We start from the raw sequence: 55,062 nt of genomic DNA, 5'->3' as shown, positions 1-55,062 counted from the left end.
GGTGGGCAGATGCCGCTGCACATGCGCACCCCGAAGCTGCGCGGGTTCAAGAACCCGTTCCGCGTCGAGTACCAGGTCGTCAACCTGGAGAAGCTCGCGGAGCTCTACCCCGCGGGCGGCGACGTCACCGTGAGCGACCTCGTCGCCAAGGGTGCCGTTCGCAAGAACGAGAAGGTCAAGGTTCTCGGAAACGGCGACATCGCCGTGAAGCTCACCGTCTCGGTCGACAAGGTCTCGGGTTCTGCCGAGCAGAAGATCGTGGCGGCCGGCGGATCCGTCAAGTAACCACTGCATGAGAGGGGTCGGAGATTCTCCGGCCCCTCTTATGGGTTAGCCTGTTCTTTCAGCCGTCCTTCAGGGATCGGCAACCTTTTCAGGAGGCACGTCCCTTGTTTAGCGCCATCGCGCGGATCTTCCGCACGCCCGACCTGCGCCGGAAGATCGGTTTCACGCTGGCCATCGTCGCCATCTACCGACTCGGCTCCAACGTCCCCGCTCCGTTCGTGAACTTCCCGAACGTCGAGCAGTGCCTCGCTCTGAACTCGGGCACAGAGGGACTCCTCGGGCTCGTCAACCTCTTCTCCGGCGGTGCGCTCCTGCAGCTGTCGATCTTCGCTCTCGGCGTCATGCCGTACATCACGGCGACGATCATCACCCAGCTCCTCCGCGTCGTCATCCCTCACTTCGAGGCGCTGCACAAGGAGGGCCAGGCCGGTCAGGCCAAGCTCACCCAGTACACGCGGTACCTCACCATCGCGCTCGCGCTCCTGCAGTCGACCACGCTCGTCACCGTCGCCCGCAGCGGCCAGCTGTTCGGCACGTCCGACGTCGCGGCCTGCCAGAACCTGCTCACGAACGACGTGTGGTGGGCGCAGCTGCTCATCATCATGGCGATGACCGCGGGCACCGGCCTCATCATGTGGTTCGCCGAGCTCGTCACCGAGCGCGGCATCGGCAACGGCATGTCGCTCCTGATCTTCACGTCGATCGCCGCGACGTTCCCCGGCGCCATGTGGCTGATCTGGGAGAGCAAGGGCTTCGAGGTCTTCCTCCTCGTGCTCCTCGTGGGAATCATCGTGATGGGCCTCGTCGTGTTCGTCGAGCAGTCGCAGCGCCGTATCCCGGTGCAGTACGCGAAGCGCATGGTCGGCCGCCGCACGTATGGCGGGACCAACACGTACATCCCGATCAAGGTGAACATGGCGGGTGTGATCCCGGTCATCTTCGCGTCGTCGCTGCTCTACATCCCGGCGCTCATCGCGCAGTTCAACACCCCGCAGGACGGCTCTGAGCCGGCCCCGTGGGTGACCTGGATCAGCGCGAACTTCACCACCGGAGACCACCCCGTCTACATGGCGGCGTACTTCCTCCTGATCATCGGGTTCACCTACTTCTACGTCGCGATCACGTTCAACCCCGTCGAGGTCGCCGACAACATGAAGAAGTACGGCGGGTTCATCCCCGGCATCCGCGCCGGCCGCCCGACCGCCGAGTACCTCGACTACGTCCTGACGCGCATCACGCTGCCGGGCTCGATCTACCTCGGTCTGATCGCACTGATCCCGCTGATCGCTCTCGCGACAGTCGGTGCCAACCAGAACTTCCCGTTCGGCGGCGCATCGATCCTCATCATCGTGGGTGTCGGTCTCGAGACCGTCAAGCAGATCGATGCGCAGCTGCAGCAGCGTCACTACGAAGGGCTCCTCCGATGACGATTCGTCAGGCTCCCCAGTCCACGGCGCGACTGCTGATCGTGGGTCCGCAGGGCTCCGGCAAGGGCACCCAGGGCGTCCGCATCGCCGAGTCCTACGGCATCCCCGTCGTGTCCACCGGCGACATCTTCCGCGCGAACATCAAAGAGGGCACGCCTCTCGGCCAGCAGGTGACGGCGATCCTCGACAAGGGCGACCTGGTTCCCGACGAGCTCACGAGCGAGATCGTGCGCGACCGGCTCGGGCAGGACGACGCCGCGAGCGGCTTCCTCCTCGACGGGTATCCCCGCAACGCCGCGCAGGTGACGCACCTCGACGACTTCCTCGCCGAGCGCGGCGAGTCGCTCGACGCGATCATCCTCCTCGACGTCCCGCGCGAGGAGAGCATCGAGCGTCTGAAGCTCCGGGCGGCCGAGCAGGGCCGTTCCGACGACACCGAAGAGGCGATCGCGCATCGTCTCGACATCTACGAGCGTGAGACCGCACCGATCCTCGAGGTCTACGGACCCCGCGGCATCGTCGACCGCATCGACGGCGTCGGCTCGCTCGACGAGATCACCGAGCGCGTCTTCGCAGCCCTCGCCGCGCGCGGCCTTCGGCTCGCAGCCTGACGCACCGCACGATGTTCCGGAAGTCGATCTACAAGAGCCCAGCGCAGCTGCGGGCGATGGTCGAGCCAGGGCTCATCACGGCGGCGGCACTGGATGCCGTGCGTCCGCTGATCCGTCCGGGTGTCACCACACTCGAGCTGGATGCCGAGGCGAACCGTGTGATCCTCTCGCGCGGAGCGGAGTCGAACTTCCAGCTCGTCCGCGGCTACCGGCACACGACCTGCATCTCGGTCAACGAGGAGGTCGTCCACGGCATCCCCGGGGAGCGGGTGCTGCAGCCGGGAGACATCGTCTCGATCGACTGCGGTGCGCAGTACCAGGGGTGGAACGGCGACAGCGCGATCACGGTGGTCGTCCCCGATGACAGCCGTCCCGAGCTCGTCGCGCAGCGCGCGGAGCTGTCGCGCGTGACTGAGGGGTCGATGTGGGCGGGCATCGCCGCCATGGCGACCGCATCCCACCTCGGCGACCTCGGTGCCGCGATCCAGGGCTACATCGAGGCGCAGGGGCCGTCCGCCGTCTCGGGGCAGACCTACGGCATCCTCCGCGAGTACGTCGGCCACGGCATCGGCCGCAAGATGCACGAAGCGCCCAGCGTCTTCAACTACCGCACGCCCGACCCCGGCGCCGAGGTGAAGCCCGGCCTGGTGCTCGCCATCGAGCCGATGGTCACCGCCGGCGGCGAGGAGACGTTCGTCGAGGACGACGACTGGACGGTCTCGACAGTCGACGGTTCCGACGGGTCGCACTGGGAGCACAGCGTCGCTCGGCATGACGGCGGCATCTGGGTGCTGACGGCACCTGACGGGGGAGCGGCGGGCCTCGCGCCCTTCGGCGTGACCCCCACGCCCATCGCCTGACGCGGGCGCCTCAGGGCTCCGCAGGGGGCCGCCGCCGCACACGCCCCGAGTCACAACTCGCGCATAGCTTTCTCCGGGCAGAATGGGTGCATGGGTGTGCATGCGCCCGCAGACTTCACGCAGGGCCTGCTCTGGGCCTCGACAGAAACGGAACCCCATGGCAGCCGCGAAGAGCAACACCAACTGGTTCGTGATCGGAGTGTCGGCGGCAGTCGTCGTCGTGCTCGCCGTCCTCGCGACTGTCGTCGTGCTCCTGAACAACCAGGCCACGGCTCCGGGCGTCGCACCGAAGAGCGACATCGTCAACCAGGAGACCGGGGCGATCAGCTTCGGCTCGGGCGAGGACGAGATCGACACGTACATCGACTTCATGTGCCCTGTCTGCGGCCAGTTCGAGGACGCATACGGCGAGCAGCTCCAGACGGCCGCGGCGAACGACGAGATCACCCTCAACATCCACCCCGTGTCGATCCTCAACCGCGCGTCGACGACCGGCGAGTTCTCGTCGCTCTCGGGCAGTTCGATGTACTGCGTGGCGCAGGAAGCGCCCGACGCCGCCCTCGACTACTTCAACCTGCTCTTCGCGAACCAGCCCGCCGAGAACTCCGCCGGACTGAGCATCGAGCAGATGACCGCTCTCGCAGAGCAGGCAGGAGCGGGGGCCGCGGCGGAGTGCATCGCCGACGGCACCTTCATGCAGTTCGTCGACTCGCAGACGAAGACGCACGAGATCGGCGGCACGCCGACGGTCGAGGTGAACGGCACCCGCATCGAGAACGCGGAGATCGGCACGGAGTTCGCCAAGATCCTCGGCTGATCGAGCACTCCGCGATGGGATTCCGGCAGGCCGCTCAAGTTGCCGGAACTCCCTTCGTCGGATAACATAGATCTTTGGTGCCTTGCGCCTTGATTCGGCGTGTCCGAGTCGGCGAGGCATCGTAATCCCAATCACCCACCGCAGATCGACCGGTCTGCAGAAGCGTCAGCGAGGCTATGGCTAAGAAAGACGGTGTCATCGAGATCGAGGGCGTGATCTCCGAGGCTCTGCCCAACGCGATGTTCCGCGTTGAGCTCACCAACGGACACAAGGTCCTGGCAACGATCTCGGGAAAGATGCGGCAGAACTACATCCGCATCATCCCCGAAGACCGCGTGGTCGTGGAGCTCAGCCCCTACGACCTCACCCGCGGCCGCATCGTCTACCGCTACCGCTGATCGGTCGAGAAGTAACGGCCTGCCCCGGAACGGGGCGGTACGAAGACAGCGAACAGGAATCATCATGAAGGTCAACCCCAGCGTCAAGCCCATCTGCGATCACTGCAAGGTGATCCGCCGCCACGGCCGCGTCATGGTGATCTGCAAGAGCAACCCGCGCCACAAGCAGCGCCAGGGCTGATCAGGCGGATCTGACACACAACTCAATACACACAACGGCAGGATCAGATCCCACGCGAGTGGGGGACACCTCGGGGCGGAGGCCCGAGCACCGATCCTGCTCCACACCTCCACAACATCCAGGAGAACCGCATGGCACGTCTTGCCGGCGTTGACATCCCGCGCGACAAGCGCGTGGTGATCGCCCTTACCTACATCTACGGCGTCGGCCGTACCCGCTCGGTCGAGATCCTCAAGGCGACCGAGATCGACGAGAGCATCCGCGTGAAGGACCTGAGCGACGACCAGCTCATCGCCCTCCGCGACTACATCGAAGGCAACTTCAAGGTGGAGGGTGACCTTCGCCGCGAGGTCGCCGCAGACATCCGCCGCAAGGTCGAGATCGGCTCCTACGAGGGCATCCGCCACCGTCGTGGTCTCCCGGTCCGTGGTCAGCGCACCAAGACCAACGCCCGTACCCGCAAGGGCCCGAAGCGCACCGTCGCAGGCAAGAAGAAGGCCCGCTAAGCGCGGCCCCAGGGACTAGGAGAACACTTTCATGGCTGCACCCAAGGCCGCCGCGCGCAAGCCGCGCCGCAAGGAAAAGAAGAACATCGCGCTGGGCCAGGCCCACATCAAGTCGACGTTCAACAACACGATCGTCTCGATCACCGACCCGTCCGGCGCTGTCATCGCGTGGGCATCGTCGGGTGGCGTGGGCTTCAAGGGCTCCCGCAAGTCGACCCCGTACGCCGCCGGCATGGCTGCGGAGTCCGCCGCCCGCCAGGCAGCGGAGCACGGCGTCAAGAAGGTCGACGTCCTCGTGAAGGGTCCCGGCTCCGGCCGCGAGACCGCGATCCGCTCGCTCCAGGCCGCAGGCCTCGAGGTCGGCTCGATCCAGGACGTCACCCCGCAGGCGCACAACGGCTGCCGCCCGCCGAAGCGTCGTCGCGTCTGACACGGCTCATGCGAGGGATGCTCCGGCATCCCTCGCATGCCCGTCAGCGGGCGACGCGCCCGCCCTGCGGGCCGACGTTCACGTCACAACTCAAGACCTCACCCCACCACATGTCATATAGCGGGCATGTGATCGAAAGGAACACAGAGTGCTTATTGCACAGCGTCCCACACTGACCGAGGAAAAGATCGTCGAGAACCGGAGCCGGTTCATCATCGAGCCTCTGGAGCCCGGCTTCGGCTACACGATCGGCAACGCGCTGCGTCGCAGCCTGCTGTCGTCGATCCCCGGCGCCGCGGTCACCAGCGTTCGCATCGACGGCGTGCTGCACGAGTTCAGCACCATCCCCGGCGTGAAGGAGGATGTCACCGAGATCATCCTCAACATCAAGCAGCTCGTCGTCTCCAGTGAGCGCGACGAGCCCATCACGGCGTACCTGCGCAAGACCGGTTCGGGCGAAGTCACCGCCGCTGACATCTCGGCTCCGGCCGGTGTCGAGGTGCACAACCCCGAGCTCGTCATCGCGACGCTCAACGAGACGGCGAAGTTCGAGCTCGAGCTCACGATCGAGCGTGGCCGTGGCTACGTCTCGGCGACGCAGAACCGCAACGAGTACGCAGAGGCCGGTCAGATCCCGATCGACTCGATCTACTCGCCGGTCCTCAAGGTCAGCTACCGCGTCGACGCCACCCGTGCGGGTGAGCGCACCGACTTCGACAAGCTCGTCCTCGACGTCGAGACCAAGTCCGCGATCAGCCCGCGCGACGCCGTCGCCTCGGCTGCGAAGACGCTCACCGAGCTGTTCGGTCTCGCTCGCGAGCTGAACGTCGAGGCTGAGGGCATCGAGATCGGCCCGGCGCCGGTGGAGGCTGTGAACTCCAGCGAGCTGTCGATGCCGATCGAGGACCTCGACCTGTCGGTCCGCTCGTACAACTGCCTCAAGCGTGAGGGCATCAACACCGTGTCTGAGCTCGTCGCCCTCTCGGAGACGCAGCTCATGAACATCCGCAATTTCGGCCAGAAGTCGGTCGACGAGGTGCGCGACAAGCTCATCTCGCTCGGTCTGTCGCTCAAGGATTCGGTGCCCGGTTTCGACGGCGCCCACTTCTACGGCGGCAGCGAAGACGAGTCCTTCTGATACCCGACCCTTCCTGACCAGGAGTTAGACGATTATGCCCAAGCCCACCAAGGGTCCCCGCCTCGGAGGCGGCCCCGCCCACGAGCGCCTGCTGCTTGCCAACCTCGCGGCGGCTCTGTACACCCACAAGTCGATCAAGACGACCGAGACCAAGGCCAAGCGCCTGCGTCCGCTCGCCGAGCGCCTGATCACCTTCGCCAAGCGCGGTGACCTGCACGCTCGTCGTCGCGTTCTCTCGGTCATCGGTGACAAGGATGTCGTGCACACCCTCTTCACCGAGATCGCGCCCCTCGTCGCAGACCGCGACGGCGGCTACACCCGCATCACCAAGGTCGGAAACCGCAAGGGTGACAACGCCCCCATGGCCGTCATCGAGCTCGTCCTCGAGCCCGTGACCCCGAAGACCAAGGCTGCCAAGGCGGCTCCGAAGGCCGACAAGGCCGAGAAGCCCGCCGAGGTCGTCGAGGAGGCTCCTGCAGAGGAGGCTCCCGTCGACGAGGCTTCCGCCGAGGACACCGCCGCCGAGGAGGCTCCCGCCGGCGAGTCCGCCGAGGCCGGTGCCGAGTCGCAGGCCGAGGGTGAAGCAGCCGAGGCTGCCGCCGAGGATGCCATCAAGGACAAGTCCGAGTAAGCATCTCGCGTCATACGACGAAGCCCGCCGCACCTCTCGGGACGGCGGGCTTCGTCGTATGTCGGTCCGGTTTCCGGCTCAGTGCGCCCGCAGGTCCTTGCGGAGGATCGTGCCCGACGCTGACGCTGACGCCGACGCCGACGCCGACGTCGGGATGAGGTCGACGAACTCGACCTGCCGCACAGCGGGCACTGGGTCCCCGGGTCCGGTCGATCCGCGTCCTCAACCCGCTCCGGTCGGGCGGTAGCGCGTCCCCGGCCGGCCCTTCGTGGAGTAGTCCAAGGCACGGGCGGCCCGGCCGGTGCTCGCGAGGTGCTCGAGATAGCGGCGCGCGCTGACGCGGGATATCTGCAGGTCGTCGCCGATCTCCGTGGCCGACGCCTCGGGCCTCGCGGCCAGCGCCTGTGCGACACGATCGAGGGTCTCGGCGCTGAGACCCTTGGGAACGCCGAACCGCTGCCGGAACGCGATGATGGCGTCGGCCGCCTCGACGCGCTGCACGACATCGTGCAGCTCCGTGTGGTCGCGCAGGAGCAGGGTCGCCTCGACGTCCGTGTCGCCGACACGGCTGCCGGTGCTCCGGGCCACGAGCACGTGGGACCCGACGATGACCGGACGCCCGGCATCCTCTCCTTCGCGCAGCACGGCGAGCAGCTCCTCGCTCAGCACGTCGGATGCCGGTGCGTCGTCGAGCTCTCCGGGGTCCCTCTCGAGCAGGCGGGCGGCCGCGTCGTTGGCGAGCGTGATGCGCCCCGCTCCGTTGACGGTGATCACGCCCTCGCTGAGGCGATGGAGAGTGGTCTCCTGGTTCTTCACCAGCGCGGCGATCTGGTGCGGCTCCAGCCGGTAGATGCGACGTCGGATCACCGCGGTCACCCAGGCCGACCCGAACACCCCGAGCACGGCGGCGGCGAGCATGGCCGAGATGAGCCAGGCGAGGTTGGCGGTGTACTCCTCGCTGAGCTCCGATTCCAGGATGCCCACGGATGCGGTTCCGATGACCGCGCCCTCCTCGTCGCGGATCGGCACCTTCACCCGCCACGACGTGCCGAGGGTGCCGGTCTGGGTGCCGACGTAGATCTCGCCGCCGAGGGGGATGGACGGGTCGGTGGAGACCCTCTCGCCGATGCGGTCGGCGTTCGGGTGCGAGTAACGGATGCCGTCGGCGTTCGCGACCACGACGTACGCGAGGTCCGATGCCTCGCGGATCACCTCGGCGACGGGCTGGATCGCCTCTGCGGGGTCGGGATCATCGAAGGCGTCGAGCACGGTCGGGAGTGCGGCGACCGACTGGGCGACCGCCTGCATGCGATCCTTGTAGGCCTCGCGGAGCGCGTGCTCCTGGAAGGCGCCGGCGACGATGCCCGTCGCGAGGGTCACGAGGGACACGATCAGCGCCTGCAGCACGAGCAGCTGCACCCGGAGCGTCATCTTCGAGGCCACTCCACCATTGTCCTCGCCCCACGAGCGGCCGGCGATGCGCGCCGCCGACCGTTCGCGACCAATAGTTTCGTAACGCGACCAATGGTTTCCGAAGCTTGAGCGGACCGCAGGCGACCTCCCAGGGTGGACGGACAGCACCTGAACGCTCAAGGAGGAGCGCAATGAAGAGATCACGCATCGGCACCCTGGGGGCGCTCGCCGCCGCATCCGCCCTCGTCCTCACGTCCTGCGCCGGTGGCGCGGGCTCGTCCGACGGCGGCGACGGGGACGAGCCCGCCGCGATCACCGACCTGAACATCGTCGTGCCCGCCGACCCCGGCGGCGGCTGGGACCAGACGGGCAGGGCCATGTCCGAGCTGCTCACGGCCGAGGAGATCGTCGCGTCCGCACCCGTCACCAACGTGGGCGGCGCCGGAGGCACCGTCGGACTCGCCCAGCTCGCGAACGAGAAGGACCCGAACACGCTCATGGTCATGGGTCTCGTCATGGTCGGCGCCGTCGAGACGAACGCCTCGGCCGTCCGCATCGAGGACACGACCCCCATCGCCAGGCTCACGGACGAGCCGCTCGTCGTGGTCGTGCCCGCGGACTCGAAGTACGACACGCTCGAAGACCTCGTCGAGGATGTCGTGGACAAGGGCCAGGAGGTGACGATCACCGGGGGCTCCGCAGGAGGGGCAGACCACATCCTCGCCGGTCTGATGCTCGAGGAGGCCGGTCTCGACGGCTCCGAGATCGCGGAGAAGCTCAACTACACGCCCAACTCCGGAGGCGGCGAGGCGACCTCGCTGATCCTCGGCGGCAAGGTCGCTGCGGGCATCTCGGGAGTGGGGGAGTTCCTGCAGCACATCGACGCGGGCACGATGAAGGCGCTCGCCGTCTCGTCGGAGGAGCCCGTGGAGCAGCTCCCGGACACCCCCACGATCACGGATGCCGGCTACGACGTCGTGCTCACCAACTGGCGCGGGGTGATCGCGCCGGGCGACATCGACGACGCCAGCCGCGAGGAGCTCGTGCGGCTCGTCACCGAGCTGCACGACTCGCAGGCGTGGACGGAGGAGCTCGAGACCCGCGGGTGGGCGGACGCCTTCCTCACGGGCGAGGAGTTCGACGAGTTCCTCACGGGGAACATCGACGAGGTCACCGCCACGCTGCAGAACATCGGGCTGGTCGGCTGAGATGGCCGGCGGGTCCCTCGGGCCCGAGAGCGTGCGGACCGGTGGAAGCCGGTCCGCACGCGTCATCGGGCCACTGCCGAAGGGCGAGCTGGTCTTCGCCCTCCTCATGGTCGCGCTGGGGGTGTTCGCCCTCGTCGGCGTCTTCACGATCCATGTCCCCACGGGCGCCCAGGTCGGCCCCACCGTGTTCCCGGTGTTCGTCGCCACCCTGCTCCTCGGGGCGGCCGTCGCGGTGCTGATCAGCATCCTGCGCGGGCAGCGCGGCGTTCCGGAGGACGGGGAGGACGTCGACCAGTCCCTGCCGACGGATTGGATCACCCTCGTCAAGATCGCCGCGCTCCTGCTCGCCCACCTGCTCCTCATCGAGCCCATCGGGTGGGCGCCCGCCGCCGCGCTCCTGTTCGGCGGTGTCGCCTGGTCTCTCGGCGCCAGGCGGTGGTGGGTCGCGTTACTTATCGGCGTCGCCGTCGCGCTCGTGGTCCAGGTCGCGTTCGGCGGGTTCCTCGGTCTCTCCCTGCCCTGGGGTCCGGCTCTGTCGTGGCTCGGAAGGATGTTCTGATGGACAGCTGGTCTCTGCTCCTCGAGGGCTTCGCGACGGCGCTCCAGCCCCAGTACCTCGTGTTCGCCTTCGTCGGCGTCCTCATCGGCACGGCGGTCGGCGTGCTGCCCGGCATCGGTCCGGCCATGACCGTGGCCCTGCTGCTGCCGCTCACCTACTCGCTCGAGCCCGCTGCCGCGCTCATCACCTTCGCGGGGATCTACTACGGCGGCATGTACGGCGGCTCGACCACGAGCATCCTTCTGAACACGCCCGGGGAATCGGCCTCGATCGTCACGGCGATCGAGGGCAACCGGATGGCCAAGATGGGTCGGGGCGCGGCAGCGCTCGCGACCGCGGCGCTCGGGTCGTTCGTCGCAGGCACCCTCGCCACGATCGGATTGACGCTCCTCGCGCCTGTGCTCGCGCAGTTCGCCGTGAACCTCGGCCCGGCCGACTACGTGGCGCTCATCGTGATCGCCTTCATCACCGTGGGCGCGCTCATGGGGTCGTCGGTGCCGCGCGGGCTGCTGTCGCTCGGAGTCGGGCTCTTCCTCGGGCTGGTCGGCACCGACCTGCTGTCGGGGCAGCAGCGCTACACGCTGGGGCTGCCGGCGCTGTCCGACGGGATCGACATCGTGCTCGTCGCGGTCGGACTGTTCGCGGTGGGGGAGACGCTGTACGTCGCCGCTCGGCTGCGGCACGGGGCGATCGACGTCATCCCGGTCTCCCGCGGATGGCGCAGCTGGATGACCCGCGACGACTGGCGTCGCTCGTGGAAGCCCTGGCTCCGCGGCACGGCGATCGGCTTCCCGATCGGCACGATCCCCGCCGGAGGTGCGGATGTCGCGACGTTCCTGTCGTACGCGACGGAGCGGAAGCTCTCGACGCACCGCTCGGAGTTCGGACGCGGAGCGATCGAGGGGGTCGCCGGACCCGAATCGGCGAACAACGCGGCGGCGGCCGGTGTCCTCGTGCCGCTGCTGACCTTGGGACTCCCGACGACGGCCACGGCCGCGATCATCCTCACGGCGTTCCAGTCGTACGGGCTGCAGCCCGGACCGCTGCTCTTCACGAGCCAGTCGAACCTCGTGTGGGCGCTGGTCGCGAGCCTGTACATCGGCAACGTGATCCTGCTCGTGCTCAATCTGCCGCTGGTGGGCATGTGGGTGAAGCTGCTGCAGATCCCCCGCCCGTACCTCTATGCGGGCATCCTGCTGTTCGCCGCCTTCGGCGCCTACGCGCTGCACTACTTCGTCGTCGACATCCTCATGCTCGGGATCATCGGGGTGCTCGGGTTCTTCCTCCGCAGGTACGGCATCCCCGTCGCGCCGCTGGTCGTCGGGATGATCCTGGGGCCCATGGCCGAGGAGCAGCTGCGCAAGGCCCTGCAGCTCAGCCAGGGAGACCTGACGACGCTCGTCGCGCAGCCGTTCGCCGCGATCGCGTACGCGGTGCTGGCGCTGCTCATCGCGGGAGGCCTGTGGCTCCGCCGGCGGCAGCGACGCTATGAGCAGGCGCTGACCGAGACGATCGCGGTGCCGATCAGGACCGATTCGGAGGTCTGAGCCGGCTCCCCTCCGAACCCGACGGGTCCGGAGGGGAGCGGGCCCGGGAGTAGGCTGATCCGGTGAGCGATGCAGAGACCCTGAGCAGAGGGCCTCGCGCCTACACCGCATTCATCGGGATCGGCCTCGTCGCCGGCCTCCTGTCCGGCCTCTTCGGCGTGGGCGGAGGCACGGTCATCGTCCCGCTGCTGGTGCTGTTCCTGCACTTCAATCAGCGTCTCGGCGCCGGCACATCACTCGCCGCCATCGTTCCGACGGCCACCGTCGGCGTCATCTCATACGCGATCAACGGCTCGGTCGCCTGGATCCCCGCCCTGATCCTCGCGGCGGGCGCGGTGGTCGGTGCGCAGATCGGCACCCGGCTGCTGCCGAGGATCTCGCAGACGGTGCTGCGCTGGTTCTTCGTGGGCTTCCTCCTGGTCGTGATCGTGAGCCTGTTCCTCGTGGTCCCGTCGCGCGACGCGGAGTTCGAACTGCAGCTGCTCAACGGCCTCGCGCTGGTCGTGGTGGGAGTCGCGACCGGCATCCTCGCGGGCCTGATCGGCGTCGGCGGCGGAGTGATCGTCGTTCCCGTCCTCATGCTCGCCTTCGGCACCAGCGACCTCGTCGCGAAGGGCACGTCGCTGCTCATGATGATCCCCACGGCGATCTCCGGCACGATCGGCAACCTCCGCAACCGCAACGTCGACCTCGTGGCCGCTGCCATCGTGGGTGTCTCGGCCTGCACGACGACCGCGCTGGGCGCCTGGCTCGCGACACTGATCGACCCGCTCGTGGGCAACATGCTCTTCGCCGCGTATCTCGTCGTCATCGCCGTGCAGATGGCGATGAAGGCCGTCAAGGGGCGCCGGAAGGACTGAGGCCTTTTCCCCGGCGGCTCTGTCAGGAGCCCTCGGTAGGATCGAGGGGTGGCAGTGAACCAAGATCTGGTCGGCCGGGAGTTCCCGCCGACGTCCCCTTACCTCGTCGGCCGAGAGAAGGTGCGCGAGTTCGCGCGCGCCGTCTTCGCCGACGCCCCTCAGCACGCCGACGTGGAGGCCGCGCGCGCCGCGGGCTTCGACGACGTCGTGGCTCCGCCGACCTTCGCGATGGTCATCCAGGACCACACGCTGCAGCAGCTGCTGTCGCAGCCCGACTCGGGCATCGTCCTCGCGCGCACCATCCACGCCGAGCAGCGCTTCGCGTACACTCGGCCGATCGTCGCGGGCGATGAGCTCACAGGCCGGCTGCGCGTCACCGGCATCCGGATGATGGGCGGCAACGCGATGATCACCAGCGAGGCCGTGATCGCGGATGCTGCGGGCGACCACGTCGTCACCGCGACCAGTGTGCTCCTCGTGGGCGCAGAAGAAGGAGCCGAGTGATGCCGTTCGCCGTCGGAGACGTGATCGCCGAGCGCACCGTCCACCTCACCCGCGAGTCGCTCGTGCGGTATGCCGGGGCCTCCGGTGACTTCAATCCCATCCACTACCGCGATGACGTCGCGGCGTCCGTCGGCCTGCCCGGCGTGCTCGCGCACGGCATGCTCACGATGGGCATCGCCTCGTCGGTCGTCGTGGCGGCGCTCGACCCGGGAACACGGATCCTCGACTACGGCGTGCGCTTCACGAAGCCCGTCGTCGTCGACCCCGTCGACGGGGCCGACCTGAACGTGCTCGCCACCGTGGGTGCGGTCGACGACACCGCCACCCGCATCGACCTCAAGGTCACGTTCGGCGAGACGACCGTCCTGGTCAAGGCGCAGCTGCGCATCGCCGCCTGATGGGCGACCCTGTGGTGCACGAGATCCCGCCGCTGCGGCTGTCCGCGCTGACGACGCTGCGCACGGGCGGAACCCCCGAGCGCATGCTCGACGCGTCGACGACGCCGGAGCTCGTCGACGCTCTCGCCGACGTATGGTCCCGCGGCGACGAGTGGTTCGTCCTCGGCGGCGGATCCAACCTCTTCATCGGGGACGAGCCGTTCGACGGCACTGTGATCCGTGTGCTCACCCGCGGGATCGAAGAGCTCCCCTCGCCGCATGAGGGGCGGATCCGGCTGCGGGTGCAGGCCGGGCACAGCTGGGACGACCTCGTCGCGCACTCCGTCGAGCACGGGTACGCGGGGCTCGAGGCCATGAGCGGCATCCCGGGAACCGTCGGCGCATCCCCCGTGCAGAACATCGGCGCGTACGGCCAGGAGATCCAGGAGACGCTGGTCGAGGTCGAGCTCATCGACGAGGGGGCCGCCGAGCCCATCGTCGTGCCGGCCGCAGAGCTCGGTCTCGGGTTCCGCACCTCGGTGCTCAAGCATCACTACGGCAGCGTGCCGGAGCGCCGTGCCGTCATCCTCTCGGTCACCGTCGACCTGCTCGTCGCCACAGAGCGCGTCGTCCGCGGCGAGCAGCTGCGCCGGGCGCTCGGCCTCGATTCCGACGCTCCGGTGCCGCTCACCTGGGTGCGCGAGCGCATCCTCGCCACGCGGGCCTCGAAGGGCATGCTTCTCGACGACAACGACCCCGACACGCACGGCGTGGGATCGTTCTTCCAGAACGCGATCGTCCCCGAGGCCGTCGCGCGCATGCTGCCGCCCGAGTGCCCGCGGTGGCCGGTCGCCCCCGACCTCGATGCGGTCACGGTCATCCCGCTCGCGTCGTACGAGGGTCTCGTTCCCGCCACGAAGATCGAGGCGCCCGACGTGAAGGTGAGCGCGGCCTGGCTCATCGAGCAGGCGGGGATCCGCAAGGGGTTCGCGCTCCCGCGGTCTCGGGCCTCGGTCTCGACCAAGCACGCCCTCGCGCTCACCAACCGGGGCGGGGCGACGGCTGCGGAGGTCTCGGAACTGGCGCGCTTCATCCAGAACCGCGTGCACTCCGAGTTCGGCCTGGTGCTGCAGCCCGAGCCCGTGCTGCTCGGCGTCGAGCTCTGACGACCGCCGTGCCCGCCTGACAACGTCACCCGTTCGCCGTACACTCGCGGGATGAGCGGACTGATCCCCTACCTGCTGTTCCCCGGAAACGCGGCCGAGGCGCTCGAGCACTACCGGTCGGTGTTCGGCGGCGAGCTGCAGACCCTCGCCTACGCGCAGGCAGGTCGCCACGACGGACCGGCCGACGCGATCGCGCACGGGCAGCTCTCGGGTCCCGTCGAGCTCGCGGGGGCGGATGCCGGGGCGGATGACGACGCGGTGCAGATGAGCGGGATGTTCCTGTCGCTGCTCGGCACGGCCGATGCCACGACGCTGACGAGCTGGTTCGACCGGCTCTCAGCCGGCGGCAGGGTCATCGACGCGCTGCAGAAGCGGCCCTGGGGCGACTACGACGGCACGCTCGTCGACCGCTACGGCATCCGGTGGCTCATCGGGTTCCACGACGAGGACTGAGCGCCGCCGTCAGCGGAACAGGCGCTGCAGCCGCTGGACTCCCTCGAGGAGCTGGTCGTCGCCGAGCGCATACGACATGCGGATGTAGCCCGACGGGCCGAACGCCTCGCCCGGTACGACGGCGACCTCGGCCTGCTCGAGGATCAGGTCGGCGAGCTCGAGAGAGGTGGTCGGCGTGACACCGCCCCACGTGCGGCCGAGGAGGCCCTGCACATCGGGATACACGTAGAACGCGCCGAGCGGGTTCGGCACCACGAGGCCGTCGATCTTCGACAGCTCCGACACGATGAGGCGGCGACGGCGGTCGAACGCCTCGCGGAACTGCTCCGCCTCGGTCTGCGGGCCGTTGAGGGCGGCGACAGCCGCCTTCTGAGCGACGTTGTTGACGTTGCTCGACAGGTGCGACTGCAGGTTGCCGGCGATCTTGATGGCATCCGCCGGTCCGACCATCCAACCGACTCGCCACCCGGTCATCGCGTAGGTCTTCGCGACGCCGTTCACGAGGATCGTCTGTCCGGCGAGATCGGGCACGGCCTCGACGATCGAGGTGGCCTTCACTCCCTCGTAGGTGAGGTTCTGGTAGATCTCGTCGGAGATGACCCAGATGCCGTGCTCGAGCGCCCATGCGCCGATGGCCGCGGTCTCCTCGGCGGTGTACACGGAGCCGGTGGGGTTGGAGGGCGAGACGAACACGAGCACCGTGGTGCGCTCGGTGCGGGCGGCCTCGAGCTGGTCGACGGTCACCTTGTAGTCCTGGTCGGCGCCGGCGAAGACCTCGACGGGCGTGCCGTCGGCGAGGCGGATCGCCTCGGGGTAGGTCGTCCAGTACGGCGCGGGCAGCAGCACCTCGTCGCCCGGGTTCACCACGGCCTGGAACGCCTGGTAGACCGACTGCTTGCCGCCGTTCGTCACGATGACCTGGCTCGGCGACACCTCGAGGCCTGAATCGCGCAGCGTCTTCGCGGCGATCGCCTCGCGCAGAGCGGGCAGGCCCGGAGCCGGGGTGTACCGGTAGCTCGCGGGGTCGGCGAGAGCCTCGGCCGCCGCATCGACGATGAACTGCGGTGTCGCGAAGTCGGGCTCGCCGGCCGCATACGAGATGACGGGCTTGCCTTCGGCCTTGAGGGCCTTCGCCTTGGCGTCGACCTTGAGGGTTGCCGACTCGGCGATGGCGGACAGCTTGCGGGAGAGGGGGGCGCGTTCGGTCACGATTACGAGCGTACTCGGATCGGCCCGCCGGATGACGGGCCGCCTGTCGTCAAGAATCGAGGTTCTTTCACCGGCTCGCGTGTGAGCGGTGAGCCTCAGGCGGTCGGGAGGCCGTGCGCCTGTGCGACCGCGTCGAGCACGATGCGACCGCCCTGGACGTTGAGCCCCTTCGCGAGGGCGGCATCCTCCGAGGCCGCCCGCTCCCAGCCCTTGCCTGCGATGGCCGACACGTACGGGAGGGTCGCGTTCGTGAGTGCGCGAGTGGCCGTCTCGGGTACCGCGCCGGGCATGTTGGCGACGCAGTAGTAGATGGAGTCGTGCACCGCGAAGGTGGGGTCGTCGTGGGTGGTCGGCCGCGACCCCTCGAAGCATCCGCCCTGATCGATCGCGATGTCCACGAGCACCGAGCCCGGCTTCATGGTGGCCACCATGTCGTCGGTGACCAGCTTGGGCGCCGCGGCGCCGGGGATGAGAACCGAGCCGATGACGAGGTCCGCGCTCGCGAGCTCTTCCGCGATGTCGTAGCGGCTCGAGGCGCGCGTCTCGAGCGCGCCGCCGTAGCGGTGCTCGAGCTCGCGCAGACGCGGCAGTGAGATGTCGATCACGGTGACCTTCGAGCCGAGACCCAGGGCATTGGCGGCGGCGTGCTCGCCGGCGACCCCGCCGCCGATGACGACGGTCTTCGCGCGTGGGGTACCCGCGATGCCTCCCATCAGCACACCTCGTCCGCCGGCGGAGCGCATGAGCGAGTACGACCCCATCGTGACGGACAGTCGGCCGGCGATCTCGCTCATGGGCACGAGCAGCGGCAGGGTGCGGTCGGGCAGCTGCACGGTCTCGTAGGCGACGGCCGTCGTGCCGGCGTCGACGAGCGCTGCGGTGAGGGAGCGGTCCGCCGCGAGGTGCAGGTACGTGAAGAGCGTGAGGTCATCACGGAGGAAGCCGTACTCCTGGGCGATCGGCTCCTTCACTTTGATGACCAGCTCGGCGTCGCCCCACGCCTGATCGGCGGTCTCGACGATCTCGGCTCCGGCGATGCGGTACGCCTCGTCCGAGATGCCCGAGCCGACACCCGCGCCGGCCTGCACGAGCACGCGGTGGCCCTCGCGCACCAGGCGGTCGGCCCCGGCGGGGGTGAGTGCGACCCGGTTCTCGTTGTTCTTGACCTCTGTGGGCACGCCGATCTTCATCGATCCTCCATATGACCTCGTGAAACTGCCACCAGGTTCGCAGAAACAGCGATGTCACACCAGAATCGCTGAAGAAGATTCGCTCGACGCCGGAATCCTGCATAATCGTTCGCATGGAGACGACATCCGCCGGTGCGCAGCCGAACACTGTTCGGGCCCCCGCGCTCGACGCGATCGACGCTCGGATTGTGCAGCTCCTCAGCGCCGACGGCCGCATGACGAACGCCGAGCTCGCGGGGCACCTGGGCGTCGCGCCGTCCACCGCCCATGCGCGGCTGAAAGCTCTCGTCGACCGCGGCGTGATCAGCGGCTTCCACGCGAGCGTCGACGAGCGGATGCTGGGCGCAGGCCTGCAGGCCGTCATCGGCGTCACGCTGCGTCCGAGCGGTCGGCGGGAGAGCATCGTGGAGTTCGCCGACCGGGTGCGGGTGCTGCCGCAGGTGATCCAGGTGTTCTTCCTCGGCGGCGACGACGATTTCCTGCTGCACATCGCGGTGGCGGATTCGTCGGAGATGCGCGAATTCGTCCTCGAGCACCTCTCGGCCCAGAGCAGCGTCGCCTCGACGAGGACGAGCATCGTGTTCGACTACCACCGCAACTCGGTGGCGGCGTCGTTCCGCTGACCTCGTCCGCACGGGGTGACGGGTGCGGGATGTCGTATATTGCGTGCCCTCCGACACCTGCATAAGGTGAGGGCCGAAACGAGGGCGCGACGCTGTGGGAGTGACGCGCCCGGCTGGGGGAGCCGATGGGGCGAGTACTCACCGACGCGCAGATGAGCGCGTGGCTGCGACGGCTGTCGGGTGGCGAGCCCGAGTCAGGGCTCCGGGGAACTCCCGGAGGATCCGCGCTGCCCGGCTGGTTCACCGAGAGCGTGATCCGACTGGACGGGCATCTCGGGATGCTCCAGCTGTCGAACTTCGGAACGATGAGCGCCGAGGATCCGGCTGCGTTCGAAGCTGCTCTGCTGCGCCGCTCGATCGGCTCGACCGTCCTCTTCAGCACGCTGGAGACCCCGCACACGGTCACCTACGAGCCGCCGCCGGAGACAGACGGGGACATCGTGATCGTCGGCTTCGCGCGACATGGCGGCCAGCGACTCCGCACGGCAGGCGGGACGCGGCTCATGAGCGTGGGGCGCATGGGCTTCATGTCGAGCCTCGGCGGGTCTGCAGTCGAGCACCTCGGGGTCAGCGAGACCACAGGGGTGGTGGTCCCGGCATCCGCCGTGCCCGATCATCGGCACGTGCTGGCGCGCGGAGCGGAGCTCTTCCCCGACACCCCTCTCACGCGTGCAGCGGGTGCCTCCCTCGTGCGGATGCTGTACGAGTGGTCGCAGGACTCCGACGGCGACCCGCGTGCGCTCGCCGGCACGGAGTCGATGCTCCTGGCCGTGGTGCGCGGTCTCTTCCGGCAGTTCCCCGGTGCGCGGGGGACCGACCGCACGACCGAGCATCGCGCTGCGGCCGCGCGGGTGATCGAGCGCCGGCATCGAGATGCGGACTTCGACATCGATGCGCTGGCGGCGGAGCTCCACATGAGCCGGCGACAGCTGTTCCGCCTGTTCGCCGGCACGGAGGAGAGCCTCGCGAGCCGAATCCTCCGGCGGCGGCTGGAGACCGCGCGCGACGAGCTCCTCACGCTGCCGCCGCTGGACCTGTCGGCCGTCGCCACGCGGTCCGGCTTTCCCGATGCCCCGGCGCTCCGGGCCCAGTTCGGGCGCCACATCGGGCTCAGCCCGAGTGCGTTCCGTCTCGAGGCGCTGTCGCATCCGCCGCGCCTCGCCGAGGCGATGCTGCTCAGCGACGAGCAGACGCGCCCCGAGGTGTGAATCCCCCGGGTGCGTGCGATGTCACGAGAGCGCAGATCCCGTGCCATCGGCGTCATCGCGTGCCCGGCTGGCCGCGTCCGGTGACAGGAACGGCGGCGATCGCCCATGCATGCGATGCCGCGCATAACCTGAGCGTGCCCGTGCCCCAGACGGGCCCTGGTGAACGGTGAAGAGGGGACCGCGGCCCCTCGGATCCGCTCGTCACGGCTTCCGGACGAGGCCTCCCCGCCCGTCCGGAAGCTCGGGGGCGCCGCGAGAGCGCGGAGGCGCAGCCGGTCTGTCTGCCCGAGCGCTCAGGCCCCGTACGACGAGGGGAGCGCGCAGTAGTCGGCGAAGCGGCGCGTGGGGTTCTCGGGATCGGTCACGTCGACGATCGCCGACGCGATCGAGTGCGGCGCCTCGGCACCGGCGAGCTGCCAGACGATGTGGTTCCACAGCCCGCGCGTGCCCTCGTCGATCAGGGCGGCGGGGCCGGAGACGACGAGCACCGTGCCGGCGCTCTCCGCAGCCCGGAACGGCGTGATCACGTCGTCACGCAGAGCCTGCCCGTCGCCGTCCGCGCTGTGCGCGCGTTCGACCTGCTGACCTGCGTCGGCCAACGCCGCTGCGAGGTCGTCGGCCGCGCGACGCGAGCGCTCGGCATCCGCTCCGCTGACGACGAGCAGACGCCTGCCGCGCGGGTAGAGGTGGAGGAATTCGGACGAGATGTCGTTCCAGACGGCAGCCATGCGTTCAGGCTACGCCTGCGGAGCGGGGGGAGCTCCGGCTCACACACGGCGGGGCCCCGTGGATGCCGGGGGCAGCATCCACGGGGCCCCGCTGTCGCGCGTCAGACCTCGTCGACGAGGTACCGACTGTACGCGCCGAGGGTGAGGAACGTGGGGAAGTCCTCCTGCAGGGCGACCTCGCGGAACACCGATGCGGCGTCGTCGAAGCGGTCGCCGGGGGAGCGGGTGACTCCGGCCAGCTCATCCCGGATCAGCTCCTCGACGTACTCCGCCGTGATGGCCGTGCCGTCCTCGGTCGTGCGGTCCTGGTGGATCCACTGCCACACCTGCGACCGGCTGATCTCCGCGGTGGCGGCGTCCTCCATGAGGTTGTCGATCGCCACGGCGCCGAGACCGCGCAGCCACGCCTCGAGGTAGCGGATGGCGACCGAGACGTTGTCGCGCACGCCCTGAGCGGTGATCGGTCGCCCGATGTGCAGGTTCAGCAGATCGGATGCGGTGACCGACACCTCCGGGCGCTGACGGTCGACCTGGTGGGGGCGCTCGCCGAGCACCGCGTCGAACTCCGCCTGCGCGGTCCGGATCAGGTCGGGGTGGGCGACCCAGGTGCCGTCGAATCCGTCGCCGGCCTCGCGCTTCTTGTCGGCCGAGACCTTTTCGACCGCCCGGGCCGTCACCTCGGGATCGCGACGGTTCGGGATGAACGCGCTCATGCCGCCGATCGCGTACGCCCCCCGCTTGTGGCAGGTCTGCACGAGCAGCTCGGTGTAGGCCCGCATGAACGGCACCGTCATCGTGACCTCGCTCCGATCGGGGAGCACGAAGCGCGCCCCGCGGCCGCGGTAGTTCTTGATGATGGAGAAGATGTAGTCCCAGCGGCCGGCGTTCAGACCCGCGCAGTGGTCGCGCAGCTCGTAGAGGATCTCGTCCATCTCGAACGCCGCCGGCAGGGTCTCGATCAGCACGGTCGCGCGGATCGTGCCGTGCGAGATGCCGAGGTACTCCTCGCTGAAGGAGAAGACGTCGTCCCACAGCTTCGCCTCTTCGCTCGACTCGATCTTCGCGATGTAGAAGTACGGCCCGCGACCGCGGGCGATCAGCTCCTGCGCGTTGTGCAGGAAGTACAGCCCGAAGTCGACGAGAGAGCCGGATGCCGAGGTGCGGCGCCCCGCGCGGTCGATGAAATCGACGTGCTTCTCGGGCAAGTGCCATCCGCGCGGCCGCATCACGATCGTGGGAGTGCGCTCGGCGGTCACCCGGTACTGCTTGCCCTCGGGGGAGGTGAACGCGAGCTCGCCGCGGATCGCGTCGCGCAGCGACAGCTGCCCCTCGATGACGTTCTTCCAGGTCGGACTCGTCGCGTCCTCCTGATCGGCGAGCCACACGCGAGCCCCGGAGTTCAAGGCGTTGATCGTCATCTTCGGGTCGGTGGGACCGGTGATCTCGACGCGGCGATCCTCGAGGCCCGGCCCTGCGCCGGCGACCCGCCATGACGCGTCCTCGCGGATGTGGGCCGTGTCCTCGCGGAACCGGGGGTCGTGCCCGTTGCCGATCTCGAAGCGCCGGCGCATCCGGTCGGCGAGCCGGTCGTGGCGGCGGGACGCGAACCGGTGGTGCAGCTCGGTGAGGAAGGCGATCGCCTCAGGAGTGAGGATCTCGGCGTAGCGATCGCGCAGCGGGCCGGTGACGGTGATCGCCGGGCCCTGCTGAGTGGTCTGGATCGGAGCGGTGGTCGGGAGAGCGGTGGGAGTGGTCATGATCGTGTGTCCTTCGGAGGCGGCGTGGGGATCAGTGGAATTGCGCGGCTTCGGTGGAGCCGGCGAGGGCCAGGGTGGCGCTGTCGGGGTTGAGCGCGGTGGAGATGACGTCGAAGTAGCCGGTGCCCGCCTCGCGCTGGTGCTTGGTGGCGGTGTAGCCGTCCGCCTCGGCGGCGAACTCGGCCTCCTGCAGCTCGACGTACGCGCTCATGGCGCGTTCGGCGTAGCCGCGGGCGAGGTCGAACATCGAGTGGTTCAGGGCGTGGAAGCCGGCCAGCGTGATGAACTGGAACTTGTAGCCCAGGTCCGCCAGCTCCTGCTGGAATGTCGCGATCTCGGCATCCGACAGGTGGCGCTTCCAGTTGAAGCTCGGAGAGCAGTTGTACGCGAGCATCTTGCCGGGGAACTCGGCGTGGATCGCGGCGGCGAACTCGCGGGCGAGCTCGATGTCCGGCTCTCCGGTCTCGACCCAGAGCAGGTCGGCGTAGGGGGCGAACGCGAGTCCGCGGCTGATGACCGATTCGATGCCCGCGCGGATCCGGTAGAAGCCCTCCGGGGTGCGCTCGCCGGTGGTGAACTGCTGGTCGCGCTCGTCGACGTCGCTCGTGAGCAGATCGGCGGCGAGAGCGTCCGTCCGGGCGATGATGACCGTCGGCACCCCGGCGACGTCGGCCGCGAGGCGTGCCGCGTTCAGCGTGCGGATGTGCTGCTGCGTGGGCACGAGCACCTTGCCGCCCAGGTGGCCGCACTTCTTCTCGCTGGCGAGCTGGTCCTCCCAGTGGATGGCGGCTGCGCCCGCCTGGATCAGCGACTGGGCGAGTTCGTACGCGTTCAGCGGGCCGCCGAAGCCGGCCTCGGCATCCGCCACGATCGGCGCGAGCCAGTCGCGGGTGATCTCGCCCTCGGCGTGCTCGAGCTGGTCCTGGCGCAGCAGGGCGTTGTTGATGCGACGGACCACGGCGGGAACGGAGTTCGCCGGGTACAGGGACTGGTCGGGGTAGGTCTGGCCCGCGAGGTTGCCGTCGGCGGCGACCTGCCAGCCCGAGAGGTAGATCGCCTTGAGTCCCGCTCGCACCTGCTGAACGGCCTGGCCGCCGGTGTAGGCGCCGAGCGCCCGGACGTAGTCCTCGGTGTGCAGGAGGTTCCACAGGTTCTCGGCGCCGCGGTGGGCGAGCGTCGACTCCTCGCGGACCGAGCCGCGGATGCGGAGCACGTCCTCCGCGGAGTACGTGCGCTCGACGCCGTCCCAGCGGGGATCCGTGTCCCAGATCTCCTGGAGCTCGGCGGCCGTCTGAACCTGGTCACCGGCGCGCATGCCGGCAGGACGCGGGGTGGGGTTCGATGCGGTGTTCGTCATGGTGTCTCCTCCGTGGGTCCGGCTGCGGTGCCGGGTGCTGGTGGTTCCACTGTGGGTGAAGAAGTGAACCGATCCCGACGGGTTCAGGGGTGAAGATCGGTCGAAATTCTGTTTCTGTGACAGAATCGGCCGCATGAGCCCTTCGACGAGCCAGATCTCTGAGGCGCAGGATGCCGACGCCCTGACGATCGGGCGCCGGATCCGGCAGCTCCGCACCGCGAGGGGGATGACGCTCGACGATCTCGCCGCCGCGGTCGATCGGGCCCCGAGTCAGATGTCGATGATCGAGACCGGCAAGCGGGAGCCGAAGCTCACCCAGCTGCAGGCCATCGCACGGGCGCTCGGCGTCACGATCGACGCGCTTCTCGAGGGCGAGCCGCTCGACGAGCGCAGCGCGATCGAGATCGCGCTCGAGCGGGCGATGAAGGGGCAGACCTTCCGGGCTCTCGGCATCGAGCCCTTCCGCATCGCGAAGAGCGTCCCCACGGATGCCCTCAGGGCGCTGCTCGCGCTCCACGGCGAGATCGACAGGCTCAAGGACGAGCGAGCGGCGACCCCGGAAGAGGCGCGCCGTGCGAACGTCGAGCTCCGCCACCTGATGCGCCGTCAGGACAACCACTTCGCGGAACTCGAGGCGAAGGCCGCCGAGATCCTCGACGCGGTGGGGCATCCGGGCGGCCCGCTCACGCAGCGGAGCGCCTCGGAGATCGCGGCGTACCTCGGGTTCACGCTGCACTACGCCCCGGACCTCCCGCAGACGACCCGCAGCGTCGCGGATCTCGCCCACGGCCGTCTGTACCTGTCGAGTCGCGTGCCGGCCAAGGGCGATGCGCGCACCGCCGTGCTGCAGGCGTTGTCCAGTCGCATCCTCGGCCATGCCGAACCGCGCAGCTACGCGGAGTTTCTGCGCCAGCGAGTCGAGACCAACTACCTCACCGGGGCGCTGCTCATCCCCGAGTCGCACGTCGTGCCGGCGCTGAAGGATGCGAAGGCGCGCAGGGCGATCTCGATCGAGGATCTCCGCGACGCGTACTCGGTGTCGTACGAGACCGCCGCGCACCGATTCACGAACCTCGCCACCCGCCACCTCGACATACCCGTGCACTTCCTCAAGGTCCACGAATCGGGGACGATCACGAAGGCGTACGAGAACGACGACGTGAACTTCCCGACCGACCGTCTCGGCGCGATCGAGGGGCAGATGTGCTGCCGCAAGTGGACGTCGAGGGTCGTCTTCGACGAGGACGACCGATTCAACCCGTACTACCAGTACACCGACACAGGCAACGGCACCTACTGGTGCACTGCTCGAGTGGAGGCGTCGAGCGAAGGCCTGCACTCGGTCAGCGTCGGTGTGCGTTTCGACGACACGAAGTGGTTCGTCGGGCGCGACACCGCCCACCGCGGAGTGTCGAAGCACTCCGTCGAGGTGTGCTGTCGCCGGGCCCCCGCCGAGCTCGAGGGGCGCTGGCGCGAGAACTCCTGGCCGAACGTGAAGACCCCGCGCACGCTGCTGGCGACGCTGCCGACCGGATCGTTCCCCGGTGTGGACACGACGGACGTCTACGAGTTCCTCGAAGCGCACGCCCCGCGCTGAGCGCGTCGCCACAGGCGGGCCGGATGGCTGGCGGATACCCGTTCGGCTGGACGCTCGCCCGCCGGCGGGCCGCCGTGCGGACGCCGGCCAGCCATCCGGCGGGCGCGCCTAGTCTCTCGCCGTCTGCAGCAGCGTCCACAGCTCCGCTCGGGCGGGGAACGACGACAGGTCGATGCCCAGCAGCATCCCGGCCTGGGCGATGCGCGACCGCAGGGTGTGGCGGTGCACGCCGAGCGCGACGGCGGCCGACTCGGCCTTGGCGTCGTGCTCGAGCCAGGTGCGCAGGGTTCTCTCGAGATCGCCGCCGACGCGGGCGTCGTGATCGCGCAGCGGCGCCAGGCGTGACTCGGCGACGAGTCGAGCCTCATCGGTGGCCAGGGCGCTGAGGATGCTGGACCCCACCGCATCGGCGTACCGCGACACCCCCGCGTCGGACTTCTGGCGCAGCGCGGTGAGGGCCTGGGCGTGGGCGCGGGAGAACACCCCGTACGACTCGGGTCCCGACGCTCCGATGCGGATGCCGAAGCGGTGGGCGATCTCGTCGAGCAGCGCCTCGTCGTCGGCCGACACGCACATGGTGAGCCCCTCGTCGGACTCGGCGACGAAGGAGGCGGTGCCGTGCTCGGAGCGGCGACGCTCCCACCAGTCCGTGAGGGCGCCCGTCGGGGCATCGCCGGTCACGGCCACGATGACGGGCGCCGGGGGGAGGCTGCCGAGCACCCTCCGTGCGAGCGACGGATCGTCGCCGAGCAGTGATCCCAGCAGCTGCGTGTGCAGGCGTCGGCGGCTGCGGGCGAGCTGCTCGCTCTGCTCGAGGGCCAGCCCGGCCATGGCGATGACCGAGGTCACGACGGTGCGGGCCTCGGGGTCGAGCGCGTCGATCGCGAGGGCGATGACCCCGCGCAGCTGGCCGCCGCGACCCACCGTGAACAGCATGAACGTCTGCTCCTCGACGGCGAGGGACTGGCCCGTCTCGAGGCCGCGCGCGAGGACCTCCGCGACCCGATCGCCCAGCCCCGCCCGCACGGAGGCGCTCACGGCGTCGCGCGGGTGCGCGTGAACGAGGGCCCCGGAGGCGTCGTACATCCCGGCCCAGACGCCGAGCCGGCGGCCGAGCTCGGCGACGGTGGCGTCGAGCCCGCGAGGACGCAGGGCGGCGAGCGCGAGCGCCCGCTGGGTGTCCAGCGCCCACGAACGGCGGGCGTACGCCTGGGCGGCGATCGCCTCGGAGTGCGCGCGGGCCACCGCGATGAACGGCGTCCGGTACGGCACCTCGAACAGCGGCATCCCGCGCCGTGCGCACGCCTCGATGAGCTCGTCGGGCACTCCGGGCCGGTGCACCTCGGTGCCGAAGCCGAGCCCGAGCACCCCGCGATCGGCCAGACGATCGACGTAGACCTCGATGTCCGAATCACGGTCGAACTGGGTTCCGGTGGTCAGCAGCGCGAGGTCCTCGGCGAGGAACGGCGTGGGGTCGGCGAGGTCGGAGCTGTGTACCCAGCGCAGCGGGCGGTCGAGCGCGGCGTCCGGCAGGAGCTCGTCGGCCGAGACGAGGCGGAGTCCGAGGTCGCGCCTGCGCAGGAGGGCGCGCAGGGTCGGTACCTCCGTGACGTCCGCGTTCACGCTCACTCCCGTCGGGCTACATGTACGGTCGGGCGAAGTGCCCGATGAGATTGTACAGTCCGGTGAATGCAGGCATGCCGTCGGCCGCCGTACGCTCGCCTGCATGGCACTCCTCGACACCGCAGCTGTTGCAGTTCCCCTCGGCGGACCCGAGCTCCCCCAGGAGCGACGCCTGATCACGGAGCTTCCCGGGCCCCGCTCGGCAGAGATCCTCGCCCGCAAGGCGCAGGCCGTGCCCGCGGGTGTCGGCCACACCGTCCCGGTCGCCACGGTCGCCGCCGGCGGGGGAGTGGTCGTGGACGCCGACGGCAACTCGCTGATCGACCTCGGCTCCGGCATCGCCGTGACGACCGTGGGCAACTCCCACCCGAAGATCGCCGCGGCCGTCGCCGCGCAGGCCGCGCAGTTCACGCACACGTGCTTCATGATCTCGCCCTACGAGTCGTACATCGAGGTGGCCGAGGCGCTCAACCGCATCACGCCGGGCGACTTCGCCAAGAAGAGCGCGCTCTTCAACTCCGGCGCCGAGGCCGTGGAGAACGCGATCAAGATCGCGCGCAAGCACACCGGTCGCCAGGCCGTCGTCGCCTTCGACCACGGCTACCACGGCCGCACCAACCTGACCATGGCGCTCACCGCCAAGTCGATGCCGTACAAGAGCGGGTTCGGCCCGTTCGCGCCCGAGGTGTACCGCGCGCCCATGTCGTACCCCTTCCGTGACGGGCTCGACGGTCGCGAAGCCGCCGCCCGCGTGATCCTGCAGCTCGAGAAGCAGATCGGCGCCGACAACCTCGCCGCCGTGATCATCGAGCCCATCCAGGGCGAGGGCGGTTTCATCGTCCCGGCCGACGGCTTCCTCCCGGCCATCGTCGAGTGGTGCCGCGCCCACGGCGTCGTCTTCATCGCCGACGAGGTGCAGACCGGATTCGCCCGCACCGGCCACATGTTCGCGAGCGAGATCTTCGGCATCGAGCCCGACCTGATCACGACGGCCAAGGGCATCGCGGGCGGTCTGCCGCTCGCCGCCGTCACCGGCCGCGCCGAGATCATGGACGCCTCGCACACCGGCGGCCTCGGCGGCACCTATGGCGGCAACCCGATCGCCTGCGCCGCGGCGCTCGCCGCGATCGACGTCTTCGAGAACGACGGCGTCATCGAGCGCGCCCGCGAGATCGGCGAGATCCTCACCGGGCGCCTCGCCGCGATGCAGGAGAAGGATGCCCGCATCGGGGACATCCGCGGCCACGGCGCCATGATCGCCGCCGAGTTCGTCGACCCCGAGACCAAGGCCCCGGATGCCGCGCTCACGGCCGCCGTCGCCAAGGCGGCGATCGCACAGGGCGTCATCGTCCTCACGTGCGGCACCTACGGCAACGTCATCCGCTTCCTCCCGCCGCTGTCGATCGGCGACGATCTGCTGAACGAGGGCCTCGACGTCGTCGCGGACGCCCTCGCCTCGGCGGCCCGCTGACCCGCGGCCGCCTCTCGCGGCGGCCGCCACCACACGTCCGGCCGTGGCTCGTATCGGGGGATTTCAAGTCACGGCCGGCACTTTTTTCCAAAGAAGGAGATACACATGGCTGAGATCACTCGCGACGTGCTGATCATCGGAGCCGGCGCCGCCGGACTCACCGCGGCGAACGACCTGCGCAAGGCCGGCCTGTCGGTCGCCGTGCTGGAGGCCCGCGACCGCGTCGGGGGTCGCCTGTGGACCGACGTCATCGAGGGCGCGATGCTCGAGATCGGCGGCCAGTGGGTCTCGCCCGATCAGGACGCGCTGAAGGACACGCTCCAGGAGCTCGGGCTCGAGACGTACAGCCGCTACCGCGAGGGTGACAGCGTGTACGTCGGCCCCGACGGGCAGGTGCACCGCTTCACGGGCGAGATGTTCCCCGTGTCCGCCGAGACCGAGGCGGTCATCGCCGAGATCACCGAGCGCCTCGACGCGATGGTCGCCGAGATCGACCCCGACCGTCCGTGGGAGCACCCTCTCGCCAAGGAATGGGACTCGATCACCTGGGACGCCTGGCTCCGCGTGCAGACCGACGACGACGAGGCCGTGCGCAACCTCGCGTTCGCCACCGGATCCGCGATGCTGACCAAGCCGACGCACACGTTCTCGCTGCTGCAGTCCCTGCTCATGGCCGCGTCGGCCGGGTCGTACTCGAACCTCGTCGACGCCGACTTCATCCTCGACGAGCGCGTCGTGGGCGGCCTGCAGCAGGTCCCGATCCTGCTCGCGGAGCGCCTCGGCGACGACGTCTTCCTGAACCAGCCGGTGCGCTCGCTCGAATGGGGCGCCGACGGCGTCACCGCGACGACCGACGACCTCACCGTCCGGGCGCGCTTCGCGATCCTCGCCCACGCGCCGGTGCTCTACGACCGCATCTCGTTCGTCCCGCCGCTCCCGCGCCGCCAGCACCAGATGCACCAGCACCTGTCGATGGGCTTCGTCATCAAGGTGCACGCTGTCTACGACCGCCCGTTCTGGCGCGAGCAGGGTCTGAGCGGCACCGCGTTCAGCCCGTACGAGCTCTCGCACGAGGCGTACGACAACACCAACCACGGCGACGAGCGCGGCACCCTCGTCGGCTTCGTGTCCGACCAGAACGCCGACGACGTGTTCACCCTGACGGCCGAGGAGCGCAAGGAGCGCATCCTCGAATCGCTCTCGCACTACTACGGCCCCGAGGCCAAGAACCCGGTCGTCTACTACGAGAGCGACTGGGGCACGGAGGAGTGGACCCGCGGCGCGTACGCCGCGAGCTTCGACATGGGCGGTCTGCACCGCTACGGAGCCGACCTGCGCTCGGCGGTCGGACCGATCCACTTCGCCTGCAGCGACATGGCGGGCGCGGGATACCAGCACGTCGACGGGGCGATCCGCATGGGCCACCTGGCCGCCTCGAACATCGTGGAGTCGACGCGCGCCGGCGACTCGGTCGAGGCCGGCTGATGACCGGGTCGGTCGTCGTCGGCTACACGGCGACGGATTCGGGGGCGGATGCCGCGGCGCTGGGCGCCCGGCTCGCCCGGAGCCTCGGCGCGGTGCTGCACCTCGTCATCGTGCTCCCCAACGAGGGCACCCGCAGCGCGGCGGTGCCGCCGGAGCGCGCCTACGAGGACCACATCCGCCGTCAGGCGAAGCAGTGGCTCGAGGAGGCGGTCTCCGGGCTGCCTCAGGAGCTGGTCCGCAGCGGTCATGTGCGTTTCGGAGAGTCCTTCGCCGAGGGGCTCATCGCCGCGGGCGAGGAGTTCGGCGCCCGGCTCATCGTGGTGGGCGCCGCCAACGGCAGCATCTTCGGACGCCACCGCCTCGGCAGCGTCGCCTCGGAGCTCGTGCACTCCTCGACCATCCCGGTCGCGCTCGCGCCGGCGGGGACGTCCTCGCAGGACGACCACGTCCTCCCGCGGGTGACCGTCGCCGTCGGCACCCGCCCCGGCGCCGACAATCTCCTCGACGAAGGTGTGGCGGTCGCGGGCGATGCCGGCGTCTCCCTGCGCCTGGTCTCGCTCGTCCCGTTCGACGTGCCTCCGGGGCTCGACACAGGCGCCATCCGCGTGGTCGGCGACGAGCACGCGCAGGAGGTGCTCGCGGTCGCGGCCGAGATGCTTCCCGACGGCACGGAGGCCGTCGTCGAGGAGGCTCCCGGCGACAGCGTCGAAGACGCCGTCGCCCACCTCTCCTGGCTCCCCGGCGAGGTCATCCTCGTCGGATCGAGCCGTCTGGCGCAGCCGCGCCGTCTGTTCCTGGGCTCCACGGCGGCGAAGATGCTGCACGAGCTGCCCGTTCCCATGATCGTCGTCCCGCGCACCCGCGCCGAAGCAGGAGTCCGCTGATGAGCAGCACGAACCGGGCGACGGAGCCCGTATCCGGTGTGACGACCGGGATCTCCCAGAAGGGCCTGAGCGCGGGAGCGGTCGGCGTCGTCGGCGCCGTCGTCATCGGCGTCTCCACGATCGCGCCCGCCTACACCTTCACAGCGGCCCTCGGTCCCACGGTCGCCGTCGCCGGCACCCAGGTGCCCGCGATCATCCTCGTCGGCTTCATCCCCATGCTGCTGACGGCGTTCGGCTACCGCGAGCTCAACCGCGAGATGCCCGACTCCGGCACGTCGTTCACGTGGGGCGTGCGCGCGTTCGGCCCGTGGATCGGCTGGATGACGGGGTGGGGGCTCATCGCCGCCACGGTCATCGTGCTGTCCAACCTGGCGGGCATCGCGGTCGAGTTCCTCTTCCTGCTGATCTCGCAGCTGAGCGGCAACCCCGACATCGCCGATCTGGCCTTCAATCCGATCATCAACGTGGTCGTCTGTCTGCTCTTCATGCTCGGCGCGACGCTGGTGTCGTACCGCGACATGCAGACCACGCAGAAGTTCCAGTACGTCCTGGTCGGATTCCAGGTGATCGTGCTCGTCGTCTTCGCCGTCGTCGCGCTCGTCAAGGCGGTCTCCGGCGACGCGCCCGATCCCACCGCGTTCTCGTGGTCGTGGTTCAACCCGTTCGAGGTCCCCACGTTCAGCGCCTTCGCCGCCGGGCTCTCCCTGTCGATCTTCATCTTCTGGGGATGGGACGTCGTCCTCACCATGAACGAGGAGACGAAGGACCCGTCCAAGACCCCCGGTCGGGCCGCCATGGTCACGGTCGTGGTCGTCGTGAGCCTGTACCTGCTGCTGGCGATCGGACTCATCATGTTCGCCGGCGTCGGCGACGGATCGCTCGGGCTCGCTAACGAGGACATCTCCGCGAACGTCTTCTTCGCCCTCAGCGACCCGATCCTCGGGCCGCTCGCCTTCCTCGTCTCGCTCGCCGTGCTGTCGAGCTCCGCCGCGTCGCTGCAGTCGACCGCGGTCGGCCCCGCCCGCACGCTGCTCGCGATGGGCCACTACGGCGCACTGCCGAAGAAGTTCGCCAAGGTCAGCCCGCGCTTCTTCACACCCGGCTACTCGACGATCGTGTCTGCCGTGGTGGCATCCGTGTTCTACGCGGTCATGCGCCTCGTGAGCGAGAACGTCCTCACCGACACGATCCTGTCGCTCGGCATGATGATCTGCTTCTACTACGGCCTCACCGCGTTCGCGTGCGTCTGGTACTTCCGCCGGCAGTGGTTCGACTCGGCGCGGAGCTTCTTCTTCACCTTCCTGTTCCCGCTCGTCGGCGGTGCGATCCTCGCGGTGCTGTTCGTCACCACGCTGATCGACTCGATGGACCCGGCCTACGGCAGCGGGTCGAGCATCGGCGGCCTCGGCCTCGTGTTCGTCCTCGGCGTCGGCATCATCGTGGTCGGCATCGTCGTGATGATCTGGCAGTCGATCGTACGCCCCGCCTTCTTCCGCGGCGAGACCCTCACCGCCGACGCCCCGCCGAGCCTCCGTCGCCGCTGACACCACGTCGCCGCGATCCCCGACATCTCAGCCGAACGCCCCCAGAGAAAGAGATTCCATGAGCACTCAGACAGAGCAGGCGCTGCTCGACAGCATCCCCACCGGCCTCTTCATCGGCGGCGAGTGGATCGACGGCGAGACCGGCGGCACGTTCGACGTGAAGGACCCCGCGACCGGCGACGTCATCCGCACGATCGCCGATGCCACGCCGGCCGACGGCATCCGCGCGCTGGATGCGGCCGTCGCGGCGCAGGACTCGTGGGCGGCCACCGCGCCGCGCACCCGCAGCGACATCCTGCGCCGGGCATTCGACCTCGTGCAGGAGCACAAGGAGGACCTCGCGCTGCTGATGACCCTCGAGATGGGCAAGCCCCTCGCCGAGGCACGGGGAGAGGTCGGATACGGCGGCGAGTTCCTCCGGTGGTTCAGCGAGGAGGCGGTGCGCATCAGCGGCCGCTACGGCATCAACCCCGAGGGCACCGGCCACATGGTCGTGTCGCATCGCCCGGTCGGCCCCTCGTTCTTCGTGACGCCGTGGAACTTCCCGTTCGCGATGGCGACCCGCAAGATCGCCCCGGCTCTCGCAGCCGGCTGCACCGTGGTCATCAAGCCGCCGGCACTCACTCCGCTGACGACGATGTTCTTCACGTCGCTGCTCGAGAAGGCCGGTCTCCCGGCCGGCGTCGTCAACGTCGTGCAGACCTCGAAGTCCTCGGCGCTCTCGGCCCCGATCATCGCCGACCCGCGCCTGCGCAAGCTGTCGTTCACCGGCTCGACCGAGGTCGGCCGCAAGCTCATCGCCCAGGCCGCCGAGGGCGTGCTGCGCGTGTCGATGGAGCTCGGCGGCAACGCCCCGTTCGTCGTGTTCGACGACGCCGACCTCGACAAGGCGGTCGACGGCGCGCTCGCGGCCAAGTTCCGCAACATCGGCCAGGCGTGCACCGCGGCCAACCGGTTCATCGTGCACAAGGACGTCGCGGGCGAGTTCGCCAAGCGCGTCACCGAGCGTGTCGAGGCCATGAAGATCGGCCGCGGCACCGAAGAGGGCGTCGCGATCGGACCGCTCATCGATGCGGATGCGGTGGCCAAGGCCGGCGAGCTGGTCGATGACGCCGTCGAGCGCGGCGCCACCCTGCTCGCGGGTGGCAAGGCGGTCGAGGGGACGGGCACGTTCTACGAGCCCACCGTGCTCACCGACGTCGTCGCCGGCTCCGCGATCCTCCGCGAGGAGATCTTCGGACCGGTGCTCGCGATCGCCACGTTCGAGACCGAGGAGGAGGCCGTGCGCCTCGCGAACGACACCGAGTACGGCCTCGTCTCTTACGTGTTCACCGAGAACCTGCAGCGCGGTCAGCGGATGATCGACGGCCTCGAGACGGGCATGATGGGACTCAACGTGGGCGTGGTCTCCAACGCCGCGGCACCCTTCGGCGGCGTCAAGCAGTCGGGCGTCGGGCGCGAGGGCGGACTCGAGGGCATCCACGAGTACCTGTCCACCAAGTACACGCTGATCCCGGTCTCCTGACCGGTCGGCTCAGAGGAGGAGAGAACATGACCGATTACGCCGTCATCAACCCCGCCACCGGAGAGACGCTGGCGTCCTTCGACACGTTCACCGACGCGCAGATCGAGGAGGCCGTCGCGGCGGCCGACACCGCGCACCGTCAGTGGTCGCGCTCGTCGACCGTCGCCGAGCGCGCCGCGCTCGTGAGACGGGTGGCGGAGCTGCACCGCGAGCACCGCGAAGCCCTCGCCGACATCTTCGTCCGGGAGATGGGCAAGCCGCGCGAGGCGGCGCTCGGGGAGGTCGACTTCGCGGCGGACATCGCCGAGTACTACGCCGACCAGGCCGAGGCCATCATGGCCGACCAGCCGATCGCGATCCTCGGAGAGGGGTCGGCCATCATCCGCCGCTCCTCGCTGGGACCGCTCGTCGGGATCATGCCGTGGAACTTCCCGGCATACCAGATCGTGCGCTTCGCAGCGCCGAACCTCATCGTGGGCAACACGATCCTGCTGAAGCCGGCGCCGCAGTGCCCGGAGTCCTCGACCGCGATCGCCGCGATCTACGACGAGGCCGGATTCCCGCCGGGCGCGTACCAGAACGTCCTCGCGACGAACGAGCAGATCGCCGCGATGATCGCCGACCCGCGCGTGCAGGGAGTGTCGCTCACCGGCTCCGAGCGCGCCGGCGCCGCGGTGGCCGAGGTCGCCGGCCGTCACCTCAAGAAGGTGGCGCTGGAGCTCGGTGGGTCCGACCCGTTCATCGTGCTCTCGACCGACGATCTCGACGCGACCGTGCAGGCGGGTGTCGACGCGCGGCTCGACAACAACGGGCAGGCGTGCAACGGGGCGAAGCGCTTCATCATCGTCGACGACCTCTACGACGCGTTCGTCGAGAAGTTCACCGCGGCGATGGCAGCGGTCCAGCCGACCGATCCGACGCTCGATGACACCGTGCTCGGCCCGGTCTCGTCGGAGACGGCCGCGGAGAACCTGCAGAAGCAGATCGACCAGGCCGTCGAGCAGGGCGCGACGCTGCTGACCGGCGGCACCCGTGACGGGGCGTTCTTCGCACCGACCGTTCTCGCCGACGTCACCCCTGCGATGAACGTCTACCGCGAGGAGCTCTTCGGCCCCGCGGCCGTCGTCTACCGCGTGGCCGACGAGGAGGCCGCGGTCGCCCTCGCGAACGACACGACGTTCGGACTCGGCTCGTACGTCTACACGACCGACCCCGAGCAGGCGGAGCGCGTCGCCGACGGCATCGAGGCGGGCATGGTCTACGTCAACCTCGTGCTGGCGGACAGCCCGGAGCTGCCCTTCGGCGGCATCAAGCGCAGCGGCACGGCCCGAGAGCTGGGCCACCTCGCGGCCGACGAGTTCGTCAACAAGAAGCTCATCCGCATCGGCTGAGCGGACGACAGGCCGAGAGGGGCGGATGCGACCGGCATCCGCCCCTCTTCGCGTCCGGTCGTCAGACCTCGCTCTGCCCGAGGTGGGCGAGCACGGCGAGCACCCGCCGGTTGACACCCGATCCCGACGCGACGCCGAGCTTCGTGAAGATCGTGTTGATGTGCTTCTCGACGCCGCTCTGACTCATGAAGAGCCGTTCGGCGATCGCGGCGTTGCTGTGGCCCTCGGCGATGAGCTCGAGCACGGCGCCCTCGCGCTCGCTGAGCTCCGCCATCCGCGGGTCGGGGCCTGACCGGTCTGCGATCAGCCGGCGGATGACCTCGGGATCGAATGCGACGCCGCCGTCGGCGACACGCACGATCGCGTCGAGGAAGCCCGAGATGTCGGAGATGCGGTCCTTCAGCAGGTAGCCGACGCCGCCTCCGCCGTCGAGCAGCTCGCTCGCGTGGCGGCGCTCGACGTGCTGCGACAGCACGAGCACGGCGACGCCCGGATGCTCCCGGCGGATCCGCAGAGCGGCGCGGATGCCCTCGTCGACGTAGTCCGGCGGCATCCGCACGTCGACGATCACGAGGTCCGGCCGCTCCGCGGCGAGGGCTGCCATCAAGGCCTCCGCGTCTGCCACCGACGCGCTGACGTCGTGCCCCTCGGCGACGAGCAGCTGCACGATGCCCTCGCGGAGCAGCGTGGAGTCCTCCGCTATCGCTATGCGCACGGGATCACCGCCTCGATGACCGTCGGGCCGCCCGGAGGGCTCTGCACATGCAGCACACCGTCGCGCGCCGCGACTCGCGAGGCGATGCCGGTGAGGCCGGGGCCCGCGGCATCCGCTCCGCCGATCCCGTCGTCCTCGATCGTCACCGACAGGTACGTCGGCTCGCTGCGCACGCGGATGCGGATGCTGCGCGCCCGCGCGTGCTTGATCGCGTTGGTGACGGCCTCGCTGGCGACGAAGTAGGCCGCGGTCTGGGCCGCGCGACCCTCGAGGGGGAGGTCGTCGACCTCGAGGTGAACGGGCATCGAGACGCGGTCCCGCAGAGCGTCGAGCGCTGCGGCGAGCCCGTCGCGCTCCAGCATCTCGGGGTAGGTGCGCCACGCGACGTCGCGCAGGTCGTCGAGGATGTGTTGCGTCTCGCGGCGTGCGCCGCCCAGCAGCCGCGCGGCGTCGACAGGCTCCGCGCGTTCGGCGCGCGCGAGCAGGATCGACAGCGCGACCACCCGCTGCTGCACGCCGTCGTGGATGTCGCGCTCGATGCGGCGACGCTCGGCGTCGACGGCCGAGACGACCTCGTCGAGCGTGGCGTGCAGGCGATCGACCTCCAGCGAGAGCTCCCCGGCGCCGGGCCGCTGGTACGACTGCCACACGCGCCGCTCGAGCCAGGCGATGCCGCCGAGCCCTGAGAGCGCGAGGAACAGGAGCACGAGTCCGGGCACCACGAAGAGTCCGACGGTCGTCCAGGTCACCCGGCCCGGCCGCGCGCTGAACAGGGTCACGGGTCCGCCGGTCGCGGCCGCGACGAGCATCTGGATGCCCACGGCGACCCCGGCGACGATGAGCACGAGTATGCACAGGACGACGAGCTGCAGCAGCGCCGAGAGGGCCAGCAGACCGCGCAGCCGCGGGGCGCGCGGGGGCGTGCGGCGCGGGATGCCGTCGACCCAGGTGAGGCGTGCGGCGAGGGCGCGCACGACGGCGGGGGCCGGTCGACGTGGCGCGGTCAGCGTGGCGATCAGTGTCGGCACGAGCATCCAGACCCCCGCTGCCGTACCGCCCAGCGTCCGCAGCGCGTCCCGCGCGATCGAGCGCGAAGGGGCGGCGGCGCCGGGGGAGGACGTCATCTCCCCATTGTGCCGCGGGCCTGCTGGGCATCCGCCTCGCGTGCCTGCGGAGCGTCGCCCTCCTCTGCCGGCGCGGAGCCCTGGCGTCGCTGTCGCACCCGCATCACGATGAAGACCGAGACCACGACGACGACCGCCGCGATGACGAGCATCTGGAGGCCGTCCGCATACTGCTCGATGGCGTGCCACTGCTCGCCGAGCAGATAGCCGGCCATGACGAAGACCGTGTTCCAGATCGCGCTGCCCGCGGCGGTGAGGAGCGTGAACCGCAGCAGCGGCATCCGCTGCACGCCCGCGGGGATCGAGATGAGACTGCGGAAGATGGGGATCATGCGGCCGAAGAACACGGCCTTCGAGCCGTGCCGCGCGAACCACGCGTCGGTCCGGTCGATGTCGCTCACCTTCATGAGCGGCATCCGGTCGACGATCCGACGCAGGCGCACGGGGCCCAGCCACGCGCCGAGCCCGTACAGCGCGAGTGCGCCGACGACCGAGCCGACGGTCGTCCAGACGAGCACCTCCCACAGCACGATCGACCCTTGGCTCGCCGTGAAGCCCGCGAGCGGCAGCACGACCTCGCTCGGGATCGGCGGGAAGAGGTTCTCGACGGCGACCGCCACACCGGCGCCGATGCTGCCGAGCGCCTCCATGAGGGCGATCGCCCAGGTGGCGAAGACGTTCAGATTCTCAGAGGTGTCCACCTTTCCGACGGTACGGAGCGGAGCGGATGCCGTCACTGCGGCTGCCCCTCCTCCCGGGTGCGGAAAACCGTAATCCCCGGCCGTCCGGGGTGTCGCGGGCGGGCGTAGGTTGGAGGCATGGCCACCGTCGCAGAGAACATCGTCAGGACTCTCCACGCCAACGGGATCGACCGGGTCTACGGTCTACCCGGTGATTCGCTCAACGGGTTCACCGACGCGTTGCGCAAGGACGGCACGATCCGATGGGTGCATGTGCGCCACGAGGAGTCCGCGGCCTTCGCCGCGTCGGCGGATGCCGCGCTGACGGGCGAACTGGCCGTCGTGGCCGGCTCGTGCGGCCCGGGCAACCTCCACCTCATCAACGGCCTCTACGACGCCAACCGCTCGCGCGTCCCCGTGCTGGCGATCGCGGCGCACATCCCGACCACCGAGATCGGCACCGGGTACTTCCAGGAGACGCATCCGCAGGAGCTCTTCCGCGAATGCAGCGTCTACGTCGAGTACGTGGCCGACCCCGCGCAGATGCCGCGGCTCCTCGAGATCGCCATGCGCGCGGCGATCGAGCAGCGCGGCGTCGCGGTGCTCGTCATCCCCGGCGACGTCGCCCTGTCCGAGATCGCCGACGACCGCGCCGTCGTCATCGAGCGCACCCGCCCCGTCGTGGTCCCGAGCGGCGCGGAGCTGGAGCGTGCGGCCACCCTGCTGAACGCCTCGAAGAAGACGACGATCCTCGCCGGTGCCGGTGTGGAGGGAGCCCACGACGAGGTCATCGCCCTCGCCGACAGGCTCGGCGCCCCGATCGTGCACGCGCTGCGCGGCAAGGAGTTCATCGAGTACGACAACCCGTTCGACGTCGGGATGACCGGGCTCCTCGGCTTCGCATCCGGCTACCGGGCGATGGAGGCCGCCGACACGCTGCTCGTGCTCGGCAGCGACTTCCCGTACGAGCAGTTCTACCCCGAGGACGCCACGACCATCCAGGTCGACATCCGCGGTTCGCAGCTCGGCCGGCGGCATCCGCTCGATCTCGGGCTCGTCGGCGATGTGCGCGCGACGGCCGAGGCGCTGCTGCCGCGCCTCGCGGAGCAGGCGCACCGCGGACATCTCGACGACGCGCGAGCCCATTACCGCAAGACCAGGGCGAAGCTCGACGATCTCGCGACGCCGACGAAGGCGGGCAGGCCGATCCATCCGCAGTACCTGGCCCGGCTCCTCGATGAGCAGGCGGCCGACGACGCGGTCTTCACCGCCGACGTCGGATCTCCCACGGTATGGGCCGCCCGGTACCTGTCGATGACGAAGGACCGCCGGCTGATCGGGTCGTTCACGCACGGGTCCATGGCGAACGCGCTGCTGCACGGCATCGGCGCGCAGGTCTCGCACCCCGGGCGGCAGGTGGTCGCGCTCGCCGGAGACGGCGGACTCGCGATGATGCTCGGGGAGCTGATCACGCTCACGCAGAACGACCTGCCGGTCAAGACGATCGTCGTGAACAACTCGTCGCTGAACTTCGTCGAACTCGAGATGAAGGCCGCCGGCTTCGTGAACTACGGCACCGAGCTGACGAACCCGAGCTTCGCGGCGATCGCCGAGGCCATGGGCATCTTCGCCCGGCGTGTCGAGAACAGCGAGGACCTCGCGGATGCCGTGCGCGAGGTGCTCGCGCACGACGGCCCCGCCCTGCTCGACGTCGTGACGGAGCGGCAGGAGCTCTCGATGCCGCCGGCCGTCGAGGCCGCTCAAGTCAAGGGCTTCGCGCTGTATGCGATCCGCACCGTGATGTCGGGCAGGGGCGACGAGCTGCTCGACCTCGCGCGGGCGAACTGGCGTCAGCTCCTCTGAGCGCCCTCGCGGGCGCGGCCTCGGTTCGGCAGCAGCCGAAGGATGCCGTATGCTGGATCAGCAGTTGTTGTCTGCATTCTTTCGCCGTGCCCCGGGTCCTCGTGCCCGATCGCGGTGGCAGGATGGAGATGACACCCCGAGGCCATCCGGTCTCTAGGGCGGTAGCTCAATTGGCAGAGCAGCGGTCTCCAAAACCGCAGGTTGCAGGTTCGATTCCTGTCCGCCCTGCGCGTCAGCGCACGCTGACACACGAAAGGTACATTCAGGATGGATCAGGACGAACCGCGCGGCGAGCTCGTCGCGGCCGGGGCCACCCGTGAGAAGAAGCGCGGCATCCTCGGCTTCTTCGGGAGCATCGCCCTGTTCTTCCGTCAGGTCATCGCAGAGCTGCGCAAGGTCGTCACTCCGACCCGCAAGGAACTGATCAAGTTCACCGCGGTGGTGCTCGTCTTCGTTCTCATCGTCATGGGCATCGTCTACGGACTCGACACCCTGTTCGCCTGGGTGACGCACGTGGTGTTCGGGGTTCCCGGCGCCTGATGCCCCTTGCGGCCGACGAGTCGCAGTGATTGGAAAGAAACAACGTGGCTGAACGATATTCCGACGACGCCGACTGGGCGACGGCTGCCGAGCAGTCCAGCGAAGAGGACGAAGCCCAGGAGGGCAACGTCCTGGCCGCCGAAGAGCTCTCCGTCACCTCCGCCGAGCACGTCGCCCTCCACATCGAGGACGTCGACGGCGAAGACGAGACCAGCACGGACGAAGACACCGACATCGACATCGAAGACCCGGAGGCGGATGCGATCGTGAACGACGCTCTCAACCTGGACGAAGCGGCTGAGGCCGAGGCCGCCGCTGAGGTCCTCAACGATTCCGTGGCGGAGGAGACCGCCGAGCAGGAGGCGGAGGCGGCCGAGGAGGTCACCCCCTACGACGGTCCCGACGTGAACGGCGAGGACGACCGCCCGTCGGCCGACCTCGACGAGGAGATCGACTCCGAGCTCGAGTCCGCCACCGAGGGCGAGTCCGGCTCCGACGACGAGTCCGACTCCGAGGAGGACCCGTACGAGTCCTTCCGCATGGACCTGCGGATGCTCCCGGGCAAGTGGTACGTCATCCACTCGTACGCGGGCTTCGAGCGCAAGGTCAAGGCGAACATCGAGCAGCGCAAGTCGACGCTCGAGGTCGAGGACGAGATCTACCAGATCGAGGTCCCGATGGAAGACGTGGTCGAGATCAAGAACGGCCAGCGCAAGATGGTCACCCGCGTGCGCATCCCCGGCTACGTGCTGGTGCGCATGGAGCTCACGGAAGACACCTGGTCGGTCGTGCGCCACACGCCCGGCGTCACCGGCTTCGTGGGCAACGCCCACAACCCGACGCCGCTGCGCTTCGAAGAGGCCTTCAACATGCTGAAGTCGCTCGTCGAGGTCAAGGACGTCCCCACCGCCAAGAACATCGCGTCGAAGGGTGGCGTCGCCGTCGCCCGTCCGCTGCCCGCCGAGGTCGACTTCGAGGTCGGCGAGACCATCACGATCAAGGAGGGCTCGTTCGCGGGTCTTCCGGGTTCGATCAGCGAGATCAAGCCCGAGAGCGGCAAGCTCACGGTGCTCGTGTCGCTCTTCGAGCGCGAGACCCCGGTCGAGCTGTCGTTCGACCAGGTCACGAAGATGATCTGACACGCGCCACTCGAGAACGCCCCGCCGGTTCGTCCGGCGGGGCGTTCTCGCGTTCGCGGCGGTTGCGCCGGATCCATGCGGGGCCACTTCCGCATCCGCGGACCGGTGCGGGGCCACTTCCGCATCCGAAACCGGCCGTTCCGCTGCGTTACTGGCCCCGCCCGGCATCCGGTGCCGCAGAGGCCGTATCGCACGCGACGTGCAGACAAGGCCCGCGCGTCGGGTAGACTTGTGTGGTTTGTGCGACAACCCCCTGGGTCCCTGAGCGTGTCGAAGGGCGCACAGACGACCGCAGCCCGGAGATGCCGGGTTCGCGGGAGAGCGGATGCAACCGGCATCCGTTCGATGAAAGGAAGAGGATATGGCACCGAAGAAGAAGGTGACCGGCCTGATCAAGCTTCAGATCAACGCCGGTGCAGCCAACCCGGCGCCGCCGATCGGCCCCGCGCTCGGTCAGCATGGCGTCAACATCATGGAGTTCTGCAAGGCGTACAACGCCGCGACCGAGTCGCAGCGCGGCAACGTCATCCCCGTCGAGATCACCGTCTACGAGGACCGCAGCTTCACCTTCGTCCTGAAGACCCCGCCCGCGGCGGAGCTCATCAAGAAGGCCGCCGGCGTGCCCAAGGGCTCGTCGACGCCCCACACGGTCAAGGTCGCGAAGATCACCAAGGACCAGGTCCGTCAGATCGCCGAGACCAAGCAGGCCGACCTGAACGCGAACGACATCGAGGCCGCCTCGAAGATCATCGCCGGCACCGCCCGTTCCATGGGCATCACGGTCGAGGGCTGAGGAGAATAATCATGGCTACGAAGTCCAAGGCATACAAGGCTGCCGCCGAGAAGATCGAGGCAGACCGTTTCTACACTCCCACCGAGGCAGTCGCCCTGGCGAAGGAGACCGGCTCGTCGAAGTTCGACTCGACCGTCGAGGTCGCGCTGAAGCTCTCGGTCGACCCCCGCAAGGCGGACCAGATGGTGCGCGGCACCGTCATCCTGCCCCACGGCACCGGTAAGACCGCCCGCGTCATCGTCTTCGCCACCGGCCCCGCGGCCGAGGCAGCGATCGCCGCAGGTGCAGACGAGGTCGGCGGCGCCGAGCTCATCGAGAAGGTCGCCGCAGGCTGGACCGCGTTCGACGCGGCCGTCTCCACCCCGGAGCTCATGGGCCAGGTCGGTCGTCTCGGAAAGGTCCTGGGTCCGCGTGGACTCATGCCGAACCCGAAGACCGGCACCGTGACCCCCAACGCGGCCAAGGCCGTCGAGGAGATCAAGGGCGGAAAGATCGAGTTCCGCGTCGACAAGCACGCCAACGTGCACTTCGTCGTCGGCAAGTCGTCGTTCTCGGCCGAGCAGCTCGACGAGAACATCGGCGCAGCGCTCGAGGAGATCGTCCGCCTCAAGCCGTCGAGCTCGAAGGGCCGCTACATCCAGAAGGGTGCGGTGTCGACCACGTTCGGCCCCGGCATCCCCCTGGACGTCAACGCCATCTGAGTGTGATTCCGGAAAGGCCCCCGCATCGCGGGGGCCTTTCTGCATCCCCGGGCGACGACACGCGACGTCATCGATGTGGGATGCTGTCACGATCGCACGTACTGTAGGTGCGTTCCGCGCGCCACAGCACACGCGCATCACCGCACCCCAGGAGGGTAGATCCCATGTCCCGTCGCCTCATCGCCGCCACCGCACTGGTCGTCGCCGCAGCCGCACTCACCGCGTGCAGCGGGAGCACCGCGCCCGAGAGCAGCTCGTCTGCCGATGAGGGCGCTGGCAGCGACTTCGGCCTCGTCAGCGACGGCGTGCTGACGGTCGCGACCGAGGGCACCTACCGTCCGTTCAGCTTCCACGGCGACGGCGGCACCGGAGACCTCACCGGATTCGACGTCGAGATCATCGAAGCGGTCGCCGAGAAGCTCGACCTCGAGATCGAGTTCCAGGAGACCCAGTGGGACGCGATCTTCGCGGGCCTGGATGCCGGACGCTTCGACGTGATCGCGAACCAGGTCAGCATCAATGAGGAGCGCCAGGAGAAGTACCTCTTCAGCACCCCGTACACCGTGTCGCCCGGCGTGATCGTCGTCGGAGAGGACGACGACTCGATCTCGTCGTTCGACGACCTCGCCGGCAAGACCACCGCGCAGTCGCTCACGAGCAACTGGTACGAGCTGGCCACCGAGTCCGGCGCCACGGTCGAAGGTGTCGAAGGGTGGGCACAGGCCGTCGAGCTGCTGCGCCAGGGCCGTGTCGACGCGACGGTCAACGACAAGCTGACCTTCCTCGACTACGAGACGACGAACAGCCCCTCCGGCCTGAAGATCGCCGCCGAGACCGATGAGGCGGGCGAGCAGGCGCTGGTGTTCACGAAGGACAAGGAATCCCTCGTCGAGGCCGTCGATGCCGCGCTCGAGGAGCTTCGCGCAGACGGCACCCTGGCCGAGATCAGCGAGAAGTACTTCGGCGAAGACGTCACCCAGTAGTCCATGGACAACCCCTGGCAGCTGTTCCTCGACTCGCTCGGGCCCATCGCCCTGGCGGGTGTGACGGCGACGGTGCCGCTGGCGCTCATATCGTTCGCGGTGGGGCTCGTGCTCGCGATCGGGGTGGCGCTCATGCGCATCTCGATCAATCCGGTCGTCTCGGGCATCGCGAGGTTCTACATCTCGGTGATCCGCGGGACGCCGATGATCGTGCAGCTGTTCGTGATCTTCTACGGCCTCGGGTCGATCGGGCTCAAGATCGACCCGTGGCCGAGCGCGATCATCGCCCTCTCGCTCAACGTCGGCGGATACGGCGCCGAGGTCGTGCGGGCTGCGATCCTCTCGGTGCCCAAGGGCCAGTGGGAGGCCGCGTACACGGTCGGCATGAACCGCACGCGCACCCTGACCCGCGTGATCCTGCCGCAGGCCGCACGGGTGTCGGTGCCACCGCTGTCGAACACGTTCATCTCGCTCGTGAAGGACACCTCGCTCGCGTCGCTGATCCTCGTCACCGAGCTCTTCAAGGTCGCGCAGCAGATCGCATCCGCCACCCTGGAGTTCATGGTCCTCTACCTCGCCGCGGCTCTGGTGTACTGGGTGATCTGCCTGGTCCTGTCGTTCGGGCAGAGCGCCCTGGAGAGGAGGCTCGACCGCCATGTCGCGCACTGATGAGGCATCGACCCGCGATCAGCTGCTCACCGCCCGCGGGCTGCGCAAGAGCTTCGGACCCAACGAGGTGCTCCGCGGAATCGATCTGACGCTGCACCGCGGCGAGGTCGTGGTGCTGATCGGGCCGAGCGGCTCGGGCAAGACCACCGTGCTGCGGGCGCTGAACGGGCTCGAGACGCCGGATGCCGGCACGATCGTCGTCGCGGGCGGGCCGGACATCGACTTCGCCTCGACGGATGCGACGCGACCGAAGCAGAAGAAGCAGAAGCGCCTCGCGCTCCGCGATCGCTCGGCGATGGTCTTCCAGCATCACAACCTCTTCCCGCATCTCAGCGTGCTCGAGAACGTGATCGAGGGGCCGTGGCGGGTGCAGGGCCGGCCGAAGGCCGAGGTGGTCGCCGAGGCGCGGAGCCTTCTCGCCCGAGTGGGACTCGACGACAAGGCGGATGCGCGCCCGCATCAGCTCTCCGGCGGGCAGCAGCAGCGCGTGGGGATCGTCCGCGCGCTCGCCCTTCGACCTGACCTGCTGCTCTTCGATGAGCCGACGAGCGCCCTCGACCCTGAGCTGGTCGGCGAAGTGCTGCTCGTCATCAAAGAGCTCGCCGACGAGGGGTGGAGCATGGTCGTGGTGACGCACGAGCTGAGCTTCGCGCGGGAGGCCGCCGACCATGTGCTGTTCCTCGATGGCGGGGTGGTCGTCGAGGAGGGGCCGCCGTCGCAGATCTTCGAGACTCCGCAGCACGAGCGGACGCAGCGGTTCCTCAGTCGCATCCTCCGTCCCCTCGACGGGGACTGACCCCCGCGTCAGCCGCCCAGGACGGGGAGGACGAGACTGATCGCGATCGTGATCATGACGATCGCGATGAGTCCGTCGAGGATGCGCCAGGAGCGCTCGGTGCGCAGCCAGCGCCCGAGGTAGCGCGCGCCGAAGCCCAGCGCAGTGAACCACAGGATGCTCGCGGCGACGGCGCCGGCAGCGAAGAGCCAGCGGTCGTCGCCGTGCGTCGCGGCGATCGAGCCGAGCATCAGCACCGTGTCCAGGTAGACATGGGGGTTCAACCAGGTGAGGGCGAGCACGGTGAGCAATACGGGCGCGAGACGCGAGCGGGGCTGCGTCAGCGTGCCGGTCGCGGCGGCTCCGGTATCCGCCCCGCGGTCGTCGCCGTGCGACTCCTCGCGGGTGTCCGCGACCGCGGCGGGGGAGGCGTCGACCACGCGCAGCTGCTCGCCCCCACGCCAGGCCCGTCGGGCGGCCAGCAGGCCGTACGCCAGCAGGAAGAGCGCGCCGGCCCAGCGGGCGACGACGACGAGCCAGGGCGCCGCGGAGATCACGAATCCGAGGCCGGCCACTCCCGCGACGATCAGCAGCGCGTCGGAGAGCGCGCAGACGATGACGACCGCGAGCACGTGCTCGCGGCGGATGCCCTGGCGCAGCACGAAGACGTTCTGAGCGCCGATCGCGACGATCAAGGAGAGCCCGAGGCCGAGGCCGGAGAAGACGGGGAGCATGCCTCCAGGCTAGGAAGCGTGCACCATGAGCGCCAGCAAGGATTCCTATGTGACCATTAGCATCGCTTAGGTGAAGATCGATCCTCAACTCGCGAACACCGTCGCGGCGGTCGCCGACGAGGGCACTCTCGACGCGGCCTCCCGGGTGCTCCGCATCACTCCCTCGGCGGTGAGCCAGCGACTGAAGTCGCTCGAGCAGCAGCTCGGCCGTGTCCTCATCGTGCGGACGAAGCCTGTGCGACTCACCGAGGCGGGGGAGGCCGTCGTGCGTCTCGCCCGGCAGGTGGCTCTACTCGAACACGATGCCCTCGGCGGCCTCGGGCTCGACGGGGACGCTCCGCGCGCCCGCATCCCGCTCGCCGTCAACGCCGACTCGATGGCGACCTGGTTCCTGCCGCCTCTCGCGCGTCTGTCGGCCGCGCACGACCTCGACTTCGATCTGCATCGCGACGATCAGAACTTCACCGCGCGACTGCTCGAATCGGGCACGGTCATGGCGGCGGTCACCAGCGAGGACACGCCGGTGGCCGGATGCTCGGTCTCGCCGCTCGGAGTGCTCGAGTACCGGGCGATGGCCGAGCGCGGGTTCGCGGAGCGATGGTTCCCCGACGGCGTGACACCCGAGGCCCTGGCGGCGGCGCCGTTCGTCGACTTCGACCGCCGCGACACGCTGCAGCACGACTGGCTGACGGCGATGGGAGTCGCCCCTCATGGCGTCCCGAGGCATTACGTCCCCGCATCCCACGACTACGCGCTGGCGGTGCGGCTGGGCTTGGGCTGGGGCATGGTGCCGCAGCAGCAGAGCGAGGAGACGCTGGTGCCGCTCGGGGGTCCGCCGCTGCGCGTACGGCTCCACTGGCAGCAATGGAACCTGCGCTCGGACCTGCTCGACACCATCGCCGCCGAGGTGGCGGCCGAAGCGCGTCGAGTGCTCGCTCGCTGACGAGGCGATGCTTCCGGTCGGTCGGCTCTCGGCGCGACGTGCACCTGATGCGCCGCCGATCTGCGGCGCGGTGGCGGCGACCGATCCGGCCGGGGCCTCAGTCGGCGAGGGCGAGCGCGCGGAAGGCGTCGCGTTCGCGGAGGTGCTCGCGACGGCTCGCCGCGGCCGCGGCAGCCGCATCCGCGATGCGAGTGGGGATCTGCTGCCCGGTGGTGCGACGGTAGAGCTCGTCGATGAGGTCCGTCGCGAGACCCACGAGCTTGGCGATCTCGCGGTCGTCGCGGTCGATCCAGACGCACCGGGGCTCGTCGTGCACGGGGGCGAAGTCGACGTGCTCCTCCCACACGAACAGGGTGCGCTCGGCGCCGAGCACATGCTGCTGCCACCACACCTGGCGGAGGTAGGTGCGGGGGATGCCGCGGAAGGCCTTGTTCGTCGTCTTGATCTCGGCGAGCTTGACGCGTCCGTCAGTGTCGACGGCGATCCCGTCGGGGGTGGCGAGATGCCGGTGCTCGACCTCGGCGCGGAACAGCGCGGACGACGGGAGGATGCCGTGCGTCGCCGCCACCCAGGCCGCGATCTCGGGCTCGCGGCGGCGTCCGTGATCCGTGTACGCGTTGCCTCCGAAACGGGGCCCGCCGCCGAGCTTCGAGTCCGCCGCCCGTGAGATCGAGCGCTCGCTCGTGAGGCCGGCGACGTCGGTGGCGGTGATCCCGCGCGATCGCGCCCGCATCCAGGCCACGCGGTCGCGAGAGTCCGCGACGATGCGAGCTTGGAGTTCCGGGGTCACCCATCGAGCGTAACCCCGCCCGCCGACCCTCGCGTCCGCACACGCCGCCTCGCGGCATCCGCCAGACGCGCCACGCCGGAGGCGGCTCAGCCGTGCGCCGGCCACCCCTCCGGGCCGGAGGATCCGGCCGCGTAGTCGTCGAGCGGCACATCCTCCCGTCGCCATGCGTCGAGGATTGGTGCCACGATCCGCCAGGACTCTTCGGCGGCGTCTCCGCGCACGGCCAGCATCGGGTCGCCGTCCAGCACGCCGGACAGGACCTCCGCGTAGGCCTTGAGTGCGCCCTCGCCGAGCTCGGCGGACAGCGTCGCCCGCTCCAACTCGAACGGGTCCTGCGACGCGTTGAGGTTCAGCTCGAGCGACATCCGATCCGGACCGAGCGAGAACCGCAGGACCGCGCCGTCGGACGTGCCGGTGAGTCCCTTCGGCAGGTGGCGGACCGGACGGAAGCGCACGACGATCTCCCTGGCGGGCGTGCCGAGTGCCTTCCCCGAGCGGAGCCGGAACGGGATGCCCGCCCAGCGGGCGTTGCGCACCTCGAAGGTCGCTTCGGCGAGCGTCTCGGTCCGGCGGTCCGGATCCACACCCGGTTCATCGACGTACGAGGGCTTCGCCGTGCCGTCGATCTCTCCCGCGGTGTATCGGGCCCGTCGCGACGACGCCGCGGGGTCGTCGCCCCACACCGTGGTCGCGCGCAGCACCGCGCCGGTCGCGGCGCGGAAGTCGATCTCGTCGAGGGCGGCCGGCTCCTCCATCGCCAGGACGGCGAGCACCTGGAGGAGGTGGCTCTGGATCATGTCGACCAGTGCGCCGGCTCGGTCGTAGTACCCCGCGCGCCCCTCCAGAGCCAACGACTCGTCGTAGACGATGTCGATGGACTCGATGCTCTCCGCCGACCAGAGGGGTTCGAGGATGCGGTTCGCGAACCGTGCCCCGAGGAGGTTCAACGTGGTCGAGCGGCCCAGGAAGTGGTCGACGCGGAACACCTGGCTCTCGGGCACGAGTGCGGTCATGATGCGGTTCAGCTCGCGCGCGCTCGCCTCGTCGGTGCCGAAGGGCTTCTCCATGACGAGCATCGCGCCCGCGGGCAGCATGTCGGGAGTGAGGGTGGCGACGCAGGCGGCGGCGACCGACGGAGGCACCGCGAAGTAGATCGCGACCTGGCCGGTGAGCCCGCCCAGCAGCGCGCGCAGATCGTCTTCGCGGGTGATGTCGGTGCGCACGTACGTGACCTCCACGCGGGCGGCCGCCTCCTCCGCGCCCATGGAGGCGAAGGCCGTCCGGACGACGCCCTGCAGCTCGTCGTCCGTCCATTCCTCGCGGTCGGCGCCGATGATCCGCACGGCGCGTGCGGGCTCCCTCGTCAGCAGCTGGCCCAGCGCGGGCAGGAGGAGCCGGGAGGTGAGGTCTCCACCGGCTCCGAGGATCACCAGCGTCGTCGCATCGATCATGCTCTCACCGTAACCGCTTGTACCGATTTGGGTGAAGACGGCGGATGGGGTAGCCTTGCATCAACCGAAGACCGCTGGTCATCGCCGTGCGTGCAAGCGCACAGTGATCGAAGCTCTGCTCAGCAGGGGCCCGCGCAGGACACGAACTTCTCAAAGCTCCGTGCGCTTGCGCCGGAGCTTTTCTGTTGTCCGCGGTCGGAGCCGGTGCCTCACCGCCGTGAGGCGCCTCGTACACACCAAGGAGTGACCATGGCGCAGAAGGATGCATCGGTCGCCGAGCTCACGAAGTCATTCGAGGACTCGACTGCCGTTCTGCTGACCGAGTACCGCGGTCTGACGGTTGCCCAGCTCAAGGAGCTGCGCAACAGCATCCGTCAGGACGCTGAGTACGCCGTGGTGAAGAACACGCTGACCAAGATCGCCGCCAACAAGGCAGGCATCACCGCGCTGGACGACGACCTCAAGGGTCCGTCGGCCGTCGCGTTCGTGCACGGTGACTTCGTCGCCACTGCCAAGGCTCTTCGTGACTTCGCCAAGGCCAACCCGCTTCTCGTGATCAAGTCCGGCATCTTCGAGGGCAACGCCCTCACCGCCGACGAGGTCAACAAGTACGCCTCGCTCGAGAGCCGTGAGGTTCTGCTGGCGAAGGCTGCGGGCATGATGAAGGCCACGATGGGCAAGGCTGCCGCCACCATCGATGCTCTTCGCGAAAAGCTGGAGACCGCCGAGGCCGCGTAAGCGACCTGACGTTCTCGTTCTACAAACCCATCTATCTAGGAGATACATCATGGCTAAGCTCACCACTGAGGAGCTGCTCGAGCAGTTCGCCGGCCTGACCCTCGTCGAGCTCAACGACTTCGTCAAGGCGTTCGAGGAGAAGTTCGAGGTCACCGCTGCCGCTCCCGTCGCCGTCGCAGGTGCGGGTGGAGCAGGCGCTGCTGAAGAGGTTGAGGAGAAGGACTCCTTCGACGTCATCCTCGAGGCTGCCGGCGACAAGAAGATCCAGGTCATCAAGACCGTCCGCGAGCTCACCTCGCTCGGTCTCGGCGAGGCCAAGGCCGTCGTCGACGGTGCTCCCAAGGCCGTGCTCGAGGGCGCGAACAAGGAAGCCGCCGAGAAGGCCAAGGCTGCCCTCGAAGAGGCAGGCGCCACGGTTACCCTCAAGTAATCCGTTCGGGATGCGGCGCATCGCGTCGACTCCCGAGAGCGTCTGAACGCTTCACGAAAGCCCCGGGTCCGCCCGGGGCTTTCGTGCGTCCGGGTGCGGACGACCGGCGACTCCCGAGGTGCGATGGACGCCGTCAGCGCCGCCCTGCGGTCGAGCTGCGCACCACCAGAGCGGATGCCGTCACGGAGCGCTCGAGCGGGGAGTCCGGGGCCTCGATGCGCCGCTGCAGGAGCCGCACGGCCTCGTGCCCCTGCTCGCGGGGCGACTGCTTGATGGTGGTGAGCGCGAACATGTCGGCGTGCTCGTGATCGTCGACACCCACGATGCTCAGCTCGGTGGGCACCGCGATGCCGAGGCGGCGGGCGGCGATCATGGCCCCGATCGCCGTTTCGTCGCACACCCCGACGACGGCCGTCGGGCGCCCGCGGCGGTCGCCGAGCAGCTCGACCGCGGCCGCGTATCCGCCCGGCATCGTCGGCGGAGCATGCGCGATGCGTGCACCGTCCGAGAGCCCTGCGGCGGAGAGCGCCTCGACGTATCCCTCGACGCGCCGGGCGTCGCCGAAGCTGAGGTCCTCGGGCGTCGAGGAGCCGCCCACGAAGGCGATGTGCGTGTGCCCGAGCTCGATGAGGTGCTCGGTGGCGATCCGCGCGGCGGCGACGTCGTCGATCGACACCGCGCTCGACCCTTCGCTGTACGGGCCCACGCTGACGATCGGCCTCTCCGTCCGGCGCAGCCGTTCGAGCTCCTGAGCGCTGGGCTGGATGCCGACAGCGATGATCCCGTCGAATCGACGACCGGGCAGGACGGTGTCGAACAGGCGCTCCCGTGTCTCGCTGCGCTCGCGGACTCCGTACAGGGCGAGTTCGTAGTCGAGCTCGACGAGAGACTCCTGGATACCGGCGAGCAGCTCCGAGAAGAACCAGCGGTCGACCGGCGGCATGATGACGCCGACGGTCCCGGTGCGGCCGGTGGCGAGGCTCGTGGCGGAGGAGTGGGCGACGTACGCGAGTTCGTACGCCGCATCCGTCACCCGGGTGCGTGTGCTCTCGGAGACGTACCCGCGTCCGCTCAGAGCACGGCTCGCGGTCGCCTTCGACACTCCCGCGCGCGCCGCGACGTCCGCGATCGTGCTCATCGGTCCTCCTCGACCATGATTCGGCGTGCCGGCTCGGCCCGCGCGCCGATGACAGCGTAGCTCTTGCGTCGTCGGAAAGGAACCGGTTCCATACGCATCCTGAGGGAGCGCTCCCACAGGCGGAGAGTGATACATCGGAATGGTTGTCAGCTTGTGATCCTGGCGTGTTGTGTCGGGTCGTCGCGCCCCTGTAGGTTGTCCTGGAATCGGTTCCCGATTCTGTGCCGAGGGGCGGCGCGGGATGAGCGGGGAGCCGTGAAACTCGAAGAGGAGAATTCACATGGGTCTGTCACAGCGTTCCCGGCGTCTCGCGCCGATCGCCCTTCTGGGGGTCGCGGGTGTCGCGCTCGCCGGTTGTGGTGCTCCCGGCGGTACGGACGGCGGCGGAGGCGGCGGAGAAAGCAACACCGTCACCATCTACGGCACGATCGTCGACGCCGAGGCCGAACTCCTCGCGGAGTCCTGGGCGGACTTCGAGGAAGAGAACGACATCACCATCAAGTACGAGGGCAGCCAGGACTTCGAGACGCAGCTCGGCACCCGCGCACAGGGCGGCAACCCGCCGGACATCGCGATCTTCCCGCAGCCTGGCCTGTTCGCGGACTACGCGTCGCGCGGGCTGCTGAAGCCGGCTCCTGACGCCGTCGAGGAGAACGCGAACGAGTACTGGACCGAGGGCTGGGTCGAGTTCGGCACGTACGAGGACGAGTTCTACGGCGCACCGCTCATGGCGAGCGTGAAGGGCTGGGTCTGGTACTCGCCCACGAAGTTCGCCGAGTGGGGCGTGGAAGAGCCCACGAGCTGGGACGAGCTGCTGACGCTCACCCAGACCATCGCCGACAAGAGCGGCGCCGCTCCCTGGTGCGCCGGCTTCGAGTCCGGCGTCGCGACCGGCTGGCCCGGCACCGACTGGATCGAGGACCTCGTGCTCCGCAACGCGGGCCCCGACGTCTACGACCAGTGGGTGAAGAACGAGATCCCGTTCACCGACCCGCAGATCAAGGCGGCGTTCGACGCCACGGGTGAGCTGCTGCTCAACCCGGCGTACGTCAACGGCGGCTTCGGCGACGTGCGCTCGATCAACTCCACCGCGTTCGGCGACGTGGCCGCGAAGGTCGCCAGCGGCGAGTGCGCGCTGACCCACCAGGCGTCCTTCCTCTCGGGCTTCTACCCGGAGGGAACGGAGTTCGCCGAGGACGGCGACGTGTGGGCGTTCCTCACCCCGAGCCCGAACCCGGACGAGACCCTCATCACCGGTGGTGGCGAGATCGTCGGCGCGTTCAGTGACTCCGAGGCGACGCAGAAGGTGCTCGAGTACCTCTCCAGCCCCGAGTGGGCGGACAGCCGCCTCGCGCTCGGCGGCGTCACGTCGGCCAACAAGGGTGTCAACCTCGACGTGGTCGAGGACCCGATCCTGCAGGAGTCGATCAAGCTCCTCCAGGATGACTCGGTGACGTTCCGCTTCGACGGCTCCGACCAGATGCCGGGCGCCGTCGGCTCGGGTACGTTCTGGAAGGGCATGGTCGCCTGGATCAACGGCACCTCGACCGATGAGGTGCTCACCCAGATCGAGACCGGCTGGCCTTCCAGCTGATCGGATGAGGTGGGCCGCCCTACGGGGCGGCCCACCTTCTCTCATACCCGGTCCCGCATCGCTGCGCGGACCGCTGATCAGCTCCGTCTCATGAAGGGGAATCCATGAACGCGACTGTGTTCTTCCAATGGATCGGGGCTCTGCCTCCGATCGCTCAGGCCCTCGCCGTCGTCATCGCCTTCGCGGTCGTCGTCGTGGTGATCCTGCTCCTCGTGGACATCGCGCCACGCAAGGGCGCCGTCTACACCGGCATCCGCCTCGCGATGTGCCTCCTCATCCCGCTCGCGGTGATGTACTTCTTCAACTCCTACTACTGGGCCATGGGTGTGGCCGTGGCTGTGGGGGCGCTGTTCTTCTTCCTCGACTATCGGTCGAGGGACGGTGCGGGCTACCTCATCCAGCTCGTCGCCTTCATGGCCCCCGCCATGCTGCTGCTGCTCGCAGGCCTCATCCTTCCGTCGATCCAGACGGTGTACGCGTCGTTCTGGAACTCGACCGGTACCGACTTCGTGGGCTTCGCCAACTACCTGTGGATCTTCACGCAGTCCGACGGAGTCACCTCCGTCGTCAACACGATCGTCTGGGTGCTCGTCGTGCCGGCCGCGTCGACCGCGATCGGACTCGCATACGCCGTGTTCATCGACCGGACCCGCGGCGAGAAGGTGTACAAGCTTCTCGTCTTCATGCCGATGGCGATCTCGTTCGTCGGTGCGAGCATCATCTGGCGCTTCGTCTACGCGTACCGGGGCCCTGAGTTCGAGCAGATCGGTCTGCTCAACCAGATCCTGGTGTGGTTCGGCGGAGAGCCGCAGCAGTTCCTCCTGAACAGCCCGTGGAACAACCTCGCCCTCATCGTGGTGCTCATCTGGGTGCAGACCGGATTCGCGATGGTGGTCCTCTCGGCATCCATCAAGGGCGTGCCCGCCGAGCTGCTGGAAGCCGCCGAGCTCGACGGCGCGAACGCGTGGGAGAGGTTCCGGTCGGTGACGATCCCCTCGATCCGCCCGGCGCTCATCGTCGTGCTGACGACCATCTCGATCGCCTCGCTGAAGGTCTTCGACATCGTGCGCACGATGACCGGAGGAAACTACGGGACATCGGTGCTGGCGAACGAGATGTACACCCAGTTCTCCAAGTTCGAGGCGGGACGCAGCGCTGCGCTCTCCGTCATCCTGTTCATCCTGGTGCTGCCGATCGTGATCTACAACGCGCGCCAGATCAAGAAGCAGCGGGAGATCCGATGACCGACACCGTGAGTACAGACACCGGCGCCAGCACGAGGGCGATCACGACCGCGGGTCGATTCGAGGCATCGGCAGGGCGAACGCGCAAGCGTCTCAGCCGTCCGTGGGCGACGGTCGCGTCGATCGTCATCGCGGTGCTGTGGACCGTTCCGACGCTGGGGCTCTTCATCTCGTCGTTCCGTGAGAGGGACGCGATCGAGACATCCGGATGGTGGACGTTCTTCACCAACCCGCAGTTCACGATCGACAACTATGTGGCGGTGCTGCAGTCGGGCACCACGCAGCTGACGATCCTGGAGTCCTTCTTCAACTCGATCGTGATCACCATCCCGGCAACGCTCATCCCGCTGATGATCGCCGCGATGGCGGCCTACGCGTTCGCGTGGATCGACTTCAAGGGCCGCAACGCGCTGTTCATCTTCGTGTTCGCCCTGCAGATCGTTCCCATCCAGATGGCGCTGGTGCCGCTGCTCTCCTCGTTCTCGAGAGGCATCAACCTGTTCGGACTGCAGGTGACGCTGGGACTCGACGTCGCAGGCGGGTACGCGCAGGTCTGGATCGCCCACACGATGTTCGCGCTGCCGCTGGCCATCTACCTGCTGCACAACTTCATGTCGGAGATCCCCGGCGAGATCATCGAGGCCGCTCGCGTCGACGGTGCGTCCCGCGGCCAGATCTTCTTCCGCGTCGTTCTGCCGCTCACGATGCCGGCGATCGCCTCGGTCGCGATCTTCCAGTTCCTCTGGGTGTGGAACGACCTGATCGTGGCGCTGGTGTTCGCCGACGGCGCCGCATCGCCGATCACCAAGGTGCTCGCCGAGATCACCGGTCGTGGCGAGGGGTGGTACCTGCTCACCGCCGGTGCGTTCGTCTCGATCCTCGTGCCGCTGATCGTGTTCTTCGCCCTGCAGCGCTACTTCGTGCGTGGTCTGCTCGCCGGCTCGACGAAGGGCTGATCGCCTCCTCGGAGGCAGAGCGACAGGGATGCCGCGGCCGGGCGCAACATGCCCCCGGCCGCGGCATCCTGGCATCTACGCTGTGAACATGAAGTATGC

At 69.0% G+C, this 55,062-nt stretch carries 56 protein-coding genes and 1 tRNA gene (1 of these 57 only partly in view); 43 read left to right on the top strand and 14 right to left on the bottom strand.

Features of this window, described 5'->3' with window-relative positions:
- The 11 genes from rplO to rplQ form a co-directional block, all read left to right on the top strand.
- On the top strand, positions 1-285 hold the 3' portion of the coding sequence (rplO, locus tag BN2660_RS02205; RefSeq protein WP_091226715.1) for a 50S ribosomal protein L15. Its footprint begins 342 nt before the window's first position; the window shows 285 of its 627 coding nt (coding positions 343-627); its start codon lies off the left edge, out of view; it ends in the stop codon at positions 283-285.
- 104 nt (positions 286-389) lie between these two features.
- Positions 390-1,712, top strand: coding sequence for a preprotein translocase subunit SecY (secY, locus tag BN2660_RS02200; protein WP_091226712.1), 1,323 nt, complete (start codon positions 390-392; stop codon positions 1,710-1,712).
- The gene (locus BN2660_RS02195; RefSeq protein WP_091226710.1) at positions 1,709-2,323 is read left to right on the top strand and encodes an adenylate kinase; all 615 of its coding nucleotides are present in this window, start codon (positions 1,709-1,711) and stop codon (positions 2,321-2,323) included. Before secY ends, BN2660_RS02195 begins: the two co-directional genes overlap by 4 nt.
- A gap of 11 nt (positions 2,324-2,334) precedes the next feature.
- Positions 2,335-3,183 carry a type I methionyl aminopeptidase gene (gene map, locus BN2660_RS02190; RefSeq protein WP_091226708.1) on the top strand — a complete coding sequence of 283 codons (849 nt, stop codon included), beginning with the start codon at positions 2,335-2,337 and terminating at the stop codon, positions 3,181-3,183.
- A 157-nt stretch (positions 3,184-3,340) separates the two neighbouring features.
- Positions 3,341-4,000, top strand: coding sequence for a DsbA family protein (locus tag BN2660_RS02185; protein WP_091226705.1), 660 nt, complete (start codon positions 3,341-3,343; stop codon positions 3,998-4,000).
- 176 nt (positions 4,001-4,176) lie between these two features.
- Positions 4,177-4,398 carry a translation initiation factor IF-1 gene (gene infA, locus BN2660_RS02180; protein ID WP_028496510.1) on the top strand — a complete coding sequence of 74 codons (222 nt, stop codon included), beginning with the start codon at positions 4,177-4,179 and terminating at the stop codon, positions 4,396-4,398.
- A gap of 64 nt (positions 4,399-4,462) precedes the next feature.
- A complete protein-coding gene (gene rpmJ, locus BN2660_RS02175) occupies positions 4,463-4,579 on the top strand; it encodes a 50S ribosomal protein L36 (protein ID WP_005050492.1) in 117 nt (38 codons plus the stop codon).
- A 131-nt stretch (positions 4,580-4,710) separates the two neighbouring features.
- The gene (rpsM, locus tag BN2660_RS02170; protein ID WP_091226702.1) at positions 4,711-5,085 is read left to right on the top strand and encodes a 30S ribosomal protein S13; all 375 of its coding nucleotides are present in this window, start codon (positions 4,711-4,713) and stop codon (positions 5,083-5,085) included.
- 31 nt (positions 5,086-5,116) lie between these two features.
- Positions 5,117-5,515, top strand: coding sequence for a 30S ribosomal protein S11 (rpsK, locus tag BN2660_RS02165; RefSeq protein ID WP_017829189.1), 399 nt, complete (start codon positions 5,117-5,119; stop codon positions 5,513-5,515).
- A 148-nt stretch (positions 5,516-5,663) separates the two neighbouring features.
- Complete coding sequence (locus BN2660_RS02160; RefSeq protein ID WP_060927221.1) at positions 5,664-6,653, top strand: DNA-directed RNA polymerase subunit alpha; 990 nt, start codon at positions 5,664-5,666, stop codon at positions 6,651-6,653.
- A gap of 34 nt (positions 6,654-6,687) precedes the next feature.
- Positions 6,688-7,284, top strand: a complete 597-nt coding sequence (gene rplQ / locus BN2660_RS02155; protein WP_091226700.1) for a 50S ribosomal protein L17 — start codon at positions 6,688-6,690, stop codon at positions 7,282-7,284.
- Between the two features lie 222 nt (positions 7,285-7,506).
- Here the strand turns inward: rplQ and BN2660_RS02150 are convergent, their stop codons facing one another.
- Positions 7,507-8,727: a PAS domain-containing protein gene (locus BN2660_RS02150; RefSeq protein ID WP_091226698.1), complete on the bottom strand. Its 1,221-nt coding sequence runs from the start codon at positions 8,725-8,727 to the stop codon at positions 7,507-7,509.
- A 161-nt stretch (positions 8,728-8,888) separates the two neighbouring features.
- Here BN2660_RS02150 and BN2660_RS02145 point away from each other — a divergent pair, with 161 nt between their 5' ends.
- The 8 genes from BN2660_RS02145 to BN2660_RS02110 all read left to right on the top strand — a co-directional run bounded on the left by BN2660_RS02145 (position 8,889) and on the right by BN2660_RS02110 (position 15,371).
- Positions 8,889-9,905, top strand: a complete 1,017-nt coding sequence (locus tag BN2660_RS02145; RefSeq protein WP_091226695.1) for a Bug family tripartite tricarboxylate transporter substrate binding protein — start codon at positions 8,889-8,891, stop codon at positions 9,903-9,905.
- 1 nt (position 9,906) lies between these two features.
- The gene (locus BN2660_RS02140) at positions 9,907-10,464 is read left to right on the top strand and encodes a tripartite tricarboxylate transporter TctB family protein (protein ID WP_091226692.1); all 558 of its coding nucleotides are present in this window, start codon (positions 9,907-9,909) and stop codon (positions 10,462-10,464) included.
- Complete coding sequence (locus BN2660_RS02135; RefSeq protein ID WP_091226689.1) at positions 10,464-12,011, top strand: tripartite tricarboxylate transporter permease; 1,548 nt, start codon at positions 10,464-10,466, stop codon at positions 12,009-12,011. The genes BN2660_RS02140 and BN2660_RS02135 overlap by 1 nt, the downstream gene beginning before the upstream one ends.
- A gap of 62 nt (positions 12,012-12,073) precedes the next feature.
- Positions 12,074-12,871, top strand: a complete 798-nt coding sequence (locus BN2660_RS02130; RefSeq protein ID WP_091226686.1) for a sulfite exporter TauE/SafE family protein — start codon at positions 12,074-12,076, stop codon at positions 12,869-12,871.
- A 48-nt stretch (positions 12,872-12,919) separates the two neighbouring features.
- On the top strand, positions 12,920-13,375 hold the full coding sequence (locus BN2660_RS02125) for an FAS1-like dehydratase domain-containing protein (RefSeq protein ID WP_091226683.1): 456 nt from the start codon (positions 12,920-12,922) through the stop codon (positions 13,373-13,375).
- A complete protein-coding gene (locus BN2660_RS02120; protein ID WP_091226680.1) occupies positions 13,375-13,773 on the top strand; it encodes a MaoC/PaaZ C-terminal domain-containing protein in 399 nt (132 codons plus the stop codon). Before BN2660_RS02125 ends, BN2660_RS02120 begins: the two co-directional genes overlap by 1 nt.
- A gap of 14 nt (positions 13,774-13,787) precedes the next feature.
- On the top strand, positions 13,788-14,918 hold the full coding sequence (locus tag BN2660_RS02115) for a UDP-N-acetylmuramate dehydrogenase (RefSeq protein WP_091227096.1): 1,131 nt from the start codon (positions 13,788-13,790) through the stop codon (positions 14,916-14,918).
- 51 nt (positions 14,919-14,969) lie between these two features.
- On the top strand, positions 14,970-15,371 hold the full coding sequence (locus BN2660_RS02110; protein WP_091226678.1) for a VOC family protein: 402 nt from the start codon (positions 14,970-14,972) through the stop codon (positions 15,369-15,371).
- 9 nt (positions 15,372-15,380) lie between these two features.
- Here the strand turns inward: BN2660_RS02110 and BN2660_RS02105 are convergent, their stop codons facing one another.
- Together BN2660_RS02105 and ald are read right to left on the bottom strand one after the other, a co-directional pair.
- Positions 15,381-16,580 (bottom strand): pyridoxal phosphate-dependent aminotransferase, encoded by a 1,200-nt coding sequence (locus BN2660_RS02105; RefSeq protein WP_091226676.1) that lies wholly within the window; start codon positions 16,578-16,580, stop codon positions 15,381-15,383.
- A gap of 95 nt (positions 16,581-16,675) precedes the next feature.
- Complete coding sequence (gene ald, locus BN2660_RS02100; RefSeq protein ID WP_091226673.1) at positions 16,676-17,770, bottom strand: alanine dehydrogenase; 1,095 nt, start codon at positions 17,768-17,770, stop codon at positions 16,676-16,678.
- A gap of 113 nt (positions 17,771-17,883) precedes the next feature.
- On the opposite strand from ald, the gene BN2660_RS02095 reads away from it, so the two are divergent.
- The gene (locus tag BN2660_RS02095) at positions 17,884-18,393 is read left to right on the top strand and encodes an Lrp/AsnC family transcriptional regulator (protein WP_091226670.1); all 510 of its coding nucleotides are present in this window, start codon (positions 17,884-17,886) and stop codon (positions 18,391-18,393) included.
- A 125-nt stretch (positions 18,394-18,518) separates the two neighbouring features.
- Positions 18,519-19,601: an AraC family transcriptional regulator gene (locus BN2660_RS02090; RefSeq protein WP_091226668.1), complete on the top strand. Its 1,083-nt coding sequence runs from the start codon at positions 18,519-18,521 to the stop codon at positions 19,599-19,601.
- A 293-nt stretch (positions 19,602-19,894) separates the two neighbouring features.
- Here BN2660_RS02090 and BN2660_RS02085 read toward each other — a convergent pair whose 3' ends face one another.
- The 3 genes from BN2660_RS02085 to aceA all read right to left on the bottom strand — a co-directional run bounded on the left by BN2660_RS02085 (position 19,895) and on the right by aceA (position 23,443).
- Positions 19,895-20,329, bottom strand: a complete 435-nt coding sequence (locus tag BN2660_RS02085) for a hypothetical protein (RefSeq protein ID WP_091226666.1) — start codon at positions 20,327-20,329, stop codon at positions 19,895-19,897.
- 101 nt (positions 20,330-20,430) lie between these two features.
- Positions 20,431-22,086, bottom strand: coding sequence for a malate synthase A (gene aceB, locus BN2660_RS02080; protein ID WP_091226663.1), 1,656 nt, complete (start codon positions 22,084-22,086; stop codon positions 20,431-20,433).
- A 31-nt stretch (positions 22,087-22,117) separates the two neighbouring features.
- Positions 22,118-23,443, bottom strand: coding sequence for an isocitrate lyase (gene aceA / locus BN2660_RS02075; protein WP_091226660.1), 1,326 nt, complete (start codon positions 23,441-23,443; stop codon positions 22,118-22,120).
- Between the two features lie 133 nt (positions 23,444-23,576).
- Here aceA and BN2660_RS02070 point away from each other — a divergent pair, with 133 nt between their 5' ends.
- Positions 23,577-25,040, top strand: a complete 1,464-nt coding sequence (locus BN2660_RS02070) for a helix-turn-helix domain-containing protein (protein WP_091226658.1) — start codon at positions 23,577-23,579, stop codon at positions 25,038-25,040.
- Between the two features lie 108 nt (positions 25,041-25,148).
- Here BN2660_RS02070 and BN2660_RS02065 read toward each other — a convergent pair whose 3' ends face one another.
- Positions 25,149-26,669 carry a PucR family transcriptional regulator gene (locus tag BN2660_RS02065; protein ID WP_255304989.1) on the bottom strand — a complete coding sequence of 507 codons (1,521 nt, stop codon included), beginning with the start codon at positions 26,667-26,669 and terminating at the stop codon, positions 25,149-25,151.
- A 97-nt stretch (positions 26,670-26,766) separates the two neighbouring features.
- Between BN2660_RS02065 and gabT the strand changes: the two genes are divergently transcribed.
- The 6 genes from gabT (at position 26,767) to BN2660_RS02035 (ending at position 34,963) form a co-directional block, all read left to right on the top strand.
- Positions 26,767-28,134, top strand: a complete 1,368-nt coding sequence (gene gabT, locus BN2660_RS02060; RefSeq protein WP_091226653.1) for a 4-aminobutyrate--2-oxoglutarate transaminase — start codon at positions 26,767-26,769, stop codon at positions 28,132-28,134.
- A gap of 105 nt (positions 28,135-28,239) precedes the next feature.
- Entirely contained in the window at positions 28,240-29,619 is a 1,380-nt protein-coding gene (locus BN2660_RS02055) for a flavin monoamine oxidase family protein (RefSeq protein ID WP_091226651.1), read from the top strand.
- Positions 29,619-30,503, top strand: a complete 885-nt coding sequence (locus tag BN2660_RS02050) for a universal stress protein (RefSeq protein WP_091226648.1) — start codon at positions 29,619-29,621, stop codon at positions 30,501-30,503. Before BN2660_RS02055 ends, BN2660_RS02050 begins: the two co-directional genes overlap by 1 nt.
- A complete protein-coding gene (locus BN2660_RS02045) occupies positions 30,503-32,047 on the top strand; it encodes an APC family permease (protein WP_091226645.1) in 1,545 nt (514 codons plus the stop codon). The genes BN2660_RS02050 and BN2660_RS02045 overlap by 1 nt, the downstream gene beginning before the upstream one ends.
- Before the next feature lie 58 nt (positions 32,048-32,105).
- Positions 32,106-33,572, top strand: coding sequence for an NAD-dependent succinate-semialdehyde dehydrogenase (locus BN2660_RS02040; RefSeq protein WP_091226642.1), 1,467 nt, complete (start codon positions 32,106-32,108; stop codon positions 33,570-33,572).
- 26 nt (positions 33,573-33,598) lie between these two features.
- The gene (locus BN2660_RS02035; RefSeq protein ID WP_091226640.1) at positions 33,599-34,963 is read left to right on the top strand and encodes an NAD-dependent succinate-semialdehyde dehydrogenase; all 1,365 of its coding nucleotides are present in this window, start codon (positions 33,599-33,601) and stop codon (positions 34,961-34,963) included.
- A gap of 61 nt (positions 34,964-35,024) precedes the next feature.
- Here the strand turns inward: BN2660_RS02035 and BN2660_RS02030 are convergent, their stop codons facing one another.
- From BN2660_RS02030 to BN2660_RS02020, 3 genes are read right to left on the bottom strand one after another with little or no spacing between them, the layout of a single operon-like run.
- Positions 35,025-35,678, bottom strand: a complete 654-nt coding sequence (locus tag BN2660_RS02030) for a response regulator transcription factor (RefSeq protein ID WP_091226637.1) — start codon at positions 35,676-35,678, stop codon at positions 35,025-35,027.
- Complete coding sequence (locus tag BN2660_RS02025) at positions 35,669-36,802, bottom strand: sensor histidine kinase (protein ID WP_091226635.1); 1,134 nt, start codon at positions 36,800-36,802, stop codon at positions 35,669-35,671. The genes BN2660_RS02030 and BN2660_RS02025 overlap by 10 nt, the downstream gene beginning before the upstream one ends.
- Positions 36,799-37,452 (bottom strand): DedA family protein, encoded by a 654-nt coding sequence (locus BN2660_RS02020; protein ID WP_091227093.1) that lies wholly within the window; start codon positions 37,450-37,452, stop codon positions 36,799-36,801. Before BN2660_RS02020 ends, BN2660_RS02025 begins: the two co-directional genes overlap by 4 nt.
- A gap of 168 nt (positions 37,453-37,620) precedes the next feature.
- On the opposite strand from BN2660_RS02020, the gene poxB reads away from it, so the two are divergent.
- The 9 genes from poxB (at position 37,621) to BN2660_RS01975 (ending at position 44,966) form a co-directional block, all read left to right on the top strand.
- Complete coding sequence (gene poxB, locus BN2660_RS02015; RefSeq protein WP_091226632.1) at positions 37,621-39,345, top strand: ubiquinone-dependent pyruvate dehydrogenase; 1,725 nt, start codon at positions 37,621-37,623, stop codon at positions 39,343-39,345.
- A 155-nt stretch (positions 39,346-39,500) separates the two neighbouring features.
- Positions 39,501-39,573 (top strand) — tRNA-Trp (locus tag BN2660_RS02010).
- Positions 39,574-39,612: 39 nt separating this feature from the next.
- Positions 39,613-39,885: a preprotein translocase subunit SecE gene (secE, locus tag BN2660_RS02005; RefSeq protein ID WP_091226629.1), complete on the top strand. Its 273-nt coding sequence runs from the start codon at positions 39,613-39,615 to the stop codon at positions 39,883-39,885.
- Between the two features lie 44 nt (positions 39,886-39,929).
- On the top strand, positions 39,930-41,024 hold the full coding sequence (gene nusG / locus BN2660_RS02000; RefSeq protein WP_091226627.1) for a transcription termination/antitermination protein NusG: 1,095 nt from the start codon (positions 39,930-39,932) through the stop codon (positions 41,022-41,024).
- 361 nt (positions 41,025-41,385) lie between these two features.
- The gene (rplK, locus tag BN2660_RS01995; protein ID WP_091226625.1) at positions 41,386-41,817 is read left to right on the top strand and encodes a 50S ribosomal protein L11; all 432 of its coding nucleotides are present in this window, start codon (positions 41,386-41,388) and stop codon (positions 41,815-41,817) included.
- 11 nt (positions 41,818-41,828) lie between these two features.
- Positions 41,829-42,518 (top strand): 50S ribosomal protein L1, encoded by a 690-nt coding sequence (gene rplA / locus BN2660_RS01990; protein ID WP_091226622.1) that lies wholly within the window; start codon positions 41,829-41,831, stop codon positions 42,516-42,518.
- 164 nt (positions 42,519-42,682) lie between these two features.
- On the top strand, positions 42,683-43,501 hold the full coding sequence (locus tag BN2660_RS01985) for a transporter substrate-binding domain-containing protein (protein ID WP_091226618.1): 819 nt from the start codon (positions 42,683-42,685) through the stop codon (positions 43,499-43,501).
- A 3-nt stretch (positions 43,502-43,504) separates the two neighbouring features.
- Entirely contained in the window at positions 43,505-44,170 is a 666-nt protein-coding gene (locus tag BN2660_RS01980) for an amino acid ABC transporter permease (RefSeq protein WP_091226616.1), read from the top strand.
- Entirely contained in the window at positions 44,157-44,966 is an 810-nt protein-coding gene (locus BN2660_RS01975; protein ID WP_091226613.1) for an amino acid ABC transporter ATP-binding protein, read from the top strand. The genes BN2660_RS01980 and BN2660_RS01975 overlap by 14 nt, the downstream gene beginning before the upstream one ends.
- An 8-nt stretch (positions 44,967-44,974) precedes the next feature.
- On the opposite strand, the gene BN2660_RS01970 is transcribed toward BN2660_RS01975, so the two are convergent.
- Positions 44,975-45,679: a LysE/ArgO family amino acid transporter gene (locus BN2660_RS01970; RefSeq protein WP_091226611.1), complete on the bottom strand. Its 705-nt coding sequence runs from the start codon at positions 45,677-45,679 to the stop codon at positions 44,975-44,977.
- 70 nt (positions 45,680-45,749) lie between these two features.
- Between BN2660_RS01970 and BN2660_RS01965 the strand changes: the two genes are divergently transcribed.
- Positions 45,750-46,622: a LysR family transcriptional regulator ArgP gene (locus BN2660_RS01965; protein ID WP_091226608.1), complete on the top strand. Its 873-nt coding sequence runs from the start codon at positions 45,750-45,752 to the stop codon at positions 46,620-46,622.
- Between the two features lie 97 nt (positions 46,623-46,719).
- On the opposite strand, the gene BN2660_RS01960 is transcribed toward BN2660_RS01965, so the two are convergent.
- The gene (locus BN2660_RS01960; RefSeq protein WP_091226605.1) at positions 46,720-47,412 is read right to left on the bottom strand and encodes a YqaJ viral recombinase family protein; all 693 of its coding nucleotides are present in this window, start codon (positions 47,410-47,412) and stop codon (positions 46,720-46,722) included.
- An 86-nt stretch (positions 47,413-47,498) separates the two neighbouring features.
- Positions 47,499-48,863, bottom strand: a complete 1,365-nt coding sequence (locus BN2660_RS01955; RefSeq protein WP_091226602.1) for a glucose-6-phosphate dehydrogenase — start codon at positions 48,861-48,863, stop codon at positions 47,499-47,501.
- 249 nt (positions 48,864-49,112) lie between these two features.
- On the opposite strand from BN2660_RS01955, the gene rplJ reads away from it, so the two are divergent.
- Both rplJ and rplL read left to right on the top strand, forming a co-directional pair.
- Positions 49,113-49,601: a 50S ribosomal protein L10 gene (rplJ, locus tag BN2660_RS01950; RefSeq protein WP_091226599.1), complete on the top strand. Its 489-nt coding sequence runs from the start codon at positions 49,113-49,115 to the stop codon at positions 49,599-49,601.
- 49 nt (positions 49,602-49,650) lie between these two features.
- Positions 49,651-50,031 (top strand): 50S ribosomal protein L7/L12, encoded by a 381-nt coding sequence (rplL, locus tag BN2660_RS01945; RefSeq protein WP_091226596.1) that lies wholly within the window; start codon positions 49,651-49,653, stop codon positions 50,029-50,031.
- Positions 50,032-50,164: 133 nt separating this feature from the next.
- On the opposite strand, the gene BN2660_RS01940 is transcribed toward rplL, so the two are convergent.
- On the bottom strand, positions 50,165-51,169 hold the full coding sequence (locus BN2660_RS01940) for a LacI family DNA-binding transcriptional regulator (RefSeq protein WP_091226592.1): 1,005 nt from the start codon (positions 51,167-51,169) through the stop codon (positions 50,165-50,167).
- A 280-nt stretch (positions 51,170-51,449) separates the two neighbouring features.
- Here BN2660_RS01940 and BN2660_RS01935 point away from each other — a divergent pair, with 280 nt between their 5' ends.
- The 3 genes from BN2660_RS01935 to BN2660_RS01925 all read left to right on the top strand — a co-directional run bounded on the left by BN2660_RS01935 (position 51,450) and on the right by BN2660_RS01925 (position 54,963).
- Positions 51,450-52,763, top strand: coding sequence for an ABC transporter substrate-binding protein (locus tag BN2660_RS01935; protein WP_091226589.1), 1,314 nt, complete (start codon positions 51,450-51,452; stop codon positions 52,761-52,763).
- 104 nt (positions 52,764-52,867) lie between these two features.
- The gene (locus BN2660_RS01930; RefSeq protein WP_091226584.1) at positions 52,868-54,007 is read left to right on the top strand and encodes a carbohydrate ABC transporter permease; all 1,140 of its coding nucleotides are present in this window, start codon (positions 52,868-52,870) and stop codon (positions 54,005-54,007) included.
- On the top strand, positions 54,004-54,963 hold the full coding sequence (locus BN2660_RS01925) for a carbohydrate ABC transporter permease (RefSeq protein ID WP_091226582.1): 960 nt from the start codon (positions 54,004-54,006) through the stop codon (positions 54,961-54,963). Before BN2660_RS01930 ends, BN2660_RS01925 begins: the two co-directional genes overlap by 4 nt.
- Positions 54,964-55,062: the final 99 nt, after the last annotated feature.

This window comes from Microbacterium sp. 3J1 (assembly GCF_001049495.1).
Classification (GTDB): Bacteria; Actinomycetota; Actinomycetes; order Actinomycetales; family Microbacteriaceae; genus Microbacterium.
This window is presented reverse-complemented; position numbering and strand designations above follow the sequence as displayed.

What these genes read in the sequence shown, in the direction of transcription:
- BN2660_RS02095 (WP_091226670.1), top strand. Translation starts at nt 17,884, where the DNA reads ATGGAGACGACATCCGCCGGTGCGCAGCCGAACACTGTTCGGGCCCCC.
- aceB (WP_091226663.1), bottom strand. Translation starts at nt 22,086, where the DNA reads ATGACCACTCCCACCGCTCTCCCGACCACCGCTCCGATCCAGACCACT.
- BN2660_RS02070 (WP_091226658.1), top strand. Translation starts at nt 23,577, where the DNA reads ATGAGCCCTTCGACGAGCCAGATCTCTGAGGCGCAGGATGCCGACGCC.
- BN2660_RS01955 (WP_091226602.1), bottom strand. Translation starts at nt 48,863, where the DNA reads ATGATCGATGCGACGACGCTGGTGATCCTCGGAGCCGGTGGAGACCTC.
- BN2660_RS01935 (WP_091226589.1), top strand. Translation starts at nt 51,450, where the DNA reads ATGGGTCTGTCACAGCGTTCCCGGCGTCTCGCGCCGATCGCCCTTCTG.
- ald (WP_091226673.1), bottom strand. Translation starts at nt 17,770, where the DNA reads ATGAAGATCGGCGTGCCCACAGAGGTCAAGAACAACGAGAACCGGGTC.
- BN2660_RS02045 (WP_091226645.1), top strand. Translation starts at nt 30,503, where the DNA reads ATGAGCAGCACGAACCGGGCGACGGAGCCCGTATCCGGTGTGACGACC.
- BN2660_RS02085 (WP_091226666.1), bottom strand. Translation starts at nt 20,329, where the DNA reads ATGGCTGCCGTCTGGAACGACATCTCGTCCGAATTCCTCCACCTCTAC.
- BN2660_RS02090 (WP_091226668.1), top strand. Translation starts at nt 18,519, where the DNA reads ATGGGGCGAGTACTCACCGACGCGCAGATGAGCGCGTGGCTGCGACGG.
- rpsM (WP_091226702.1), top strand. Translation starts at nt 4,711, where the DNA reads ATGGCACGTCTTGCCGGCGTTGACATCCCGCGCGACAAGCGCGTGGTG.
- rpsK (WP_017829189.1), top strand. Translation starts at nt 5,117, where the DNA reads ATGGCTGCACCCAAGGCCGCCGCGCGCAAGCCGCGCCGCAAGGAAAAG.
- aceA (WP_091226660.1), bottom strand. Translation starts at nt 23,443, where the DNA reads ATGACGAACACCGCATCGAACCCCACCCCGCGTCCTGCCGGCATGCGC.
- map (WP_091226708.1), top strand. Translation starts at nt 2,335, where the DNA reads ATGTTCCGGAAGTCGATCTACAAGAGCCCAGCGCAGCTGCGGGCGATG.
- gabT (WP_091226653.1), top strand. Translation starts at nt 26,767, where the DNA reads ATGGCACTCCTCGACACCGCAGCTGTTGCAGTTCCCCTCGGCGGACCC.
- BN2660_RS01985 (WP_091226618.1), top strand. Translation starts at nt 42,683, where the DNA reads ATGTCCCGTCGCCTCATCGCCGCCACCGCACTGGTCGTCGCCGCAGCC.
- BN2660_RS01940 (WP_091226592.1), bottom strand. Translation starts at nt 51,169, where the DNA reads ATGAGCACGATCGCGGACGTCGCGGCGCGCGCGGGAGTGTCGAAGGCG.
- BN2660_RS02195 (WP_091226710.1), top strand. Translation starts at nt 1,709, where the DNA reads ATGACGATTCGTCAGGCTCCCCAGTCCACGGCGCGACTGCTGATCGTG.
- infA (WP_028496510.1), top strand. Translation starts at nt 4,177, where the DNA reads ATGGCTAAGAAAGACGGTGTCATCGAGATCGAGGGCGTGATCTCCGAG.
- poxB (WP_091226632.1), top strand. Translation starts at nt 37,621, where the DNA reads ATGGCCACCGTCGCAGAGAACATCGTCAGGACTCTCCACGCCAACGGG.
- rplL (WP_091226596.1), top strand. Translation starts at nt 49,651, where the DNA reads ATGGCTAAGCTCACCACTGAGGAGCTGCTCGAGCAGTTCGCCGGCCTG.
- BN2660_RS02055 (WP_091226651.1), top strand. Translation starts at nt 28,240, where the DNA reads ATGGCTGAGATCACTCGCGACGTGCTGATCATCGGAGCCGGCGCCGCC.
- BN2660_RS02135 (WP_091226689.1), top strand. Translation starts at nt 10,464, where the DNA reads ATGGACAGCTGGTCTCTGCTCCTCGAGGGCTTCGCGACGGCGCTCCAG.
- BN2660_RS02050 (WP_091226648.1), top strand. Translation starts at nt 29,619, where the DNA reads ATGACCGGGTCGGTCGTCGTCGGCTACACGGCGACGGATTCGGGGGCG.
- BN2660_RS02110 (WP_091226678.1), top strand. Translation starts at nt 14,970, where the DNA reads ATGAGCGGACTGATCCCCTACCTGCTGTTCCCCGGAAACGCGGCCGAG.
- BN2660_RS02120 (WP_091226680.1), top strand. Translation starts at nt 13,375, where the DNA reads ATGCCGTTCGCCGTCGGAGACGTGATCGCCGAGCGCACCGTCCACCTC.
- BN2660_RS02020 (WP_091227093.1), bottom strand. Translation starts at nt 37,452, where the DNA reads ATGGAGGCGCTCGGCAGCATCGGCGCCGGTGTGGCGGTCGCCGTCGAG.
- BN2660_RS01980 (WP_091226616.1), top strand. Translation starts at nt 43,505, where the DNA reads ATGGACAACCCCTGGCAGCTGTTCCTCGACTCGCTCGGGCCCATCGCC.
- BN2660_RS01975 (WP_091226613.1), top strand. Translation starts at nt 44,157, where the DNA reads ATGTCGCGCACTGATGAGGCATCGACCCGCGATCAGCTGCTCACCGCC.
- BN2660_RS02140 (WP_091226692.1), top strand. Translation starts at nt 9,907, where the DNA reads ATGGCCGGCGGGTCCCTCGGGCCCGAGAGCGTGCGGACCGGTGGAAGC.
- rplQ (WP_091226700.1), top strand. Translation starts at nt 6,688, where the DNA reads ATGCCCAAGCCCACCAAGGGTCCCCGCCTCGGAGGCGGCCCCGCCCAC.
- rplJ (WP_091226599.1), top strand. Translation starts at nt 49,113, where the DNA reads ATGGCGCAGAAGGATGCATCGGTCGCCGAGCTCACGAAGTCATTCGAG.
- BN2660_RS02040 (WP_091226642.1), top strand. Translation starts at nt 32,106, where the DNA reads ATGAGCACTCAGACAGAGCAGGCGCTGCTCGACAGCATCCCCACCGGC.
- rplA (WP_091226622.1), top strand. Translation starts at nt 41,829, where the DNA reads ATGGCTACGAAGTCCAAGGCATACAAGGCTGCCGCCGAGAAGATCGAG.
- secE (WP_091226629.1), top strand. Translation starts at nt 39,613, where the DNA reads ATGGATCAGGACGAACCGCGCGGCGAGCTCGTCGCGGCCGGGGCCACC.
- rpmJ (WP_005050492.1), top strand. Translation starts at nt 4,463, where the DNA reads ATGAAGGTCAACCCCAGCGTCAAGCCCATCTGCGATCACTGCAAGGTG.
- BN2660_RS01970 (WP_091226611.1), bottom strand. Translation starts at nt 45,679, where the DNA reads ATGCTCCCCGTCTTCTCCGGCCTCGGCCTCGGGCTCTCCTTGATCGTC.
- BN2660_RS01925 (WP_091226582.1), top strand. Translation starts at nt 54,004, where the DNA reads ATGACCGACACCGTGAGTACAGACACCGGCGCCAGCACGAGGGCGATC.
- BN2660_RS02185 (WP_091226705.1), top strand. Translation starts at nt 3,341, where the DNA reads ATGGCAGCCGCGAAGAGCAACACCAACTGGTTCGTGATCGGAGTGTCG.
- BN2660_RS02035 (WP_091226640.1), top strand. Translation starts at nt 33,599, where the DNA reads ATGACCGATTACGCCGTCATCAACCCCGCCACCGGAGAGACGCTGGCG.
- BN2660_RS01930 (WP_091226584.1), top strand. Translation starts at nt 52,868, where the DNA reads ATGAACGCGACTGTGTTCTTCCAATGGATCGGGGCTCTGCCTCCGATC.
- BN2660_RS02145 (WP_091226695.1), top strand. Translation starts at nt 8,889, where the DNA reads ATGAAGAGATCACGCATCGGCACCCTGGGGGCGCTCGCCGCCGCATCC.
- BN2660_RS02025 (WP_091226635.1), bottom strand. Translation starts at nt 36,802, where the DNA reads ATGACGTCCTCCCCCGGCGCCGCCGCCCCTTCGCGCTCGATCGCGCGG.
- rplK (WP_091226625.1), top strand. Translation starts at nt 41,386, where the DNA reads ATGGCACCGAAGAAGAAGGTGACCGGCCTGATCAAGCTTCAGATCAAC.